The organism is Streptomyces sp. KL109B (assembly GCF_030766935.1).
Taxonomy (GTDB): domain Bacteria; phylum Actinomycetota; class Actinomycetes; order Streptomycetales; family Streptomycetaceae; genus Streptomyces.
On sequence record NZ_JASERL010000017.1, the window covers coordinates 111,790 to 166,871 of the forward strand.

Sequence of the window (55,082 nt, forward strand, 5' to 3'; positions counted from 1 at the left end):
AGATCGCGCACTCCCGGCAGTCCGCGGTGAGCGGGCTGATGTTCACGTATCCCGTGCATCAGGCCGCCGACATCCTCTTCTGCAAGGCGAACCTCGTGCCCGTCGGCCAGGACCAGCTGCCGCACCTGGAGGTCACCCGCACCGTCGCCCGCCGCTTCAACGACCGCTACGGCAACGGCACTTCGGTCTTCCCGCAGCCCGAGGCCCTGCTGTCCACGGCGCCGCTGCTGCTCGGCACCGACGGCACGAAGATGAGCAAGTCCCGCGGCAACGCCATCGCCCTGTCCGCCACCGCGGACGAGACCGCCCGCCTGCTCCGCGGCGCCAAGACCGACGCCGATCGGCACATCACGTACGAGCCCGGGACCCGCCCCGAGGTCTCCTCGCTCGTCCTGCTCGCCGCCCTGTGCGAGGGCGTCGACCCGCACACCGTCGCGGCGGAGATCGGCGACGGCGGCGGCGCCGCCCTCAAGCGGCGCGTCACCGAGGCCGTGAACGAGTACCTCGCCCCGATCCGGGCCCGCCGCGCGCTCTACGCGCAGGACCGCGCCCTGGTCAGGGAGGTGCTGCGGGCCGGGAACGAGCGGGCCGGCGCGATCGCCGACGCGACGCTCGGGGAGGTGAGGGCGGCCATGAACGCCGACTACTGAAGCCACCCCTGACGCACGTCCCGAAAGCCGACGGCACGATTCTGCGGACGGCGTGCATGCCCCGCGCGATCCCGGGCAGCAGCAGTACAGACGCTCAAGCGGCCCACCCCCCCCCGGGCGCTCGAGCTTGAGGCCCTGTCGCCCCCTCTCCCCCCTGGGAGGCGGCAGGGCCGCCTTCTTTCGGGACCCGGCGTACGGGCCGCCCGGGCCCAATTACCCCTGGTAGTGCCGCTGTTGCTGCTGCGGAGCGCCGCCCTGCGGCCCCGCGGCCTGCGCCACCATCCCGTCCACCTGCTCCTTGGGCACCTGGTGCGCGGCGCCGCAGAACGTGCACTGCGCCTGGTACTTGGTGGAGATCGGGAAGAGCGGGATGAAGAACAGCGTGAACTTCGTGACGAACTTGCGCAGCGTGTGCGCCGCGGGATTGCCGCAACTGCCGCAGACGAATGTGAGGATCGCGAGCTGGTACGTGTACCCCCGCGTGCCGAAGATGATCATCAGGTCCCTCCCGTATGTGTGGCCGCCGCCGAGCGTTCGGCGCCCGGCGTCATCGTATGCGGCCGTCCCCTGAGCCCTACAAGCCGTAGCGGCGGGTGGCGTGCTCCTCCTGGGCGAGCCGGCGCAGCGCGGTCAGGAGGGGGTCGTAGAGCACCGTCGAGGCCACCGCCAGCTCGGCCTTCACGGAGTCGTCCTCGTAGGTGTCGAGCTGGTCCATGTCCAACTGGGCCACCTCCTCCATGAGGTGCGCGTACTGCGCGAGGACCTCCGGGCCGCGGGAGAAGCCGAGGCGGGTCAGCGTGACGATCGTGGTGATCAGCGTGCGGTAGGTGGGGGAGAGGGCGCCGACCTCGCGCGCGTGGTGCCAGCCCATGTCGCCGACGAAGCGGTCGAGAGCCTCGGTCACCTCCACCGTCAGCGGGTCGTCCGCCGGGGCCTCCGGAGGGTGCGGCAGCGCCCACAGCGCGGCGCCGAGACGGAAGCTCGTCCCCAGCGACTCGTCGTCGACGTGCGTGAGGACCTCCCGCACGGTGGCGACCGGGATCCGCCCGATCTGGATCATCGCCCTGATCAGCCCGAGCCGCCGCAGATGGCCCTCGCCGTAGTCGGCCTGCGTGGCGCTGATCCGCTCGCCCGGCGCCAGCAGGCCCTCGCGCAGGTAGTACTTGATCGTGCCGACCGGCACCCCGCCGCGCTCGCTCAACTCGGCCAGTCGCATCTCTTGTACCCCTCCTTGGGAAGTGTCACTATCCAATTATGGGTCAGGGGATCGGGGGACCCCTGACCCGCTGTCAATACCCAACGGAACTGGGGGAGTTGTGTTCGCGAAACCGCATCTCGGACGGACCACGGCAGCCGCCGAAGGCGACGTCGTCGTCTTCCTCATCGGCATGCGGATCAATCACTTCTGGGCCGTGCACCGCTGGCTCCCGGTGATGTACGCGATGCCCATGATGCTCAGGGAGCTGGGCCGGAACCGTTCCCTCGGCCTACTCAATCACGTCCTGCTCACCGCGAATCCGCGCACCTACTACGTCGTCCAGTACTGGGAGTCGAAGGAGAAGCTCCTGGAGTACGCGACCGCCACGGATCAGCCGCACCGCTCCTGGTGGGCCCGCGTCAACCGTTACCTGCGCCAGAGCAAGGGGCACGTGGGCCTGTGGCACGAGACCTACGTCGTGCCCGCGGGCTCGTACGAGACGATCTACGGAGACATGCCCGCCTTTGGACTCGGCAGGGCCTACGGGGTGCGGCCGCTCGGGGACGGTGTGCAGGCGCGGGACCGGCTCGCGGCCTGAACGCTCGCGCCCCGCAAGCGAACCGTCACACAGCGTGCGAATGGCGTACGAAAATGGCCGTCCCGTCGGGCCGAATCGGCATTCCGGGCCTCGTGATGAAAGGATTGCGCCCATGGCAATCAAGACCTACTTCGACATCACGATCAACGACGAGCCCGCCGGGCGGATCACGTTCAACCTCTTCGAGGACGTCGTCCCGAAGACCGCGGAGAACTTCCGCGCCCTGTGCACGGGCGAGAAGGGCTTCGGCTACGCCGGCTCGTCCTTCCACCGCGTCATCCCGCAGTTCATGCTGCAGGGCGGCGACTTCACCGCCGGCAACGGCACGGGCGGCAAGTCCATCTACGGCGAGAAGTTCGCCGACGAGAACTTCGAGCTCAAGCACACCAAGCCGGGCCAGCTCTCGATGGCCAACGCCGGCCCGCACACCAACGGCTCGCAGTTCTTCATCACGACCATCGTCACCGACTGGCTGGACGGCAAGCACGTCGTCTTCGGCGAGGTCGAGGACGGCATGGAGCTCGTGAAGAAGATCGAGTCCCTCGGCTCGCGCAGCGGTGCCACCTCCGCCAAGATCACGATCGCCGAGTCCGGCCAGCTCTGATCATTCCTCCGGAGCCGGGATCCCGCCACGGGGTCCCGGCTCCCGGCATGTCCGGGGGCAAGCTCAACTCCTGGGCGTGCGGCGCGGGTTAAGGTCGCGTTCGGTGGATCACCGATCCGCCGCACCGTTTTCTCGACCCGAGGAGGCATCCGTGCGCCTGCGCGCCATACCCACGCTGCTGCTGTCCGCCGCCCTCACGGCCGGCGCCCTCGCCGCCACCGCGGCACCGGCGGCCGCCGCCGCACCCACATCGTTCGAGGACCAGCTGCGGGCCCTGCCCGGAGTGAGTGTCACCGGCGTCGCCGACAAGGAGGGCTTCCCGCTCTACTCCCTGTCGATCACGCAGCCGGTCGACCACACCAGACCCAGCGCGGGCACCTTCGAGCAGCGCTTCACGCTCTGGCACAAGTCGACGGCCAAGCCCGTCGTCGTCTACACCGGCGGCTACGGCCTGTCCTCCTCGACCCGCGAACCCACCACCCTCCTCGACGCCAACCAACTCAGCGTCGAACACCGCTTCTTCGGGCCCTCCGTACCGGCCGGCGGAACCCCCTGGAACAAGATGACCGTCCAGCAGGAGGCCGCCGACGAGCACGGCATCGTCCAGGCGGTGCGCCCGCTGTACGAGAAGGCGTCGAAGTGGCTCGCCACCGGCGGTTCCAAGGGCGGCATGACGGCCACGTACCACTACCGCTTCCACCCGAAGGACTACGACGGCGTCGTCGCCTACGTCGCCCCGAACGACGCCAACAACGACGACGACAGCGGCTACGAGGACTTCTTCAAGCGCGTGGGCACCCAGGAGTGCCGCGACGGGCTCGCCGCCGTGCAGCGCGAGATGCTGGCGCGCCGTGACACCCTGCTGCCCAAGTTCGAGCAGACCGCGAAGGACAACGGCTACACCTTCACCAACACCCTCGGCACCACCGACCGCGCCTACGAGTTCGCCGTCCTCGACCAGGTGTGGAACTTCTGGCAGTCCGGGACGGTCGACGACTGCCCGACCGTGCCCGACGCGAAGACCGTCTCCGACGACGAGCTCTACAAGTGGTCCCTCGACCACGGCCTGTCCATCTACGAGGACTCCACCCTCGGCGCCAACAGCACGGGCCCCTACTACCGGCAGGCCGCCGCCCAACTCGGCTGGGCCGACCTGAAGTTCAAGAACCTCAAGGGCGTGCGCCACTACCCGGACATCTACCAGCCGAACTCGGTGCTGCCCGAGGACATGCGCACCACGTACGACGGCACCGTCATCAAGGGCGTCGACACATGGGTGCGCACGAAGTCGCAGCGGATGCTGTTCGTCTACGGGCAGAACGACCCGTGGAGCGCCGAGCAGTTCACGCCCAGCAAGAACGACTCGTACAAGTACATCGTCCCCAAGTCCAACCACGGCGCCCGCATTTCGGCACTTCCGGCGAACGAGCGGGACGCGGCGACGGCCACCATCAAGCGCTGGGCCGGAGTCCGGTAGCCGCCTTCATCCGGTAGCCACCTTCATCAGGTACCCACCGTCACCCGAAGCGCTCGATGCGGATCCGGTCCACCGGCTGACCGAGGCCGACGAGGAGTTGGGAGGCATGCTCGGCAAAGGAGTTGGAGCCGCACACGTACGCCTCCCACTCCGGCGCCCCGTCCTTGAAGCACGGCGTCAGGTGGTCCGCGTCCAGGCGCCGGCGCTCGCCCTCACGGGTGAGCACCGGCGTCGTCTCGGGCCCGTACTCGTCGGCGTAGATCAGCTCCGCGTGCGTACGCGCGGACACGAACAGGCGCAGCGGCAGGTCGAGTTGGCGTTGCCGGTGGTGGCGGATCATCGACATCAGCGGTACGACGCCGGAGCCCGCGCCGAGCAGCAGCGCGGGCCGGTCGCCCGGCCACGCGAAGAAGCCGCTGAGCGGTCCGCGCACCTCCACCTCGTCGCCGACCCGCGCCCCGGTGTGCAGAAAGCCGGACACCTCGCCGTCCACGACGTGGTCGAGGGTCAGCTCGATGTGTCCCGAGTCGTCGGGCGCGGAGGCGAGCGAGTAGTGCCGCTGGGCGGTGTACCCGTCCTCGGCGGTCAACCGCAGCATCAGGTGCTGGCCGGGCAGGTGCCCCTGCCAGCCGGGCACCGCGAAGCGGAACGTGGACGCGTTCGGTGTCTCCCGGCGGATCTCCGTGATCGTGGCACGCTGCCAGAGGGCGGCGCCCTGACCGGCGGCGATCCGGCCGGGGACGGCGAACCGCGTCGGCGCGACGAAATTCATGGTCTCAGTCACCCGCGTATCGCTGTTCTTCCCACGGGTTGCCCCGCGGGTGGTACCCGTTCTGCTCCCAGAAACCGGGCTCGTCGTGATCGAGGATCCGAAGGCCCGCGACCCACTTCACGCTCTTCCAGAAGTACAGGTGCGGCACCAACAGCCGTGCGGGGCCGCCGTGTTCGGTCGGCAGCGGCTCGTCCTCGTAGCTGAACGCGAGCCACGCCCTGCCGCCCGTCACGTCGGCGAGCGGCAGGTTCGCCGTGTAGCCGGTGTGCGAGTACGCCATGATGTGCGTCGCCCCGGGGGAGGGCCGGACGGCGTCGAGGAACGTGTCGAGCGAGACACCACCGAAGCGCACCCCGAACTTCGACCACGTCGTCACGCAGTGGATGTCACCGCTGTACGAGGACGGGGGCAGCGCCTGCGCCTCGTCCCACGTCCAGGTGCGGGGTTCGGCGACGAGGCCGTCGACGGTGAACGTCCAGTCCTGACGGTCGACTTGAGGTGTCACCTCGGCGGAGAGAACCGGCCAGTCGTCGCCGGCGTCGTACTGGCCCGGCGGCAGGCCCGCGTTGTGGACGCGGGGGCGGCCGACGAAGCCGCGGGTGGCGTGGGCGGCGGTCATGCGTGGGACTCCGGACGGGTGGTGTGTGCGAGGCCTTCGAGGTCGGCGAGGACCGCGGCCTCGTCGAGCGTCGTGAGCGTACGGTCGCGCATCAGGACCCGGCCGTCGACGACGGTGTCCCGTACGTCGGCGGACTGCGCGGCGTAGGCGAGCAGCGCGTACGGGTCGTGGCGCGGGGTGAGGTGTGGACGGCGGGTGTCGAGGACGATCAGGTCGGCGCGCTTGCCGGGCTCCAGGGACCCCAGTTCGTCGCCGAGGCCGAGCGCGCGGGCGCCCTCGATGGTCGCCATGCGCACGGCCTGCTCGGCGCCGACCGCCGTCGGATCGCCGTCCGCCTTGTGTACGAGGGCCGCCTGCCGCACCGCCCCGAGGACGTCGAGGGTGTTCGAGCTGACGGCGCCGTCCGTGCCGAGGCCGACGGTGACACCCGCGCTCAGCAGCCGGGGCACCGGCGCGATGCCGCAGCCCAGCTTCAGGTTCGACACCGGGCAGTGCGCGACCGATGCGCCCGCGCGGGCGATCGCCGCGATCTCGCCGCCGGTCAGGTCGACGGCGTGCGCGAGCACCACGTCGGGGCCCAACAGGCCGAGGGAGTCGAGGAGTTCGACGGGCCGCTTGCCGTGCGCGACCTCGACGCCCGCCACCTCGGCGGCGTTCTCCGCGGCGTGCAGATGGATGAGCGCGCCGAACTCGCGGGCGAGGGCGAAGCACTCGGTGAGCTGCTCGGGGGAGAGGGTGTACGTGGAGTGCGCGAACACGACGGGGCGGGTGCCGGCCGGGACCGCTTCGAGGTGGCGGCGCGCCCACGCCAGGCGCTCCTCGTACGGCCGCCCGTCCGGCGGCTGAGGCACGTCCATGAACAGCGGCCCGGTGTGCAGCCGCCAGCCCGCGTCGCGCGCGGCCCGCTCGGCGGCCTCGTGGAACCAGTACATGTCGAGCGCCGACGTCACACCCGCTCGTACGCTCTCCGCGACGGCGACGCGGACGGCGGACGCCACGGTGCCCGGGTCGAGGAGACGTGTCTCGGCGGGCACGACACGGCCCAGGAACTCCTGGAGCGTCACGTCGTCGGCGGCGCCGCGCAGCAGCGTCATCGCGAGATGGGTGTGCGTGTTGATCAGGCCGGGGAGGACGAGCCCGCCCGAGGCGTCGAGGGTGTCGGCGGCGGTGTGGCGGGCGCGCAGCTCGTCGGACGGGCCGACCGCCACGATCTCCCCGTCGCGCACCGCGACCGCGCCGTCCTCGATGACCCGCGAGGCGTCGTCGACGGTGAGGACGGTGCCGCCGTGCACCAGCAGATCGACGGGCCCGGTCACATCGGCGGACTCGGTCACAGTTGCTCCTTGGTGAGTATGCGCAGCGCGTCGAGCGCCACGACGCTGCCGCGCGCGACGCCTTCGGCGACGACGTCGCGGTGCGGGTCGTAGCCACCCGTGCCGTCCCGGTCGACCAGCTCGTCCGCGTTCACCCCGTCGACGACGAGGACGGCGCCGGCGACGAGCCCGCGCAGCGACGCCATGACGAAGAGCGCGGACACCTCCATCTCGATCGCCGCGAGGCCCGCGCCGTCGTACTGGTTCAGTGGGATCAGCCCTGGTTGGAACGCCGCGCGCGTCCAAACGATTCCCCGGTGGTGCGGCGCCCCGGCATCGCGGGCCGCGCGCGTGAGGGCGAGGACGGCCTCCGGAGCCGACACCGCCGGGTACTCGGCGGGCACCAGCTGCCCGGTCACCCCGTCGTCACGCACCGCCGCTTCGGCCACGACCAGATCGCCGTCCCCGATCCCCGGCCGCATCGCACCCGCCGTACCGAACCTGACGAACGTACGGACACCCGCCTCTGCCAGCTCCTGGAACAGCAGAATCGCCCCGGGACCGCCGATGCCGTGCGAGGCGACGACCACCGGCACCCCGTGCCACGTGCCGCGGAACACCCGGTACTCCCGGTGGTACGACACCTCCTCGGCGTCGTCGAGGAGCGCGGCGACGGCCGCGGCGCGGGCCGGGTCGCCGACGACGACGGCGCGCTGCGGCAGCCCCGTACGCGGCACTCGGGACAGCGGGAGCAGGGAGTGGGGTGCGTCGGGCGCATCGGGTGCGGGGGCACTCACGGGGTGACTCCAGTCGGGCGGCAGCGCGGTAGGGGTGGCGTGCTCGGGGTCGGCGGGATGTGTGTCGGCGCGATCCGAGGATCGTATCCGCAGGTGGGAGCGGGTTTGAAGGCGGGGCTTCGGTCAGGTGCGCGGTCCCACGGGCACGTCCAGGGGCCGGGCGAGACCGGAGATCCCCTCGTCGAGGCGCTGGAGGTGGCGCAGCACGCGGTACGTGACGGTGTTCGCCGCCGGCACGCCCAGGCCGTCCGTCTCCAGCATCGCCGCGATGCTCGCACCGGACTCCACCGTCCCCGTCGTGTCCTCGTCGTTCACCTGCGCCACCAGCACGCCGATGTTGTGCGCGATACGACGGGCCGCGCGGCCGAGCCGAGGATCGGCCGCCACGTGCTTGCTGTACGGGACGAGCTCGGCGGTCGCCGCGAGAGAACGCGCGTGGTACGCGGACGTCTCCAGGAGCGCCACCAGATAGCGCACGGTCTGACGGCGCTCGCGCTGCGGCGCGATGGCATGTGTCAGCGGCTTCGTGGAGGCACGCAGGTCGTCGAGCGCGGTGTCCAGGTCGCGTGCACGGTCGAGCAGATCCGCGGCCGGGCCACCGCTGAGCTGCTCCACCGCGCCCGCCACCACATCGCCGAGCCGCTCCAGGACGGTCGCCAGCAGCTCGTCCGTGCGCGAGTCCGTGCGCACCGGAAGCACCAGCACCGCCGCGATGATGCCGCACGCCGCACCGAGCGCCGTCTCCTCGATGCGCAGCACCAGGACGTCGAGGCTGTAGGTGTTCAGGAGCGTGTAGAGCAGGCCCAGCATCGCCGTCACGAAGAACGACATCAGCGCGTACGACAGCGGGGCGGTGAAGAACGCCGCGAACACGCACAGCAGCACCAGGACGAACGCGACCCATGTGTGATTGCCGACCGCGCCCGCGAGCAGCACACCGGCGAGCACACCGAGCACTGTGCCGAGCACCCGGCGGTAGCCCTTGATGACGATCTCGCCCGTGGACGCCGTGTTGAGGAAGACGACCCAGCAGGTCAGGACGGCCCAGTACCAGCGCTGCGAGGAGAGGAACTCGCCGCCGACGATCGCGAGACCGGAGCCGACCGCGACCTGGAAGGCGGCGCGGGTGGTGGGCCGGTCGAGGCCGGAGCGGTCGTCCTCCTCGTCCTCCTCGCCGTCCTCGGCCTTCCCCTTCTCCAGGCTCGTCAGGGCGACGGTGCCCGTGATGGACATGTCCTCCGCCTCCAACTCCTCGCGCGAACGCGTCGTGGCGGGGGAGTCGTCGGACTCGTCCTGCGGCCCGTCCAGCGCGATCCGCAGACCCATCACCGCGCGGGCCGCCTCACCGATGCCGCGGAACACGTCCTGCACGGCGAGCGTGGCACCCGGCGGGATGCGCTCCTCGTCGCGGTAGCCGAGCAGCCGGTTGCGGATCTGGGCGACGGCGGTGCCCCGGTTGGCTTCGGCGGGGCGGGACACCATGAAGTGCAGGGCGCCCAGATCGCGGCGGAGGGTGGCCGTCGCCTCGTCCTCGCGGCGCAGGAGCTTGCCCATCGCGGGCGCGGGCGCGTGGGGGAGGTGCAGGGTGAGGGTGTCGGCGCGCTCGGAGCTGCGCGCGTTCAGCAGCAGCATGCCGAGGCGCTCGGCGGCGACCTCCGCGTCGGCGATACGACGTTGGATCAGCGAGGCCGTCGCCGCGTCACCCGTGCCGTCCTCCAGGCGCCCCTGGATCATCAGCGCCGTCTCGTGCAGCCGCGCGGTGTGGTGCCGCAGGTCGTCGAGTACGTCGTCCAGTTCCTCCGGCGGGGCGTCCAGCAGCCTCGTCTGCGCGGTCACCAACTGCGCGAGCCGCGCCCGGAACGCGCCGCGCAGCCGGTCGAGCACCCGCTGCGGGGTCTCCGGCACCAGCACGAAGCGGGCCACCGCGCTGCACGCGAAAGCCACCGCCAACGTGCCCGCGAGGAGCGGCAGTTGATCGACGGTCGCGTTCACGAACAGCGACACGAAATAGACCTGGAAGCCCATCAGGCCGAGCGCCGTGCCCCGGTCGCCGAACCGCCGCGAATACACCGCGCCAAAGATCAACGCGATGAAGAACAGGTCACCGGCGACGACCTTGTTGTGCAGCAGCGCGCCGAGCGTCATGGCGGCCACCGCCACCGGGAAACCACAGGACAGCGTGATCGCCTGGCCGCGCAGATTCTTCTCGCGGATCGCGAACGTGCTCACCATCGCGGCCATCGCGCCCGCGACCATGTGCGTCACATCCGTGCCGAGCAGCGCGAGCACGGCGAGCGAGAGACCGATCGCCGTGACGATCCGCAACCCGGCCATCAGGCGCAGCAGCCCCGGATCGGAAGCCATGAAACGGTCCCAGGTGTCCCTGCGGATCGGCCGTCGCGCCACCAGTGTTCACTCCAAGATCGGGTCCGTCGGCGTCGACCCCGAGCATACGAGGAGGTGAGCGGGGTGTTGACGCGAGGACCGACAGGTGGACGGCCGCAGACCGGGGCACCTGGTGATCGCCTGGGGGATTTCCCCCAAGGAGAAGTGGAGGCTGGCCGGATGGTGCGTCGGACGTCACACCGCGAATCTTGAGCCATGGACGAACACGGCACGATCTCGACGAGCAGGCCGGCGCGGCGCAGCGTACTCGCGGCGGGCGCGGCGCTGTTGACCATGGGCGCGTCCCCGGTGGCGGCGGCCTCGGCCTCGTCCTCGAAGCAGGCGGCCCCGCGGCGGGTGCGGCTGCGGTTGCCCGCTCCGACGGGGCCGCATCCGGTGGGGAGGGTGGCGCTGCGCCTCGTGGACCGCTCCCGCCGCGATCCCTGGACGGCGGCTCCCGTACGGGAGTTGATGGTCGACGTGCGCTATCCCGCGCGGACGGTGACCGGGCACGGGCGGGCGCCGCAGATGACGGCACGGGAGGCGGAGCGCTTCGACCGGCTCAACAACTTCGGGGGCCTGCCCGCGGGCCGCGTCGACTGGGCGGCCACGCGTACGTTCGCCCACACCGGCGCGCCGTTGGACCGCCGCGAGGCGTACCCCGTGGTGCTGTACTCCCCGGGTGTCCTGGACCCGCGCTCCCTGGGCACGACGCTCACCGACGATCTGGCCTCGCGCGGCTATGTGGTGATCGCGATCGACCACCCCTACGACGTGTCGGCGGTGGAGTTCCCGGGTGGGCGGGTGGTCGGCTCCCGGCTCCCGCAGGAGTTCGAGAGGGCGCAACAGGCGGGCCCGGCAGCGGTGACCGCGCTCCTGAAGAAGACATCGGCCGTCCGCGTCGCCGACGCCCGCTTCGTCCTTGATGTGGTGCGGAGGGCCTTCGACACGCACCGGCTGCGCAGGGCGCCGATCGGCATGTTCGGCCAGTCCGCCGGTGGCTTCGCGGCGCTGCAGACCCTGCACGACGACGAGCGCCTCGCCGCGGCCGCGAACCTCGACGGGGTGCTCGCCTACGTACAGGACGACCACGACGAGGGCGGCCTGTCGACCGTCGCGGCCGAGGGCGTGCACCGGCCGGCGCTCCTGATGGGCAGCGCGGGCAACGACCGGACGACCGTCCCCTCCTGGCGGGAACTGTGGCGCCACAGCACCGGATGGCGCCTCGACCTCACCCTGCGCGACTCCCGGCACGCCACGTACACGGACGCGACGACCCTGCTCCCACAGATCGCCTCCCGCCTCGACCTGCCGCGCGAACAGCTGACGCAGTGGGTGGGCACAGTGCCCGCCCATCGGGCGGTCGCGGCCCAACGGGCGTATGTGGCCGCCTTCTTCGACCGCTGGCTGCGCGGCGAATCCGGGGCGCTGCTGGACGGGCCGTCGCCCAAGTACCGGGAGGTCGCCTTCATATGAAGGGGCCGCGGTGTGGCGCACCGCGGCCCCTCCGCTCAGCTGTAGTAGGCGATCTTGTCGTCGAGGACCTCCATGGCCCGGCGCAGCGCCGCCACCCGTCGCTCCAGATCCGCGCGACGCTCACGAAGGAAGGTGACCCGGTCCTGCGCGGAGTGCTCGGCGCGCAGCATCGCCACGAAGGCGCGCAGGTCCGCGATGCCGAGGCCGGCGTCGCGGAAGCAGGTGACGAGGCCGATCCAGAAGATGTCGTCCTCGGTGTACTGCCTGCGCCCGCCGACGGTCCGATGGATCGGGCCGATCAGCCCCTCGCGCTCGTAGTAGCGCAGCGTGTCGATGGAGACGCCGGTGCGGTCGGCGGCCGCGGCCGGGGTGTGGCTGGTCATGGAGCTCCTAGGAGGGGCGGTGTCAGCGCGCTTCGGTGATGCGTGCCAGGTGGTCGTCGTCGAGCCGCACGTGGCTCGCGGCGAGCGCCTGCTCGATGTGCTCCACGCGGCTCGCGCCGACCATGGGGTCGATGCCCTGCCGCATCAGCCAAGCGAGGACGACCTGGTTCGGTGCGGCCGAGAGTTCGCGGGCGACCTCCCGCAGGACGGCGAGCACGCGGGTGGTGCCGGGGTGATCGTAGGTCTCCGGCAGCGGTTTGTCCGCCCGTTCGTACGCACCCCAGATCAGCGAGCTGTACGACCACACGGACAGGCCCTCCGAGCGCGCGAGGTCCAAGTCCTCGACGGTGAGCAGGCGGTGGGCGGACTCCGGGAGCGGGGCGAGGGGGCGCGGCTGGAGGAGCGAGTGGCGCAACTGCAGGGCCGTCCACGGCTCCACGCCCTGCTCGCGCGCGAGCGACCGGGCCCGTTCCACGCGCCAGGCGGCGTGGTTCGCCGCCCCGACCCGCAGGGCCATGCCCTTGGTGACGAGCTCGCCGAAGGCGCCGACCGTCTCCTCCAGTGGCACGGTGCGGTCCTCGGCATGGGCCCAGAGCAGGTCCACGTGATCGACACCGAGGCGCTCCAGGCTCTCCTCCGCGCCGGTGCGGACGGCGGGGGCGGACAGGCCCTCGGCGCTGTCCGGCCAGGAGTGCGGCACGAGCGGGTTCTGTCTGACCTTGGTCGCGATCCGTACCCTGTCGCGCACGCCGGGGCGGGCCCGGAGCCACGCGCCGATGGTGCGCTCGCTCGCGCCGCCGGTTCCGCTGGGATCGGCCCAGAAGGAGTAGCAGTTGGCGGTGTCGAGCCAGACGCCGCCGCCCGCGACGAAGGCGTCGAGGATCGCGAAGGCCCGGTCGGCGGTGACGCGGGTGCCGAAGTCCATGGTCCCGAGGACGATTTCGGGGTGAGTGGTGTTCCTGTGCGTGGTGTTCATGCGCCCCATGCTCGGATCTGGAGCGCGCTCCAGGTCAAGGGCCGATGTCGCGGGCGGCCCCCGACCCGGACCTTCGGTTCAGGAACGCAGCCCGAGCGCCGCCGTCGTGGCGTCGGCCATCGCCGACTCGCCCAGCGCGTTGGGGTGCACAGGGACGAAGTTCGTTCCGAACAGGGCCGGTTCGACCCAGCGGGTGCCGATCGGCTGGCAGGCGTCGTGGCCCTCGGAGGACTGGGAGAAGTCCACATACGTCGAGCCGGTCTCGTTCGCGGCACGCTGTACCGCGCTGTTGAGGTGGGCCTGGATGTCGCGCACGTACGGGACGTCGCCGGTCGCGAGCGGCATCTTCGCGAAGCAGCCCTTCTGCGCGGCCGACGGCATGATCCACGGGTAGCCGAGCACGGCGACCCGCGCGTTCGGCGCCTTGTCCTTCACCGCCCGAAGCGCGGTCTTCAGCGCCGGATAGGTCTTGTTGTCGATGTCGTCGCTGAACTTGTCGCCGTTCAGGGACTGGCACGGGTGGCCCTGGCCTCCCGAGGCGATGCCCGCCGCGGCGCAGGACAGGATGGTGCTGATGAAGGTGTTGTTGTCGTTGCCGCCGATGGTGAGGGTCACCAGGTCGGTGTCCGGGCCGAGCGCGTCCAGCTGCGGCGGCACGCCCGGGTACTGGGCCCCGGCGAAGTCCTTCGTCTGCGCGCCGCCGCACGTCACGTCCTTGAGCGTGGCGCCGGTGCGCTCCGCGATGACGTGCGGATAGTTGGCGGTGGAGCGGGCGCACAGGGGGCTCGCCTTCGGGTCGAGCGGGAGCACGCCGGAAGCGGCGCTGTAGCTGTCGCCCAGGGCGACGTACGAGAGGGGTTCGGGGCTCGCGTGCGCCGGGGACGCGAGGGTGACGAGGGCGGCGCCGGTCGTGGCCGCGAGGGCGGTGAGTCTGACGCTGAACGCGCGTTTCGCCATCTGTTGCTCCTTAGAGACCTTCGAAACCGGGCCGGCTCAGGGCCAAGTGCCGTGTGGGGCAAGGGGGTTCAGCGCGCTGGTAGTTGAAGCTACCGACGGGTTTGAATATCAGTCAATAGACGTGCACAAGGTCGTGACCAGGGGAGAGTCGCGAAGAGCCGGATTGTCAGTGGTGCTCGCTAGCCTCATGGGTGGATGGCTGGTCCGTAGGCAGGCGCCCCGGCGAGTACACCGATTGCGGTGGCGGGGGCCGTGTTTGCGGCGACAATCGAACACACCGATTCGAGACAGGCGACGCCGGCGATCCAGCCGGTGGCCGCGCACACCCGATGGAGACAAGATGAGCAAGGTCGCGAGGACGGGGCCCCCGTCGAACACGTCGCACCCCGCCGACAGCCACGACCTGATCCGCGTGCACGGCGCGCGGGAGAACAACCTCAAGGACGTCAGCATCGAGCTCCCGAAGCGGCGCCTCACGGTGTTCACGGGGGTCTCCGGATCGGGCAAGAGCTCGCTCGTGTTCGACACGATCGCCGCCGAGTCCCAGCGGATGATCAACGAGACGTACAGCGCGTTCCTCCAGGGCTTCATGCCGACGCTCGCCCGGCCCGAGGTCGACGTGCTGGACGGGCTGACCACCGCGATCACCGTCGACCAGCAGCGGATGGGCTCCGACCCGCGCTCCACCGTCGGCACCGCCACCGACGCGAGCGCGATGCTGCGGATCCTCTACAGCCGGCTCGCGAAGCCGCACATCGGCGGGCCCGGCGCGTACTCGTTCAACGTGGCGTCCGTCTCGGCGCAGGGCGGATTCACCGTCGACCGGGGCGCCGAGAAGTCCAAGGTCGAGAAGGTGTCCTTCAGCCGCACCGGCGGCATGTGCACGCACTGCGAGGGCCGCGGCACGGTCTCCGACATGGACTTCGCCCAGCTCTTCGACGACTCGAAGTCGCTGAACGAGGACCCGTTCAACATCCCCACCTACACCGGGGACGGCTGGGTGGTGCGGGTGATCAGGGAGTCCGGTTTCTTCGACCCGGACAAGCCGATCCGCAAGTACACCAAGAAGGAGCGGCACGACTTCCTCTACCGGGAGCCCACCAAGGTCAAGATCAACGGGGTGAACCTCACCTACGAGGGCCTGATCCCGAAGATCCAGAAGTCCTTCCTGTCCAAGGACAGGGAGTCGATGCAGCCGCACATCCGGGCCTTCGTGGACCGCGCGGTCACCTTCCAGACCTGCCCCGACTGCGACGGCTCCCGGCTCAGCGAGCTCGCCCGCTCCTCGAAGATCAAGGGCAAGAGCATCGCCGACCTGTGCGCGATGGAGATCCGGGACCTGGCGCAGTGGGTGCGCGGGCTCAAGGAGCCGTCGGTGGCGCCGCTGCTCGGCAAGCTCCAGCACACCCTGGAGTCGTTCGAGGAGATCGGCCTCGGGTATCTCTCCCTCGACCGCGCGGCGGGCACCCTCTCCGGTGGCGAGGCGCAGCGCGTCAAGATGATCCGCCACCTCGGCTCCTCGCTCACCGACGTCACGTACGTCTTCGACGAGCCCACCATCGGCCTGCATCCGCACGACATCCAGCGGATGAACAACCTGCTGCTGCGGCTGCGCGACAAGGGCAACACGGTGCTCGTCGTGGAGCACAAGCCGGAGGCCATCGCGATCGCCGACCACGTCGTCGACCTCGGCCCCGGTGCCGGTACGGGCGGCGGCAGCGTCTGCTTCGAGGGCACCGTCGAGGAGTTGCGCGCCAGCGACACCATCACGGGGCGCCACCTCGACGACCGGGCCGCGGTCAAGGACACCGTCCGCGAGCCGACCGGCAAGCTGGCCATCCGCGGGGCGGACGCGCACAACCTCCAGAACGTCGACGTCGACATCCCGCTCGGGGTGCTCACGGTGATCACCGGTGTCGCGGGCTCCGGAAAGAGCTCCCTCGTGCACGGTTCCATCCCCGCCGACGAGGGCGTGGTGGCGGTCGACCAGACCCCGATCCGCGGCTCACGGCGCAGCAACCCGGCCACGTACACCGGGCTCCTGGAGCCGATCCGCAAGGCGTTCGCGAAGGCCAACGGCGTGAAGCCGGCCCTGTTCAGCGCCAACTCGGAGGGCGCCTGCCCGACCTGCAACGGCGCGGGCGTCGTCTATACGGACCTCGGCATCATGGCCAGCGCGGCCGCCACCTGCGAGGAGTGCGACGGCAAGCGGTTCGAGGCGTCCGTGCTCGACTACCACTTCGGCGGCAAGGACATCAGCGAGGTGCTCGCGATGCCGGTGACCGAGGCGGTGGAGTTCTTCGGCGCGGGGGAGGCGCGCACCCCGGCCGCGCACAAGATCCTGGAGCGGCTCGAGGATGTCGGCCTCGGTTATCTCACCCTCGGCCAGCCACTGACCACGCTCTCCGGCGGCGAGCGACAGCGGCTCAAGCTCGCCGTGCACATGGCGGACAAGGGGGGTGTCTATGTTCTGGACGAGCCGACCACGGGTCTGCACCTGGCGGACGTCGAGCAACTCCTCGGGCTGCTCGACCGGCTCGTGGACTCCGGCAAGTCGGTCATCGTCATCGAGCACCACCAGGCCGTGATGGCGCACGCCGACTGGATCATCGACCTGGGCCCCGGAGCGGGGCACGACGGCGGCAAGGTCGTCTTCGAGGGAACCCCCGCCGACCTCGTCGCCGACCGCTCCACCCTCACCGGCGAGCACCTCGCGCGGTACGTGGGCGCCTGACCGGCGCCGCCGGTCGCCCCGGCTCCGGGGCGGGAGGGCGAACGACCACGTCGCGGCGCGGTCAGCTCTCCTGCGAGGGGCCGGGGATCCGCGGCATCTGAGCGGTCTGGTCGGCCTGCGGAACCTGAGAGGCCCCCGGAACCTGCGGGCCCTGGTCGCCCTGCGGGCCCTGCGGACGCTGAGGTGCCTGGGGGCCCTGACCGGCCTGAGGTGCCTGGCCGGCCTGCGGAACCTGCGGGGTCTGCCCGGTCTGAGGCGCTTGCGGGGCCTGCGGGGCCTGCGGTATCTGCGGCGCCTGAGCGGCCTGCGGGAACTGGCCGGTGCCGGTCTGGGGGACCCGCTCGGCAGCAGCGCCCTGCGGTGCCTCCGCGTGCCCGAAGTCGAGCACACCCTCCGCGGTGCGCTCGGCCTCGTGCGCGGCCTCGCGTGCGTCGGCGAGCACATCACCGTGCTCGTCGACGAGTCGGTCGTAGATGGGCGCCGGGGCAGTAGACGGTGCGGGCACGGGAAGAGCTCCTGGTCGTCGAGGTCTTGATGTCACCCTGTGGGTGAACAAAAGGGGACCCTACGTCGACCAGATGACAGGGATACATCCGGGGTGGGGTTGAGGAGCGAAGGTTTGTAACTACTAGTATGTACGACAACGCTGTCGGGCCCGCCCACCCACGTTCGAGCCCGTCCACCCGCGAAGGAGTCCCGCTCGTGCCACTCGTCCGTATCGACGCCCTCAAGGCCGACGCCGAACGCCTGGACGCGCTGGGGTGCGCGGTCCACGACGCCCTCGTCGAAACGCTCGGCTTCCCGACCGACGACCTGTTCCAGGTGCTCACCAGTCATGACGGCGAGCGCGGCACCATCCGTTACGACGACTACCTCGGGGTGCGGCGCGACGACGACGTGGTGTTCGTCGGCATCACGCTGCGCGCCGGGCGCCCCGACGAGCGGAAGCGGGCGCTGTACCGGCGGATCGCCGAACTCGCGCACGCGTACGCGGGCACCGAACCGCGCAACGTACTCGTCACGCTCACCGAGAACGCGTCGATCGACTGGTCGTTCGGGGACGGTGTCGCGCAGTACGCGCCGGCCGGAGCGGACGGCCGGCGCTGAGCGCCCGCGTGGCGGTGGCGGTGGCTGTGGCCGTGGCCGGGGCTGTGGCCGGGGCTGCGGCCGCGGCTGTCGGTGCCGCTCAGTACTGCTCGGACTGGCCGCCGTCGATCGGCACGACCGTGGCGTTGATGAAGGAGGCCTCGTCGGAGAGGAGGAAGGCCACCAGGTTCGCGACCTCCTCGGGGCGGCCGAAGCGCTTCATCGGGTTGACGCTGACGAACTGTCGGCCGGCCTCCTCCCAGTTCACCGGGTCGAGCTGCTTGAGGGAGCCCTCGACCATCGGCGTCATGATCGCTCCGGGCGCGATGGCCTTCACGGTGATGCCGTACTGGCCGTACTCCACGCCCGAGTTCCGGGTCAGGCCCACGACGCCGTGCTTGGCGGCGGCGTAGCCGGACTGGTTGCCCACGCCGCGGATGCCGCCCACCGATGCCGTGTTCACGACCGTGCCCGCGCCCTGCTCGCGCATGACGGCGAGGACGTGCTTGAGGCCGAGGAAGACGCCTCGCAGGTTGATGTCGACGACGCGCTGGAACTCGTCGCTGCCGAACTCCTCGGTCAGGTTCTGCTTGCCCTCGATGCCCGCGTTGTTGAAGAAGGCGTCGATCCGGCCGTACGCCTGCCGGGTCTCGGTCACATAGCGCGCGACCTCCGCCTCGTCACTGACGTCCGCCGTGATCGTCAGAACCTCCGTGCCCGGCGCCGCCTTCTCCACCTCGGCCGCGCTCGCGGCGAGCCCCTCGGCGTTCACGTCGACCAGCGCGAGCTTCGCGCCCTCGGCCGCGACGCGGACCGCCGCCGCCCGGCCCAGACCCGAGCCGCCACCCGTGATGAGGACGACCTTGCCGTTGAACCTGTCGAACCTGTCGAACCTGTCGAACCGGTCGTTCATTGCGGACCTCCTGATTGAGCTGTGTCGCGGTCCGCCGCCGCCCGACGGGCCTGTCACTATTCTTAGACGATACGTACTGTCTAGAAATTCCCGAATACCGGCCGAAGATCGGAGAGCGACACATGGACGAGTCGACGACTCCCCGCCCCCGGCGCGGCCGCCACCGGGACCCGCAGGCACACGCCGCCGTGCTGAGTGCGGCGCGGGAGCTGGTGGCCGAGCTCGGCTATCACAAGGTCACGATGGAGCGGATCGCCACGCGCGCCGGTGTCGCCAAGATGACCCTCTACCGCTGGTGGCCGAACAAGGCGGCCGTCGTCACCGAGGCCGTCGCCGGACAGCTGACGCCGGGCCCGCAGCCCGACACCGGCTCCGTGCGCGAGGACGCGCGGGCCTACCTCGCCGACCTCCTGCGCACCCTGACGCTGCTCGGCGATCCGAGTGTCGTGGCCGGGGCGCTCGTCGAACGCGGCGAGGCCGGGCGCGCGGAGCTGCGGGACCTGCTGGTCGCGTGGGGCGAACCGGGGATCGCGCTGCTGCGCCGCGGCGTCGATCGGGGCGAGCTGCCCGTCGGGCTGGACGCCGCGGCGGTGGTCGACAGCTGGCTGGGCTACGCGCTGTACCGGGTCGTCTTTCTGCAGAGCGAGCCGAGCGAGGCGGATGTGGCCGGTCTGTTGGCGGCGCTGCCGTACGAGGACGGAGCGCGCTGAGTGCCCAACTAGCCTGCCGTATCGGCTTGTTGGTGTCGTCACGGCTGCGCACGCCGACGTATTGACCGGAGGTATACACCCGGCGTATACCCCGAGGTATGACCGTTCCTCTGGCGCTTCTCGGGCTCCTCGAACGTGAGTCGAGCCACGGCTACGACCTCAAGCGGAACTACGACACCTACTTCGGCCGCGGCAAGCCGCTGCCCTACGGCCAGGTCTACTCGACGCTGCGCCGCCTCGCCCGGGACGGGAAGGTGGCGGTCGGGGAGTCCGAGCCGGGGGAGGGGCCCGACCGCAAGCGGTATGTGATCACCGACAGCGGGGTCACGGAAGTGGAGGCGTGGCTCACCGAGCCCGTCGCCCCCGAACAGCACCTGCAGACCGTGCTGTTCACCAAGGTCGTCCTGGCCCTGCTCCTGGAGCGGGACGCCCAGACGTACCTCGACACCCAGCGCGCCTCCCACATGCGGCGGATGCGCGAGCTGACCGAGCTGCGCCGCACCGGGGGACTCGTCGACAGGATGCTGGCCGACCACGGCCTGTTCCACCTGGAGGCGGACCTGCGCTGGATCGACATGACCGTGGCGCGGCTCGGCGCGTTGGCCGCGGAGGTGAGGTCATGAGTCTGGTCGAAGCGCGCGCCGTGGAACTCTCCTTCGGCAGCACACCCGCCTTACGTGGCGCCGAACTGACCGTCGCGCAGGGCGAGATCGTCGCCGTGACCGGGCCGAGCGGCTCCGGGAAGTCGACGTTGTTGCACTGCCTCGCCGGGATCCTGGTCCCCGACGGCGGCGAGATCCACTACGACGGGCGGCGCGTCGACACCCTCCGGGAGGCCGAGCGCAGCGCGCTGCGCCGCGACCACTTCGGCTTCGTCTTCCAGTTCGGCCAGCTCGTACCGGAGCTGACGGCCGTCGAGAACGTGGCCCTGCCGCTGCTCCTCGCGCGCGGCCGTCGTGCCTCCGCGCTGAGCGAGGCCCGCGGCTGGTTCGAGCGGCTCGGCCTCGCGGGTCTTGAGGGGCGCAGGTCGGGGGAGTTGTCGGGAGGGCAGGCGCAACGGGTCGCGCTGGCACGGGCGTTGGTGGCGCGGCCGCGCGTGCTGTTCGCCGACGAGCCCACCGGGTCCCTCGACTCGCTCACCGGGGAACAGGTGATGGACCTGCTGGTCGGCTCCGTCCGCGAGCAGGGCACCACCGTCGTCCTCGTCACCCACGAACCGCGCGTCGCCGCCTACGCCGACCGGGAGGTCATCGTCCGCGACGGCAGGGTGACACCACTCTCCGTCGAACGGGCCGCCTCGTGATCCGGCTCGCGCTCCGCCTCACCGTCGCGGGCGGCCGGGAGGCCCTGGTGCGGCTGACCGTCATCGCCGCCGCGGTCGCCGTGGGCGTCGCGCTGCTTCTGTCGACGCTCGCCGCCGTCGAGGCCACCCGCGGCCAGAACGACCGCAACGCCTGGCTGAACACGGGCGGCCAGTTCACCCAGAGCAGGCACGCGCGGGCCGCCGACGCCGACCCGCTGTGGTGGCTGCTGCGCGCCGACCACTACGACGGCAGGCTCATCGGCCGCGTCGACGTCGCCGCCACCGGGCCCGAATCGCCCGTGCCGCCGGGCCTGCCCCGCCTCCCAGGCCCCGGCGAGTTCTACGTCTCCCCGGCCCTCGCCGCACTGCTGCGCGCCACGCCCGCCCAGGAGTTGGCCGACCGCTACCCGGGCCACCGGGCGGGCACGATCGGCAGGTCCGCGTTGCCGGGCCCCGACTCCCTGATCGTCGTGGTCGGACGCAGCCCCGGGGACCTCGCGGGGAAGGCGGGCGCCACGCGTGTCACCACCATCGAGACCCGCTCGCCCAGCCGCTGCAACGGCCCGAACTGCGACGTCGCCGCCGGTATCGACGCCGACGGCATGGCGCTCATCCTCTCCGTGGTCGCCGTCGCCCTGATCTTCCCCGTGCTCATCCTCACCGGCACGGCGAGCCGCCTCGCCGCCGCCCGGCGCGAACAGCGCTTCGCCGCGATGCGGCTCGTCGGCGCGACACCCGGGCAGGTGTCACTGATCGCCACGATCGAGTCCGCGGTCGCCGCCGTCGCCGGTACGGCGATGGGCTTCGGCCTCTGGTACGCGCTGCGGCCCCTGGTGGCGCGCGCCGACCTGACCGGCACCCCGTTCTTCACCGAAGACATGTCGCTCGGCGTCGGCGAAGTGCTGCTCGTCGCCTTCGGTGTGCCGGTGGCGGCGGCGGTGGCGGCTCGGGTGGCGCTGCGCCGGGTGCGGGTCTCGCCGCTCGGTGTGACCCGCAGGGCCACGCCCCGGCCGCCGCGCGCCTGGCGGTTGATCCCGCTGGCGCTCGGCCTGGGACAGCTGTGGTGGGTCGTCGGACGGGTGCCCGAGGACACCGGCGGCCAGATCCTCGTCTTCGTCCCCGCCATGCTCGTCGTCCTCATCGGCCTCGTGTTCGCCGGGCCGTGGCTGACCATGGCCGGGGCCCGGCTGCTCGTCCGCTTCACCCGCCGGCCCGCGCTGCTCGTCGCCGGGCGGCGCCTCGCGGACGACCCGAAGGCCGGGTTCCGCGCGGTGAGCGGCCTGGTGCTCGCCCTGTGCGTCACCAGCACGGCCGTCGGGATCATCACGGCGGTGGTCGCGGAGAGCGGAGTGCCCGAGGACAAGGCGGTGTTCGGCAGTTCGGTGGTCGCCGACTACGGCCGCCAGTTCAGGCACAAGCCCGCACCGCCGCCGCCCGCGCCACCCACCGCGACCCGCGCGCGGCTGGACTCCGTGCCCGGTGTCCGAGGCGTGCTGGTGATCCACACGAACCCGCTGCGCATCCCCGACCCCGTGGAACCGCGCCCGCCGAAGGGCCAGCCGCCGATCCTGGCCGGTCTCGTCTCCTGCGCCGAACTGGCCAGGATGCCCGCGCACAACAACTGCCGGGCAGGAGCCGAAGCCGCCGCGATCCCACCCGACTTCTCGCACTTCGGGATGCGGGAGGACCGGGCCTGGCCCGCCGTCTGGCCTGCTGCGGACATCGGCGAACGGCGGCTGCGGACGCTCCCCGTGGAAGGGATCATCGTGACGACCGACGGCTCGACGGCCGCGGTCGAACGTGTCCGTACGATCCTCGCCGCCGCCTACCCCGACGAACTGCCGCCGTACACCGTCGCCGAGGACTCCGCGCAGCGCTGGGCCGACATCGAGGGCTATCAGCAACTGGCCACCGTCGTTGTCGCGATGAGCTTCCCGATCGCCGGATGCGGCCTCGCCGTCTCCGTGGCCGGCGGGCTGGGCGAACGCAAGCGGCCCTTCGCCCTGCTGCGGCTGACCGGAGTGCCGCTGCGCACCCTGCGGCGCGTGGTGCTCCTGGAGAGCGCCGCGCCGCTGCTGATCGTCGCGGCGCTCGCCATCGGGACGGGCTTCCTGACGGCGCAGCTGTTCCTCCAGGCGCAGTACGGCTACTCGATCCGGCTCCCGGGCGCCGGTTACTACGGCATGACACTCGCCGGGATCGTCGTCTCACTCGCCGTCATCGCCTCTACGCTGCCGCTGTTGCGGCGGATCACGGAGCCGGAGACGGCACGCAACGACTGACACCACGGCGCCCCCACCAAAGGCGGGCGCCGGCCTCACGCCCGCGTCGCGTCCACCAACGACTCCCGCATGAAGTCCACCAGCCACCGCTGCGCCGGAGTCCGCGCGTGGGCGTGCCGCGCGTACACCGACACCTGCGCCGCCTCGACGTCGAAGGGCAGTTCCACGAGCCGTACGCGGTGATCCGCCGCGAACATCCGGCCCACCAACCGCGGTGCCATCGCCACGAGTTCACTGTCCTGCACCAGATACGGCAGCCCCGCGAAACGCGTCAACTCCAGGGCCACCCGGTGCAGCAGGCCGTGCGCCTCCAACGCGCGGCGCGGCCCGTCGTGCCCGGCGGGGCCCGAGACCGTGACATGCCGCTCGGCGCCGAGCGCCGCCAGGGACACGGCGGCGCCGCGCAACCGGGGATGGTCGCGCGCCACCACGGCGACGTACCCCTCGGAGAACAGCGGGATCCGCTCGACGCGCTGCGAGCCCAGTGGTGGCGAGGCGATGAACGCGTCGATCTCGCCGCGGCCCAACTGGTCCTCCGCGCCCCCGATGTCGAGTGGCCGCACACTCAGCGTCGCCCCCGGCGCCCGCCTCGGCAGCGCGGCCATCAGACGGGGCAGCAGGGCGACCTCCCCCAGATCGGACAGGCACACCGTGAACGCGGCGCGCGCCGTCGCCGGGTCGAAGGAGTGGGCGCCGCTCAGCGTCGTCTCGATCTCCGTGACGGCGCTGTGGAGCGGCTCGTACAGGGCGCGCGCCGTGGTCGTCGGCGCGAGGCCGGCGCCGGTGCGGCGGAAGAGTTCGTCGCCGAAGCGGCGGCGCAGCTTCTGCAGCCCGTAGCTGACGGTCGGCTGGGTCACGTGCAGGGCCTCGGCGGTCGCCGTGACGCTACGGGTCTCGTAGAGCAGCACGAAGGTCCGTATGAGGTTGAGGTCGAAGTCCCGCACGATCGGCTCCCGTCCAATGCCGTCCAGTCCCGGCCCGTCAGGGCCCGACCCGACCCGGCCCCTCAGGGCCCTGTCCATGGCTCGCATTATCGAACCTGTCTATGACGTGGGTAGGCAACATTGATTGGAGCACGGTCCGCTTTATTTCTAGGCTCAACCACATCACCCCCGGTCAAGGAGGAGTTCGCGCATGCCGACCGCACGCCGGATCGCCCACGCGTTCCTGGAGCGCCAGGGCCTGACCACGATCTTCGGGAACCCGGGCTCCAACGAACTGCCCTTCCTGGCCGGGCTCCCCGACTCCTTCCGCTACGTCCTCGGCCTGCACGAAGGCGTCGTCGTCGGCATGGCCGACGGATACGCCCAGGTCACCGGCCGCCCCGTGTTCGTCAACCTGCACGCCGCAGCCGGTTCCGGCAACGCCATGGGCGCGCTCACCAACGCCGTGTACGCGCGCTCGCCGCTGGTGCTCACGGCGGGCCAGCAGGTGCGCTCCGCCGTCGGCATGGAGGCGATGCTCGCCAACGTGGACGCCCCACAGCTGATGCGCCCCCTCGTCGGCCACTCCGCCGAACCGGCCTGCGCCGCCGACGTCCCGCGCGCCCTCGCCCACGCCGTCTTCGAAGCCGAGCTGCGGCGCGGGCCGAGCTATCTCTCCGTGCCGTACGACGACTGGGACGCCGAGCTCGACCCGCACACCTCCGACATCCTCGAACGCCGGGTGCGGCGCGGCCTCGCCCCCGACGAGGCGCAACTCGACGACCTCGTACGGGAAGTGGGAGCCGCCCACAACCCCGTGCTCGTACTCGGCGGTGACATCGACGCCGCCGGGCTCTTCGACCGGGCCGTGGCCTGCGCCGAACACCTCGACGTGCCGGTGTGGGTGGCGCCCTCGCCGCACCGCCTCCCGTTCCCCAACCGGCACCCGCTGCTGCGCGGCGTGCTGCCCGCCGGAATCGGTTCGGTGTCGTCGGCGCTGGCCGGTCACGACCTCGTCCTCGCCGTCGGCGCGCCCGTCTTCCGCTACCACCAGCACGTGCCGGGCCCGTACCTCCCCGAAGGCGCCCGGCTCGTCCAGGTCACCGACGACCCGGGCGCGGCGGCCCGCGCCCCGATGGGGGAGGCGCTCGTCGCCGACCCCGGCCCGGTGCTCACCGCACTCCTGACGCGTCTGCCTCAACGTACAAGCAGGACAAGGGAGTTCACCGCTCCGCCCGAGCCCGCCACCGCCCCCGGTGACACTCTGCACCCCGAAGAGGTCTTCGCCGCGCTCCGCGACACCCAGCCGCCCGACACCCGCTATGTCGTCGAGTCGACGTCCACCAACTCCGCATGGTGGCGCCAGATGGACCTGCGGCGCCCCGGCTCCTACTTCTTCCCGGCCTCCGGCGGCCTCGGCTTCGGGCTGCCCGCCGCCGTCGGCGCGGCCATGGGAGACCCGGACCGGCCGGTCGTCGCGGTCGTCGGCGACGGCTCCGCCAACTACGGCATCACCGCGCTGTGGTCCGCCGCCCACTACCGGATCCCGGTCACCTTCCTGATCCTGCGCAACGGCACGTACGGCGCGCTGCGCTGGTTCGGGACGCTCCTCGACACACCTGACGTGCCGGGCACCGAGATTCCCGGCATCGACTTCACCGCGCTCGCCGCGGGCTACGGGGTGCCCGCCACCACCGTCACCGAACTCGCCGATCTGCGCGAGCAGTTGAAGAATCCCGCGACCGACGGGCCCCGCCTCGTCCAGGTCGACACCCACCGCACCACACCGGAGTGAACATGGCTCTCCTCGAGAACCCGATATGGCACGACCGCATCCACCTCGACGGCTGGACCGAGGGCTCCGGAGGTACCTCCCGCGTCGTCGAACCCGCCACCGGGAACCGGCTCGCGAACATCGGCAGCGCCACCCCTGACGATGTCTCCCGCGCCGCCGCCCGCGCCGCCGAGGCGCAGAAGGAGTGGGCCCGCACCTCGCCCGCCGAGCGCGCCGCCGTGCTGCGCAGGGCCGGTGACCTGTTCGCCGAGCACGCCGAGGAGATCAAGGACTGGATCGTCCGCGAGGCCGGATCGACCCGCCCGAAGGCCACCGTCGAGACCGACTTCGCCGCCGCCGAGTGCTACGAGGACGCGGCGCTGCCCGCGCACCCGCTCGGCGACGTGCTCAGCAGCGGCGAGCCCCGCTGGTCGTTCGCGCGCCGCGTCCCCGCGGGCGTCGTCTCCGTCATCGCGCCGTTCAACTTCCCGCTGATCCTCGGCATCCGCTCCGTGGCACCCGCCCTCGCGCTCGGCAACGCTGTGCTGTTGAAGCCGGACCCGCGGACCGCCGTGTGCGGTGGTGTCACCATCGTCCGGATCTTCGAGGAGGCGGGGCTGCCCGAGGGACTCCTTCACCTGCTGCCCGGCGACGCGAGCGTCGGCGCCGCCGTCGTCGAGGCCCCCGAGGTGTCCGTCGTCTCCTTCACCGGCTCAACTGCCGCTGGACGCAAGGTCGGTGAGTCCGCCGCCCGCAACCTCAAGAAGGTCCACCTCGAACTCGGCGGCAACAACGCCCTCGTCGTCCTCCCCGGCGCCGACCTCCCCGCCGCCGCCTCGGCCGGCGCCTTCGGTTCGTACCTCCACCAGGGCCAGATCTGCATGGCGACCGGACGCCACCTCGTCCACGAGTCGCAGGCAGAGGAATACGTGGCGCTGCTCGCCGAGAAGGCCGCGGCGCTGCCCGTCGGGGACCCCGCGCTCGGTGACGTGGCGCTCGGCCCGATCATCGACGGCCGCCAACTCGCCCACATCGACCAGGTGGTGACCGACAGCGTCGCCGCGGGCGCGAAGATCGCCGCCGGTGGCAAGGCCGACGCCCCGTACTACCCGGCGACCGTCCTCACCGGCCTCGACGACGACACCCCCGCTTGGCGCGAGGAGATCTTCGGACCCGTCGCCCCCGTGCGTACGTACCGCGACCTCGAAGAGGCCGCCCGCATCGTCAACGACTCGCCGTACGGACTGTCCGTCGGCATCCTCGGCGACGTCGGCGCCGCCATGACCCTCGCCGACCAGCTGCACTCCGGGAAGGTGCACATCAACGAACAGACCGTCATGGACGAGCCCGGCGCGCCCTTCGGCGGCGTCGGCGACTCCGGAAACGGATCCCGGTTCGGCGGCGCGCAGGCCAATATCGAGGCGTTCACCGAGACGCAGTGGGTGACCGTGCGCCCGCGGATCGCGCCGTACCCCTTCTGATCCCCGAGCCCCTGTTGATGACCCCCGTCCCCTAGGAGCAGCGCGTCCCCGTCCCCATCCGCTCGTTCGGCAAGGAGTACGGCAATGACGACGTCTCCCACGCGGTCGGTCAGCACAGCGGTGCTGTGCTGGCTGACCGTCCTGCTGGAGGGATACGACCTGGTGGCGCTCGGTGCCACCATCCCCACCCTGCTCAAGACGCACCACCTCGGTTTCACCGCCGCCGATGCCACCGCCGTCGCCACCGTGTCCCTGATCGGGGTCGCGGTCGGCGCGGCGGGGCTCGGCCCGCTCACCGACCGGTTCGGGCGGCGCGGCATGCTCATCGGATCCGTGCTGCTGTTCTCCGTGTTCACGCTGGTGACACCGCTCGCCCCGAACGTCGCCGTGTTCGGAGTGCTGCGCTTCCTCGCCGGGCTCGGCCTCGGCGCGTGCATGCCGGTCGCCCTGACCGTCATGTCGGAGAACCTCCCCGAACGCCGCCGCGCCAGCGCCAGCACCTTCACCATGACCGGCTACCACGTCGGCGCCGTCCTCACCTCCGTGCTCGCCCTCGCCGTCGCCGACGACTGGCACTGGCTGTTCTACGGCGGGGGAGTCGCGGGCCTCCTCGTCGTGCCGCTGATGTGGTGGAAGCTCCCGGAGTCCGCCGCGTACCTCGCCGCCAAGCGACAGCCCGAGGCCGAGCGCATCGGCATGCGCGATCTGCTCGGACCGCGCATCCGCCGCACCACCCTCGCCGTGTGGGGCGGCTCCTTCATGGGCCTGCTGCTCGTCTACGGGCTCAACACCTGGCTGCCCCAACTCATGCGCAGCGCCGGCTATCCCATCTCCCGCTCCATCGCGCTGCTGCTCGTCCTGAACATCGGCGCCGTCATCGGGCTCGTCGTCGCGGGCGTCGTCGCCGACAAGTACGGCATCCGGCGCGTGGCCCGGATCTGGTTCGCGGCGGGCGCCGTACTGCTCGCCGTGCTGAGCCTGCGCATCGACAGCAGCCTGCTGTTGAACGCGCTCGTCCTGCTCACCGGCGTCTTCGTGTTCTCCGCGCAGGTCCTCATCTACGGATACGTGGCCCACGTCTTCCCGGCCCGCACCCGCGGCACCGCACTCGGCCTCGCATCCGCGGTCGGCCGACTCGGCTCCATCACCGGCCCCTTCGTCACCGGAGCCCTGGTCACGGCGGGCATCGCGCACCCGTGGGGCTTCTGGTTCTTCGCGGGCGTCGCGGCGCTCGGGTTCGCCGCGATGCTGCTGCTGACCGCGCCGACGCTGGAGCGGGACCGGGCGGCGGACGTGGCGTTCACCGGCTGAGCTTCCGCGGAAAGGGCGGGGGCGGACGCGGGCCGGCCGTTGAGTTAGGGTTACCTAACCAGCGGGGAGGTTCCCGTGTCCTCCGCCTGTCCTGCCCAGAAGGAGCCCGCATGACGGCGACGTCCGCCGCCGAGCAGCCGACCGCCCCCACCCCCGCCACGACCCTCGCCCGGCCGAGGGACCCGCGCCGCTGGCTGATCCTCGGCGTCATCTGCCTCGCCCAACTCGTCGTCATCCTCGACAACACGATCCTCAACGTCGCCGTCCCCACCCTCACCGACGACCTCGGCGCGGGCACGGCCGACGTCCAGTGGATCATCAACGCGTACGTGCTCGTGCAGGCGGGACTGCTGCTCGCGGCCGGGGCCGCCGCCGACCGCTACGGCCGCAAGAAGCTGCTCCTGACTGGTCTCGTGCTGTTCGGCGGCGGCTCGCTCGCCGCCGGACTCGCCCACAGCACCGGCCAGTTGATCGCCGCGCGCGCCGGCATGGGCGTCGGCGGCGCCCTCCTGCTCACCACCACCCTCGCCGTCGCCGTGCAGGTCTTCGACGACGACGAACGGGTCCGCGCCATCGGTGTGTGGGCCGCCGTCAACGCCCTCGGCTTCGCGGCGGGCCCGCTGGTCGGCGGCGTCCTGCTCGCCCACTTCTGGTGGGGCTCCCTCTTCCTCGTCAACCTGCCCGTCGTCCTCCTCGGCCTGTGCGCGGTCAGCGTCCTCGTGCCGGAGAGCCGCGCCGAACAGAGCCACCGCCCCGATGTGCTGGGCGCGTTGCTGTCGATCGTCGCGATGACCGCGCTCGTCTACGCCGTCGTGTCCGGGCCCGACCACGGCTGGTCGTCCCCGTACGTGCTCGCGGGCGCGGGGCTCGGGGTGTGCGCGCTGGTCGGGTTCGTGCTGTGGGAGCGGCGCGTCGCCGACCCCATGCTCGACATGAGCTTCTTCCGCAACCGCACCTTCACCGGGGCCGTCATCGGCGCCGTACTCATCACCTTCGGCAGCGGGGGAGCGCTGTTCCTGCTCACGCAGCAGCTCCAATTCGTCCTCGGATACGGGCCGTTGGAGGCGGGCCTGCGCACGGCGCCGTTCGCGCTGACCGTGGTGCTGCTCAACTTCACCGGCCTGTCCGCCCGGTTGAGCAAGCGCCTCGGCATCCCGGGCGCCGTCGCCGTCGGCATGACCCTGCTCGCCTGCGGCCTCGCCGCCGTGGCGCTCGCCGGACATGTCGTGGACGGATACGGGGGGCTGCTCGCCGGGCTCGTCCTCATGGGCCTCGGCTGCGCGTTCGCCAACCCGGCGATGGCCGTCGCCGTGATGGGCTCCATCCCGCGCGACAAGGCGGGCGCGGGCGCCGGGATCCAGGGCACCGTCACCGAGTTCGGCAGCGGCCTCGGCGTCGCCGTCCTCGGCGCCGTGCTCAGCGCCCGCTTCTCGGCGCTCGTGCCGGTGACCGCGGCCTCCCTGCCCGCCGCCCTCGCCGCCACCGACTCGGCGGCCGAACGCCACACGGTGACGCGGGCGTTCGGCTCCGCCGTCGAGACCGGTCAACTGGTGGGCGCGGCGGCCGTGTTGACCGGTGGACTGGTGGCGGCGGTGCTGCTCCGGCGGGCGGAGCAGGCGACGACACACCAGGAGCAGGCGTCGGCGGCCGTCACAGATCCAGCGTGAGCCGCGCGCCCTTGGCCCGCGACACGCACACCATCATCGTCTCGTCGCTGTCCCGCTCCGCCGCCGTGAGCACACTGTCCCGGTGGTCCACCTCGCCCGCGAGCACATCCGTCTCGCAGGTGCCGCACGTTCCCTCGGTGCACGAGTACAGGACCTCGACCCCGGCCTCCTGCAACGTGGCGAGGACCGTCCGGTCGGCCGGCACCTTCAACACCCGCCCACAGCTGGCGAGTTCGACCTCGAAGGCCGTGTCGCCACTGGTGTCGGCCGCCGCCGGGGTGAACCGCTCCGTGCGCAGTACCTCGGCCGGAACCAGCTCCTCCAACGCCTTGAGCAGGGGCTCGGGCCCGCACGCGTAGACGAGTTCACCGGGGCGCAGGTCCGCCAGGGTGGACGGCAGATCGAGCAGCCCCTCGACGAGCGCGATCCGCCCGCCGGGGTGCCGGGCGGTCAACTCGTCGGCGAACGCCATCGTTTCGCGCGACCGGCCCCCGTAGGAGAGTGACCATGCGGCGCCTTGCTGGGTCGCCTCGGCGAGCATCGGCACGATGGGCGTGACACCGATGCCGCCCGCCACGAACCGGTAGGCGGGCGCCGGTTCGAGCCGGAAGTGGTTGCGCGGCCCACGGGCCCGTATCGCAGCGCCTTCCTTAAGCCCGTCGTGCACCCGCGCCGAACCGCCCCGCCCGTCGGGCTCGCGCAGCACGGCGATCCGCCACGAGCGGTCGTCGCCGCCGCACAGCGAGTACTGCCGCTCCAGGCTCTCGTCCAGGAGTACGTCGATGTGGGCCCCCGCCTCCCACGCGGGCAGCGGCGCCCCGTCCGGGCGGCGAAGCAGCAGGGACACGACGCCGGTGGCCTCCTGGCGGCGTTCGGCGACGGCGAGGTCCAGCGTGTCGAGCAGCGGGTCGCTCACGTTCAACGTTCCTTGTCCTCACGGGTGTTCGGGTGGTCGGGGTGGGCGAGCATCCACTCCCACATGGCCACCGGGTCCTGGCTCGTGTGCCGGGCCCCGCAGTAGCAGCGGCCGTCGAGGAGGTCGGTGCCGGGGAGCCATTCGATGCGGTAGACGGCGGGCCGCGTCATCCGGCGGCCAGCTTCCCGAGGATGCGGCGCGCGGCGAGGCCACCCGTGTCGATGTTGATGCTGAGCTCCTGGTAGCCCGCGGGTTCGGTGTCCAGGGTGCGCTGCAGCAGATTGAGCGCGTCGACGTCCTGCATCACGACCTTGTGGTTGAAGTCCCGCAGGAACGCGGTCACTTCGTCGTCCTCGGTCGCGAAGTTCCGCGACACCGCCCAGAAGTCGTACACCTTGCCCGGCGCGGACGGTGTGATCGCGTACGTGATCTCCGTACGGAACGCCGGGGTCTCCTGCCCGGACGGGCTGATCGTGCTGTGCAGCAGATACAGGCACGGCGCGTGGTACTCGATGTCCTGGCGCCGGTCGATGCGGCCCTCGATGCCGGTGGAACGGGCGTAGAACGGCGGGCACTCGGCGTCCTTCATGTGCCGCGACACCCGCACGATGCCCGACTCCTCGTCGACCTCCGTGGCGATGGGTGTCTCGGCGACCTCCGGTGTGCCGATGTAGCCGCCGTGCAGATACGTCTCGTGCGACAGGTCCATCAGGTTGTCGACGAGCAGCATGAAGTCGGCGTCGATCGGCTCCATGCCCTCCACGGTCACGAAGCCGTCCTCGACGAGGTGCGGGGCGCGCGGAATCGTCGCCGTGTCGGCCGACTCCGGGTCGCCGACCCACACCCACACCATCCCGTCGACCTCCGCCACCGGGTACGAGCTCACCCGCGCCGTGCGCGGCACCCGCTTCTGCCCCGGCACGAACACACACGTCCCCGTCGTGTCGTACGTGAACCCGTGGTACCCGCACACCAGCCGGCCCCCGTCCAGGCCGCCCGCCGACAGTGGGTAGCGGCGGTGCACACACCGGTCCGCGAGCGCCACCGGGGCGCCGTCCTCGGTGCGGTAGAAGGCGATCGGCTCACCGAGGATCGTGCGGCCGAGCAGCTCCCGGCCGACCTCCTTCGACCACGCGGCGACGTACCACTGGTCGCGGGCGAAGGCCGAGTACGACGGGCTTCCGTTTCCGGTCATGACGGGCGTCCCTCCAGTCACCACGCACGGCACCGTCGCCGCGCGTCACCGACCACCCTGGTGACCCGAACCACAGGCCCACAACGCCACTTTCGTCAGACGGAAGCGGGTCGCTCAGGCGGGAGCGGGCTGCTCAGGCGGAAGTCGGCCGTTCAGACGGAAGTCGGCCGTTCAGACGGAAGCGGGCCGCTCGGCCGAGACCGGTTGCCAGCCGAGCGCCCGCGAGATCCCGCGCCCCGCCACCTGCACCGCCGGAATCAACGCAGGCGTCCGCGCCCCCTCCACCGGTACGACGACGGAGACCGCCGCCACGACATCCCCGCGCGGACCGCGCACCGGCGCCGCCACCGACAGCGCGTCGTCCGTGATCTGACGGTCACTCACCGCGACACCGCCGCGCCGCACTTCGGCCAGCATTCGCCGCAGCCGCACCGGGTCCGTCACCGTGTACGGCGTGAAGGCGGCCAACCCGCCCTCGGGGTAACGCTCCTGAAGCCCCGGCCCGCCGTGCGCGAGCAGCACCAACCCCACGCCCGTCGCGTGCAACGGCCACCGCGCGCCGACCCGCGAGTGCACCCCCACCGCCGAACGCCCCGAAAGCCGCTCGATGTAGACGACCTCCGAGCCGTCCCGCACAGCGAGATGCACGTTCTCGTGCGTGGCCTCGTACAGGTCCTCCAGGAACGGCAGCGCCGCCTGCCGAAGGCCGAGGCCGCGCGGGGCGAGCGCCGCGATCTCCCACAGCCGCAGACCCACGTGATAGTTCCCCGCCTCGTCCCGCTCCAGGGCGCCCCAGCGGGAGAGCGCGCCGACGAGCCGGTGTGCCGTGGGCAGCGGAAGGTCGGCGCGCTGGGCGAGTTCGGTCAGGGTGAGCGAGGGGTGGTCCTGGTCGAAGGCGCCGAGCGCGTCGAGCAGCCGGTCGCTCGCCGAACGGGTCACCGTGCTCGCCCTACCCGGTCGGGCAGCGGTCACGGAGGAAGTCCAGCAGCACGGTGTTGAACAGCTCCGGCTGCTCGACCCCCGGCAGATGCCCGGCCCCGTCGATCACGCGGAGCACCGAGTCCGGCATCAGCTTCACGATCTCCTCCGAGTCCGAGACCGGCGTGTAGACGTCGTCCGCGCCCACCACGACGAGCGCCGGCACCTTGGCCCCGGCCAGGCTGTCCCGGTAGTCGGGGCGCTCGGCCCGCCCGCGCAGCGCCGCCGCGGCCCCGCGCGGATCGGTGACCTGCATCATGCCGAGCACCCGCGCGGCGACGTCGGGCAGCGCCGCCACGTTGTACCGCGCGAGCATCTTGTCGATCACCTCGTCCGCGTACCCGCCCATGCCCTCGGCGAGCAGCCGCACCGCGAGCCGGTTCCGCAGCCGCTTGCCCTCGGCGGTCTCGGCCGGCGCCGAGGTGTCGGACAGCACGAGGGCGCGGGTGCGGTCCGGGTACCGCAGATGGAACTCCATGGCTATCTGCCCGCCCATGGACACACCACCGACCACGGCGGACCCGATGCCCAGCGTGTCGAGGAGCGCGGCCACGTCGTCGGCGAACCGCGACAGCGGCACCTGCCCCGGCGTTACGCCACTCTCGCCGTACCCGCGCAGATCGGGCGTGAGCACCCGGTACCCGGCCGCCGCGACCGCGTCGGCCTGCGGATCCCACAGCGTCCGGTTGAACGGATGGCCGTGGATCAGCACGACCACGCCGCCGTCCGCGGGGCCGCGGTCGTCGTACCGCAAAACGGTGCCGTCCTGCGTGAATGGGGGCATGGCGCGCTCCTGGTTGGGTTGGCCCTGCGCGGAGTGAGTGCCGGAACCGTACGGCGCCGACGTGGGCATGATCAAGAGTGTTGCCCGGTCAGAGCGGAGCGGCCGAAGACGGTACCGGAGGGCGGAAGACGTTTGGTAAGGCCCATTACTAAACTGGGAGTGCCACGCCCGGATCACCGCACACCACCGAATCAGGAACCACCGTGAACGCCCAGCACCACCAGCCGTCCGCGGCCACCCCGCCCGACATCCGCCTGATCGTCACCGACATGGACGGCACGCTCCTGGACGGCGACGGGAACATACCCGACTCCCTGTGGCCGCTCCTCGCCGAGCTGAACGACCGCGGCATCGCCTTCTGCCCCGCCAGCGGCCGCCAGTACGCCACGCTCGCCGCACAGTTCGAGGCCGTCGACGACGGAGGCATGGTCTACGTAGCGGAGAACGGCGCGTACGTCCTGCGCGGCGGCGCCGAGGTCAGCTCCGACCCGCTGGAGCGCGGCGTCGTCGAGTGGATCGTGAAGTCCGTGCGCGGGCTCGTCGAGGAGGGCGGCGCCGACACGGGCGTCGTCGTCTGCGGGAAGCGGTCCGCGTACGTGGAGCGCTCCGACGAGGCGTTCATGGAGCAGGTCCGCAAGTACTACGCCGCCCACGAGATCGTCGCCGACGCCACCGCCGTCGAGGACGACTTCGTGAAGGTCGCGCTCTTCGACTTCGGCTCCGCGCAGGACACCACCGCCCCGATCCTCGAACCCCTCGCGGACACACACCAGGTCGTCGTCTCCAGCCAGCACTGGATCGACGTCATGAACCCCGCCGCCAACAAGGGCGCCGCCGTCCGCAGGCTCCAGGCCGCCCTCGGTGTCACGCCCGCGCAGACCATGGTGTTCGGCGACTACCGCAACGACCTGGAGATGCTGGACACCGCCGACTGGTCCTACGCCATGGCCAACGCCCACCCCGACGTCCTCGCCCGCGCCCGCCTGCGCGCCCCGGCCAACACGGAGCACGGAGTCGTACGCACGGTCCGTGACGTGCTGCGGCTCGACGACGCTCAGAGCTGAGCGCGGCCGGGCTCATATTCGGGGCAGCTCGACCCACATCTCGGGCGGGCCGACGATCGCGCGGGCGTCGGTGAGCCGCAGGCCCGCGTAGGCGCAGGCGTACGCCACCGGCTGGTGGTGGTAGAGGTACGCCGCCAGCACCTCCTCCGGTGTGTCGTCGTCGTAGGGCCCGCCGCCAGGGTGCAGGTCCGAGCCCTCGACGACGCCGTCGCGGACGACGCTGCCCTGGTCGCCGCTCTTGGGGTTGCCGTAGAAGCCGTAGGAGACGGTGCCCGCGGACAGCAGGGCCTGCACCTCCAGTCGCTGCGGCTCGTACCCCCAGGGCTGAGCGACGACGCAGCCGCCGGGCACGGTAGTGAGGCCGACGATCGCGTCGTCGTAGGAGTCGTGGGAGAAGTCGCAGGAGAGGCCGTGCGCCTCCGGATCACCCTCCGCCTCATCGAGCCGGTCTCCCGCCACGGGGGAGGCCGACAGGCGGCGCCGTGCTTCCTCGGCGTCGATGCCCGCCACACACGCCAGGCCCATGCCTTCGGCGTCGAGGTCGCCCAACGCGGCGATCAGGCGCCGGGCTTCGCGCACGGCCGACTCCTCCGACGCGCTCAGCCCCGGTTCGCCCTCGGGCCGGGGAAACAGCTCGGGCGTGGGCCCTGCCAGCGCGAGCCGCCCCGCCGACCAGCCGCCGCACTGCGCCCGCCACGGATCGGCGCCGGCGGCGACGAGGGCACGCGCGACCTCCGGACGGTTCGCCACGACCGCGTGCCACAGCGCCGTCGTGCCACTCTCCGGCGCGTCCACATCCGTCACGCGCCGGGCCAGCTCGGACACGACCTCCGGGGTGCCGAACTGCACCGCCCGATGCAGCGGCCGACCCCCGTGCGGGCCCCACGCATCCGGGTCGGCACCCGCCTCCAAGTGCCCCACGATGGTGTCGAGATCCTGCCAGTCCCGCCAGGTGACCCTCGCCCAACTCCCGCTGCCCGCCATGCGCTTCCCCCTCCGTTCACCAGGCCCGACAGGTTCACCGGACCCACGCCCCACACTCAAGCACACGCCACTGACAACGCCCCTCCGCCGCAGGTTACTCAACCGTAACCTTCCCGGTGCTACCCCCGGTAACTCCCATGTGGATAGCGTCCGCAACGGCGCGTGGTGGCGGTGTGACGACCGCACGCGACGCGCCGTCGGCCTGCCCGAGAGTCCCGGCCGACTGCCGCCAGGCGGGGTCAGGCCCCGCCCGTAGACCGGAGGTTCGCCATGCCCGCCGCCCCCACCCGACTGCTGGCCGCCGCCGTCACCGTCGCCGCGTGTGTCGGCGCACAGGCCGTGCCCGCCGCGGCCGCGACCGGCTCGGACCAGGAGGTGTCCCGCGGTGTCACCATCCCCACGTTCTACAACCCGCCGGCCGAACTCCCGGACGCGGACGGCGCGTTGATCCGCGACGAACCGCTCCCGCTCGCCCTCACCCTGCCCGGCCTGAACGGCCCGCTGCCCGGCAAGGCGACCCGCATCATGTACAAGACCACCGACTCGAACGGGAATCCCGCCGCGTCCACGGGCGCGTACATCGAACCGAGCGCCAAGTGGCGCGGCAACGGCCCTCGCCCGCTCGTCGCCCTCGCGCCCGGCACGCAGGGGCAGGGCGACCAGTGCGCCGCGTCCATGGGCCTGGAACACCCGATCCGCGTCAACGGCCAGACGCTGGTGGCCGGTTACGAGGACCTGGCGATCTACCGGCTCCTCGCCAAGGGGGTCGCGGTCGTCGTCACCGACTACATCGGCCTGGGCACCACCGACCGCCTGCACACCTACGTGAACCGCGTCGACGAGGCGCACGCGGTGCTCGACGCCGTCCGCGCCGCCCGCGCCCTCAAGGACGCCTCCATCACCACCGACTCACGGGTCGGCCTCTTCGGCTACAGCCAGGGCGGCGGCGCCACCGCGGCCGCCGCCGAACTCCAGCCGACGTACGCCCCCGATGTCACCCTCTCCGGTACGTACGCGGGGGCGCCGCCCGCCGACCTGACCGCGACCACCAAGGCCATCGACGGCACCGACCTCGTCGGCGCGCTCGGCTGGTCCCTCAACGGCTTCCTGCAGTCCGACCCGGACCTCCGGCCGATCGCCGACAAGTACCTGAGCGACAAGGGCCGGGCGGCCCTCAAGGACCTCTCCACGGCGTGCGTCGGCGACGCCATCCTCGGCTACTCGTCCAAGAAGAGCTCGACCTGGACGAAGGACGGCAAGAGCCTCGAAGAGATCATCAAGGCGGAGCCGCGCCTCCAGGAGTTCCTCGCCCAGCAGCGTATCGGCACCATCGAGCCGCAGAGCCCGGTCCGCGTCGCCACCGGCGTCAACGACAACCTCGTCCCGCACGGCCAGGCCCGCCAGTTGGCCGTCGACTGGTGCGGCCGCGGCGCCCAGGTCACGTACAAGCCGGTCGCCATCCCGGACGTCGGCCGCGCCCTCATCAACCACTTCGGCCCGCTCCTCACCGACCAGGGGCAGGCCATCTCCTGGCTCACCGACCGCCTCTCCGGAGACCCGGCCACCTCGACATGCGCCGAACTCCCCTCGCAGAGCTGACGCCCGACCGCTCGACACACCAAGGCCCCGACTCCCGTGCGCCGCACGGGAGTCGGGGCCTTGGCCGAAGCGGCTGTCAGGCCGGAGCGGTTGTCACGCCGACGTGAGCTTCACCGGCTCCGTCTCCGCCGAACTGTGCCGTTCCGCCCAGTTCTCCAGGGCCGTGCGGCACGCATGGTCCAGGTGCTGGAGGCCGGAGAGGTTCAGCTCCACGGGACGGTTCTGCGGAAGGGCCTCAAGGCTGTCGAGGATTTTCGGAAGCCGCAGGAACGTCGCGTTGCCGGTCAGGTGTGCCTGCACCGGGCCCGCGCCCTTGTCTATGACCTCCAGCTTGACGTGCGAGGAGTCCCAGGCGGTCTTCACGACCGACAGGGCCAGACCGATGAGCACGCCCTCGAACATGCTGATCGCCACGATCGACACCGCGGTGACGACCAGGATCAGCGCCTCACCCCGGTGCTCGCGCCAGAGCTTGGCCAGGGGCCGCACGGGCACCAGCTTCGCCCCGGCGTGCACCAGGACACCCGCGAGCGCCGGGATCGGGATGTACGCGAGGAGCGTCGGCAGCAGCGCGGCGAACAGCAGCAGCCATACGCCGTGCATGACACGGGACGCCTTGGTCTTCGCGCCCGCCTGGACGTTGGCCGAGCTGCGCACGATCACCGCGGTCATCGGCAGCGCGCCGAGCACACCGCACACCGCGTTGCCCGCGCCCTGCGCGAGGAGTTCCTTGTTGTACTCGGTGCGCGGACCGTCGTGCATCCGGTCCACGGCCGCCGCGCTGAACAGTGACTCGGCGGAGGCGATCAGAGTGAACGCCACGACCGTGCCGAGCATGCCGACGGTGGCGAGCTGCCCGAAGGAGTCGAGGGGCGGCGGCTGGATCGAACCGATCAGACCGTTGACCTCGACCATGGCGACGGGCGCGTTGAACACGAACGCCGCCAGCATCGCGAGGCCCACCGCGGCGAGCGGACCCGGCACGACGCGCGCCTTCTTGGGCATGTACTTCCACAGCACCAGGACCGCGACGGTCCCGGCGCCCAGGGCGAGCGAGGCGAGGGCCGAGGCGCTGCCGAGCGCGTCGAGGAACGCCTCCGGAAGCCCCGCTATCTTGCCGATCCCGGACTCCGGGGCCTTGGCGTCGAGCACCGAGTACATCTGGCCCGCGATCAGGACCAGGCCGATGCCGGCGAGCATGCCTTCGACGACCGAGACCGAGATGGCCCGGAAGTAGCGGCCCACCTTGAGCGCGCCCATGGCGATCTGGAGCAGACCCGTCGCGAGCACGATGGCACCGAGCGCCGGCAGGCCGAACTCCTGCACCGCCTCGAACACGAGGACGGTCAACCCGGCGGCGGGGCCCGACACTTGGAGGCTGCTGCCCCGCATCAGGCCCGTGACGATGCCACCGACGATGCCGGTGATCAGACCGATCTCGGCCGGCACTCCGGAGGCGACGGCCACGCCGACGCACAGCGGCAGCGCGACCAGGAACACGACCAGCGAGGCCGTGAAGTCCGCCTTCAGATGCGGGAACTTGGGGGATGGACGGGTGGGTGGATTCGGGGTGTGGGGGGTGGTGTCTGTCATGGCGGCACTCACAGAGTCTCGAACGCGTCGGAGTCGGCGCGGTGTTCGCGGACGCCGCCGGTGTGCACCTCGTAGTACCAGCCGCGCAGCGTGAGTCGGCCGTCGGCGAGCCGGCGCTCCACACACGGGTAGGAGCGCAGCCGGAGCAGCTGGGCGAGGACGTGTTGTTGGACGGCCGCGGCGACCGTGGCGTCGGACGGGTCGCAGGCACCCGGCTCGTCCGCGGCGTGCGCGAGCCAGTCGCGCACGGCGGGCACGGCCGCGAGGTCGTCGCCGCGCACCAGCGCGCCGATGGCCCCGCAGTGCGAGTGACCGCACACGACGATGTCCGTGACGCCGAGGACCTCCACGGCGTACTCGATGGTGGCGGTCTCCCCGCAGGGGGTGCCGCCTGCGTACGGGGGCACGATGTTGCCCGCGGTGCGGAGCTCGAACAGCTCACCGGGGCGGGCGCCCGTGATCAGGGCCGGCACGACGCGAGAGTCGGAGCAGGTGATGAAGAGGACCTGCGGGGACTGGCCGTCGGCGTGACTGGCGAACTCCTCAGGGCGCTGGCCGAAGGTGCGGGCGTTGTCGATGAGGGGCTGCATGTGTGGTGATTCCTCCTGGCGCGCCTGCATGGCGCGTCGGACGGGCAGGACAGGTGAGGGGTACGGCTGTCGGGAATCTCAGCAGCGGAAGACCTGGAGGGACGCCGCTGTCAGCTCGTCGATGGATCTGTCCGGTCTGACGTACGAGGAGTACGGCGCGGTGGCCGCGTCCGCGGCGACGGCGGGCACGGGTGACTCGGCGCAGGGGCACGGGACTTGGGCCGTGCACGAGGACGCCCGCTGGCGGTCCCGGGTGCGTGCCACCTCGGCCTGCCCCTGGGGTGCCGGACCGTCGTGGCAGGCCTTCGCGTCGCTCTGACTCGCGACCGCGCTGTGTGCGGAAGCGAACGACTGTGCGGGCGCGAGCAGCGGGAGCGCGAGCAGCAGGGCGATGACATAGGCCATCGCCGTGCTCTTCCTCCCACTTCGGGACATGCTTCCCCCTCGCGCTTCGTCTGCCAAGAAAGCGCCAACGTACGGTCAACTGAAGGTCAAGAGATAGGTTAACTCTGCAAAGGTGACTTGGGGGTTAACTCGGTGTTGCGGGTCAAAGGATGCGTGGAATCCGAGGGTGTTTTGGCGCGAATGACACCCCTAGACTCGTGATCATGGAAGACATCACCGCACGCCAAGTCACCGAAGAACCCGCCCTGTTCGACACCATGGCAACGATGCGCGCCATGCGCCGACTGAGCCCGGAACCCGTCCCCGAGGAACTCCTCGACCAGCTCATACAGGCAGCGGTGTGGGGGCCCAGTGGCGGCAACATGCAGCGCTACGAGTACGTCGTGGTCACCGATCCACAGGTCATGGCGGAACTGGCACCCTTGTGGAGGCGGTGTGTGGGCGCCTACTTGGCGACCACGGGGAAGCACGCCCCCGAAGGCATGGACGAGGCCGCGTACGGGCGCATGGTCGCCGCCATCGAGTACCAGCGCGACCACTTCGCCGAGACACCCGCGCTCGTCATCCCCTGCTACCAGTTCCCGCCGCCGCGCCTCGACGACGAGGGGCTGAGCGCCTCCGCCGCCGCGCTCGGCCCCGACGCGACCGCCGCCATGGCCGCCACGCAGGAGCGGTTCGCCGCGCTCGCGGAGGGCTCCTGCGTCTACCCGGGCGTACAGAACCTGCTGCTCGCCGCGCGCGGCCTCGGCCTCGCCGCCAACATCACCATCTGGCACCTGATGCTGGAGGACGAGTGGAAGGCCGCGCTCGGCATCCCCGACGACATGCGGACCTTCGCCGCCATCCCGATCGGCAGGCCGCTCGGCCGGTTCGGTCCCGTGCGCCGCAGGCCGGTCGCGGACGTGGTGCACCGGGACCGCTGGTAGCCCGACCCGTCACCGGTCACCCGTCACCGGTCACCCGGCGTCGGCGGTCCGGTCGAGCCGCAGCTCGCGGCCCTTCCAGCGCTCGCGCAGCCACCGGTCGTGGCAGGCGACGACGATCGCGCCGGGCCCGGCGCCCATGGCGTCCTCCAACTCGTCGCAGAGCGTGGGGGAGAGGTGGTTCGTCGGCTCGTCGAGCAGCAGCAGCTCCGGCGGTCTTGCCACGAGAAGGGCGAGCGCGAGCCGCCGGCGCTGCCCGACGGAGAGGTGGCCGACGGGCCGGTCGAGGTCGGCCGCGCGCAGCAGCCCGAGCCCGGCCAGCGGCACCGCCTCGGCCCGCTCGAACCCGAGCTCCCGCACGTACGTGTCACGTGCGGTGCGCTCGGGCCGCGCGAACACGGAGTCCTGCGCCAGCAACCCCACCGAAAGGCCGGTACGCCGCAGGGTCTCGCCCCGCGCCGCCAGGTGTCCGGCCAGGACCGCCAACAGGGTTGACTTTCCTGTGCCGTTGGCGCCCGTGACGAGGAGCCGGTCGTCGGGTGTCACGTCGAGCCGGTCCAGTGTCAGCCGCCCGGGGACATGGACCGCGCGCAGTGACACCAGCGGCTCGTCGCCGTCGATGTCGACGCCGGTCTCGACGCCGGTCTCGGCGCCGGTGGGTGCGCCGCCCGGCACCTGGGCGAGCCGCTCGGGCCGGAAGCGCAAGGGCGGCGGTGGCGCGGCGACCCGCGTCCGCTCCAGCTCCTCCAGGCGCCGGGTGGCGTTGCGGACCCGGCGCGAGATCTGGCTCTGCACCCGGTTGGCGCGGACGCCGTAACCCATCTTCTCGTTGTCGCGCGGTCCCCGGTCCGGGGCGACACGGTGCGCCGAGACACCCGCCGCGTGCCGCAACGCCACCAACTCCTCCTGCTCCTCGGCGAACCGCCGCTCCCACCGCTCCCGCTCGGCCCGCTTCTCGGCCCGGTACGCGGTGTAGTTGCCGCCGAACCGCACGGGTCCTTCCACCGCCGGATCGAGGTCCACGAGGTCCGTGCACACGGCGTCGAGGAACGCCCGGTCGTGGCTGGCGAGCACGACCACGCCGGGCAGCGCCCGCACCTGTTCCTCCACGAACAGCGCGGCGTCGTCGTCGAGATGGTTCGTCGGCTCGTCCAGGAGCAGCGCGGCAGGGCGGCGTACGAGCAGCGCGGCCAGCGCGAGCCGACCGCGCTGGCCGCCGGAGAGCGAACCGAGGGTGCGGGTGTGCGCGAGCGCGCCGAGACCGACACCGGTGAGGGTGATCGAGGCGCGCCGGTCCGCGTCCCACGCCTCGCGCTCCTGCGCGCTCTGCAGCAACGTGCCGTAGGCGTCGAGGAGTTCGGCGTACGCATCGGATTCCTCCGGCGTACGGGAGAGCGCCTCGCCGAGCCGGTCGAGCTCGGCGAGTTCGGCGCGGGTCTCGCGCAGCGCGTCGTCGAGCACGTCCGCGATCGTCGCCGTCGCGTCGTACGGCGCCTCCTGCTGAAGGAAGCCGAGGTCGGGCGGGCGTACGACACTGCCTGAGTCGGGGGTGTCCACGCCCGCGAGCAGGCGCAGCAGGGTCGACTTGCCGACCCCGTTCTCGCCGATGAGGCCGATGCGGCGGCCGGGGGACGCGGTGAGCGACACACCGTCGAGGACGCGGCGGGTGCCGAGGGTGCGGGTCAGTTCGTGGGCGATGAGGGCGGGCTGGGACATGTGAGGTGTGTTCCGTTCGACGTGAGCGGTCGTGGGGCCCGCCGGGCGTACGCCTCGGGGCGGGCCGGGTCGTCACGCCGGCGGATCACATCTCAGGAGCCCCCACGTCCGTCAACACGCCGCCGGAGAACCGGAGTTGACGCTCCACACCGATCCGGGCCAGGAACCGCTCGTCGTGGCTCACCACCATGAACGCGCCCTGGTACGAGCCGAGCGCGCTCTCCAACTGGCCGACGCCCACCAGGTCCAGGTTGTTCGTCGGCTCGTCGAGCAGCAGCAACTGCGGGGCCGGCTCGGCGCACAGCACACACGCCAGGGTGGCCCGCAGCAGCTCCCCGCCCGACAGCACCCCCACCGGCAGGTGGGCGCGCGGGCCGCGGAACAGGAACCGCGCGAGGAGATTCATCCGCTCCGCCTCCGGGCGCCCCGGCGCGAACGCGGCGAAGTTCTCGGCGACCGTACGCTCCGGATCGAGCAGGTCGAGGCGCTGCGACAGGTACGCGACCCGGCCGTCGGCCACCTTCACGCTGCCGTCGTCCGGCCGCAGATCACCGCTCACCAGCCGCAACAGGGTCGTCTTCCCCGCGCCGTTGGGCCCGGTCAGCGCGATGCGCTCCGGCCCGCGCACCGTGAGGTCGACACCCTCCCCGGCGAACAGATCCCGCTCACCCCTGCGTACCTGCGCGTGCTCGGCCTGTACGAGGGTGCGTCCCGCGGGCACCTTCGTGTCGGGCAGGTCGAGGACGAGCCGCGGATCGTCACGCACGGCGCGCTCGGCCTCGTCCAGGCGCGCCTTCGCGTCGCCGACCCGCGCGGCATGTGTCTGGCCCGCCCGGCCCGCGGACTCCTGGGCGCCCCGCTTCATGTTCCCTGCGAAGATCTTCGGCAGTCCGGCGCTCTTCAGGTTGCGGGCCGCGTTGCTGGCGCGGCGCTCCGCGCGCTCGCGGGCCTGCTGCATCTCCCGCTTCTCGCGCTTCACTTCCTGTTCGGCGTTGCGGACGTTCTTCTCGGCGACCTCCTGCTCCGCCCGCACCGCCTCCTCGTACGCGGTGAAGTTCCCTCCGTACCAGCGCAGTTCACCGTGGTGCAGCTCGGCGATCCGCTCCATGCGGTCGAGCAGCGCCCGGTCGTGGCTGACCAGCAGCAGGCAGCCGGTCCAGCGTTCCAGGACGTCGTAGAGGTGGCGGCGGGCGTCGAGGTCGAGGTTGTTGGTGGGCTCGTCGAGCAGCAGGACATCGGGGCGGCGCAGCAGCTGGGCGGCGAGGCCGAGGGAGACGATCTGGCCGCCGCTGAGGGTGTCGAGGCGCCGGTCGAGGTCCAGTTCACCGAGGCCGAGGGAGTCGAGCTGGGCGCGGGTGCGCTCCTCGATGTCCCAGTCGTCGCCGATGACGGTGAAGTGCTCCTCGCTGACATCCCCGGACTCGACGGCGTCCAGGGCGCGGACGATCCCGGCGACGCCGAGCACCTCGGCCACGGTGAGCGACCCGGCGAGCGGCAGGTTCTGCGGCAGATGACCGAGCACACCCCGCACGGTCACCGAGCCGCCGGCGGGCGTCAGCTCACCGGCGATCAGCTTGAGCAGCGTGCTCTTGCCCGCGCCGTTCGGGGCCACGAGCCCGGTGCGCCCGGACGGCACGGAGAAGGACAGGCCGTCGAACACCGGAGTGTCGTCGGGCCAGGAGAAGGACAGGTTCGAGCAGACGACGAAGGCGTCGGACGCGGTAGACACGGAAGGAGACCTCGCGTGGGAGACGGACAGGCCGATACGGCTGCCCGGAACAGGAAAAGGGGACGACTGGGAGGCCAACCCGGCGGCGCCTGTGCGCACCGGCCGCTGGCCAGACGGAGCCGGGTATCACCCGGAGATGTCGTCGTCCACCGCCATGTTCGTTCTCCTGGATCTACGAAAGGTCCAAGAACACTAACAGCTTCGGCCGCGCGGTCACCAGCTCAACGGGTAGCGGACCGGGTGCCCGCCGATCCGGCCCGGCAGCAGCCCGACGGCGACGAGGAGCGACGCGGCGAGCGCGAGCAGCGGCAGGAACGGCAGCGGGTGCGGGGCCTGGAGCACGACGATCGCGGCCGTCGCGGCGGCGGGGGAGTGGGAGAGGTGGGTGAGCATCATCGCCCCGAGCGAGAGCCCGGCGGCGACGGCAGCTCCCCAGCCGTTGCTCCCGGTCACCGCGAGCGTCCCGAACCCGATGGCGGCGGAGAGCAGCTGGCCCCCGACGAGATTGCGCGGCTGCGAGATCGGCAGGCCCGGCGCACCGTGCACCAGGGCGGCGCTGGCGGCGAGCGGGGGTATGAGGAGCGGCTGCCGCAGCAGCACCCCGACGCCGACGAGCACCAGCAGGGCGCCTATCGCGAAGGTGGTGGCCCGCAGCACATGCAGGGGGTGCGGACGGGCGGCGGGGGACGGGGGCGTGGACATGCGGACTCCGGGCAGGGGGTAGCGGGGTCCGGAGATCATAAACAGAAGGCCGGAGCCTTGGCACTTTGCTTGTCTCTCAGGCAAAAGCGCAGCTGGGGGCTGGTGGCCAGGGCCGCTGAGGGGCGGTGGCTACTGTCGCCGGTTCTCCTCCGCGATACGTGTCGCCCGCGAGCGCACATCCGCGTCGGACAGGCCCGCGTCGCACACGATCGTCATCTCGCTGCCGTCGTCCAGCGACACCCGTCGCATCTCGACGCCCAACTTCCGTGACCGCTGCGGCTCTTCGTCGGACATGCGAGCTCCTCACGGTCGACGTGGCGCGGTGCCACGTCGACTCAACAGTTGACGAACTCCCACGGTAGGCACACCCGGTGGCGTACGGGCCGCACCGGCGGGGCGCAGTCACACGATCGGGCCCGCCGCCTCACCGTACGGCCTGGTGCGCCGCCTCTGTCTCGGTGTCGGCGTCGCCGGTGCGCAGGGCGCCGCCCGCCGTCTCCAGGTGGGCGCGCACGAACCACTGGAACTTCTCCAGGTCGCGCAGCTGCTGGATCAGCAGGTCCTGGGTGGCCAGGTCGATCCTGCCGGTCTGCTCGACCGCCTTGCGGACGTCCTCGACGAGGCCCGTGTAGACGATGTCGAGGGCGCCGAGGTGGGCGATCGCGTCGGCGCGGCCGACGCTGTAGTCCTCCCAGGTGCGCGCGGCGACGAGGACGCCGGGTGTGCCGTGGCTCACGCCGCCGAGCGCGGCCGCGCGCTCCGCGACCTCGTCCGCCATCTCCCGGACCTTCTCGACCTGCGGGTCGATCATTTCGTGCACGGCGATGAAGTGCGGTCCGACGACGTTCCAGTGGATGTGCTTGAGCGTGAGGTGCAGGTCGTTGAGGGCGTGCAGGCGCAGCTGCAGGATGTCGATGAGCTCGCCGGCCTCGGCCACGGAGAGACCGGGGACGGTGTACTTCGGGTTGCTCCGCAGGGTCATGGTGCGCTTCTCCTCTCGGTCTTCGGATGCCGGTCGTCGAATGTCGGTCTTCGAACCGGATGGGCCGCACTGGCCGCACTGTCGGACTACCCCGTATGTCCGATCCATGCATGGTCGGCTGCCGCACCCGGGGTTCCCGGAAAGGTAAGGGTAGGCTAACCTTCTGGTCGTGAGATCTGGTGAACGCGCAGGTAGCGCCCCACGTCAGCGCGGTCACGAGCTGTCGGCCGAGCACATGACCGTGTCCTACGACGGTGTCGACGTCGTGCACGACGCGGCCCTCGTCCTCGAACCCGGCCGTGTGACCGCCCTCGTCGGACCCAACGGCAGCGGAAAGTCGACGCTGTTGCGAGCCATCGCCCGGCTGCAGAGCGCCAGGACCGGCACGCTGACCCTGGACGGGGGGACCTCCGACGCCGTCGACGGCCTCGACCTCACCGCCCGTCAGTTCGCGCGCCGCGTCGCCCTGTTGACGCAGAGCAGGCCCACGCCAGGCGGGCTCACGGTGCGCGACGTCGTCGAGTTCGGCCGCTACCCCTACCGGGGGCGCTGGGGACGGGCCGACGCCGAAGGGCCCGAAGTCGTCGACCGGGTCCTGGAGTTGACCGGGGTCGACTCGCTCGCGGGCCGAGGAGTCGACCAGCTCTCCGGCGGACAACTGCAGCGCGTGTGGCTCGCGAGCTGCCTCGCCCAGCAGACCGGCGTCCTCCTCCTCGACGAGCCGACCACCTACCTCGACCTGCGCTACCAGGTCGAACTACTCGACCTCATGCGGGACTTGGCGGACGACGAGGGAATCGCCGTCGGCGTCGTCCTGCACGACCTCGACCAGGCCGCCGCCGTCGCCGACCGGATCGCGCTGCTCAGCGCGGGCCGCGTCATCGCCGACGGCGCCCCCGAGGACGTACTGCGCTCCGAGCGCCTCACCGAGACGTACGGCATCCGCGTCGACGTCGACACCGACCCCTTCACCGGACGGCTGCGCACCCGCGCGACGGGCCGTCACCACAGCAGAAGCGAAAGGCTCCAGAGCACATCATGAGACGCCCCCTCATCCTCACGGCTACGGCCGCCGCCGCGGCCCTCGCCCTCTCCGCCTGCGGTACCTCGGAGCCCGCCAAGACCGGAGCCGACGCCAAGTCCGAGAAGATCACCCTCACCGGCGCGAACGGCTCCAAGGTCACCCTCGACCACCCGGCCGCCAAGGTCGTCGGCACCGAGTGGAACGTCGTCGAGTCCCTCGTCACGCTCGGCGTCGACCCGGCCGGCGTCGCCGACGTCAAGGGCTACAAGGCGTGGGACACCGCCGCGCCGCTCACCAACTCGCCCAAGGACGTGGGCACTCGGGGAGAGCCCAGCATGGACTCCATCGCGGGCCTCGCCCCGGACCTGATCGTCGCCACCAGCGACCTGTCCGCCTCCGCGGTCAAGCAGATGAAGAAGATCGCGCCGGTCCTCCAGGTCAAGGCCGCCGACTCCGGCGACCAGGTCGGCCAGATGTTTGACACCCTCGACGTCCTCGCCAAGGCCACCGGCAAGGAGGACGAGGCGAAGGCCGCCAAGAAGGCGTACGAGGCGAAGCTCGCCGAGGGCAAGGAGGCCCTCAAGGACGCCGGCGCCGACGGTACCCAGGTCGCCACCGCCGATGGCTACGCCGCCTCCAATCAGGTCTCCGTACGCGCCTTCACCGACGGCTCCCTGCTCGGCGCCGTCAACGAGGACCTCGGCCTGAAGAACGCCTGGAAGGTCAAGGGCGACAAGGACTACGGCCTCGCCACCACCGACGTCGAGGGCCTCACCAAGCTCGGCAAGGACGTCCAGTTCACGTACATCGGCAACAAGAAGGCCGGTGGCTCCGACGTGTTCACCAAGGACCTCGCCGACAACAAGGTGTGGACCTCGCTGCCGTTCGTGAAGGCCGGCGACGTGCACCGACTGCCCGACGGGACCTGGCTGTTCGGCGGCCCGAAGTCCATGGAGCAGTACATCGACGGCGTCGTCGCCGCCCTGACGAAGAAGTAGGCACGTGGCCGTCACCGCACCTCCCCGCGCCTTGGCGCCGCTGTCCGTCGGCGCCGTCGGGGCGACGGCCGGGCTCGCTCTGCTCGTCGCCGTGCTCGCCGTCGTCGACATCACCTACGGCACGGCCGACGTCGGCGCCCACCAGGTGTGGCAGGCCCTCACCGGGCAGGCCGAGGCGGGCGACGCCTCCGTGGTCGTCGCCTCCCGGCTGCCCCGCATGGTGGCCGGGCTGCTCGTCGGCGTGGCGCTCGGCGCGGCCGGCGCCGTGCTCCAGGCGGTCAGCCGCAACGTCCTCGCCTCGCCCGACACCCTCGCCGTCAACGCCGGTTCGTACCTCGCGCTCGGCGTCCTCACGGCCAGTGGCGGCGCCGTGTCCGTCTTCGCGTCCTCCGCCGTCGCGTTCGTCGGCGGACTCGCTGCGGCGGCCGTCGTGCTCACCCTCGCGGGGCGCGGCGCCACCACCGTCCGGCTCGTCCTCGCGGGCAGCGCCCTCGCCCTCGGCCTCAAGGCCGTCACCGAGGCGCTGCTCCTGCTCTACCCCGAGGAGACCGAGGGGCTCTACCAGTGGGGCGAGGGCAGCATCGCCCAGAACGGCTTCGCGGGCGTGACCCGCATGGCGCCCGTCGTCGTGGCCGCCCTCGTCGGCCTCGTCCTGCTCGCCCGCCGCGTCGACGGGCTCGCCCTCGGGGACGACGCGGCGCGCGGCCTCGGCATCCCGGTGCGCGGCACCCGGATCACCGCGGTCGTGCTCGCGGCGCTGCTCTCGGCCGCCGCCGTCACGGTGGCCGGGCCGATCGGCTTCGTCGGACTGTGCGCCCCGGCGCTGGTCAGGCCGCTGGCCAAGCGGGTGCGTGCGCTCGTACGGCACCGGCTGCGGATCCCCGTCGCGGGGCTCGTCGGCGCCGCGCTCGTGCTCGGCTCCGACGTGCTGCTGCGCGCCGTGACCTCCGCCGAGGTGGCGGTGACCGTGCCGACCGGCGTGGTCACCAGCGTCGTCGGCGCCGTGTTCCTCGTCGTGATGGCGCTGCGGCTGCGCGACGGGGACGCCGCGGCCGCGCCGGACCGGATGCGGATCCCGAGCCGCACGGTCTTCGCTGCCACCGTGGCCGCGCTCGCGGCGGTGCTGATCGGCGTGGTCGTCGCGGGCGTCCTCCTCGGCGACAGCACCCTGCTCCTCGGCGACGTCGTCAACTGGGCGGGCGGGCAGGCCGGTCAGGCCATCACGTTCGTCCTCGACACCCGGGTGCCGCGCGTCGTCGCGGCGCTCTGCGCGGGCGCGGCGCTCGCGTTGTCCGGCACCCTCGTGCAGTCCGTGACCCGCAACCCGCTCGCGGAACCCGGCGTCCTCGGCGTCTCCGGAGGCGCCGCGCTCGGCGCCGTACTGCTGGTCACCACCGTGCCGGGCGCAGGATCGTGGACCATCGCGGGAGCGGCGTTCGCCGGCGCGGGCGTCACCGCGGCGATCGTGTTCGGGCTCTCCGCCAAGGGCGGGTTCCAGCAGAGCCGGCTCGTCCTGGTCGGCATCGGCACGGCCTCCGGCACGGCGGCCCTGATCAGCCTGCTGATCGTGCTCACCGACCGGTTCAGCGCGACCAAGGCGCTGGTCTGGCTGTCGGGCTCCACGTACGGGCGCAGCTTCACCGACGTACTGCCGGTGGCGGCCGTGCTCGTCGTCGCCGCCGTCATCGCCGTCGCCCGGCGGAAGGAGCTCGACCTCGTCTCCCTCGACGGGGACACACCCCGGCTGCTCGGCCTGAACCTGGCGCGCGGCCGCCTCGGCTTCCTGGTCCTGAGCGTGCTGCTCAGCGCCACGGCCGTCGCCGCCGCGGGCACGATCGGCTTCGTCGGCCTCGTCGCTCCGCACGCGGCCCGCGCTCTGGTCGGGCGCAAGCACGTGCGCGTCGTGCCCGTCGCGATGCTGCTCGGGGCGGCCCTCGTCTGCGTCGCCGACCTGCTGGGCCGCACCGTGATCGCCCCCGCCCAGTTGGGCGCGGGCCTGATGACGGCCGTCGTCGGCACGCCGTACTTCGTGTATCTGCTGGTACGCGGACGCCGGTGACGGGGGCCGGAGGCGCCGCGCTCAGTTCGACACCGAGCGCAGCGCCTCCAGCGCCCGGTCCGCGTGCGCGCTCATCCTGAACTCGCTGCGCACCACTTCGAGCACGCGCCGGTCGGTACCGATCACGAACGTGGCGCGCTTCGTCGGCAGCGGGCCGAACCCGCGCGCCACCCCGAACCGGCCGCGCACCTCACCCTCCGGGTCCGACAGCAGCGGGAACCCGAGCGTGTGCCGCTCCGTGAACTCCCGCTGCCGCTCGACGCCGTCCGAGCTGATGCCCACCGGGCGCGCTCCGACCGCCGCGAACTCGGCCGCGAGATCGCGGAAGTGGCAGGCCTCGGCGGTGCAGCCCGGGGTGAGCGCGGCCGGGTAGAAGAAGAGCACGACCGGCCCTTCGGAGAGCAGCGAGGACAGCGTCGTCGGCGTCCCCGTGTCGTCGGGCAGCGTGAAGTCGTCGACGACGGAACCGACTTGGATCCGGGCGGCAGCGGGCATGGGACCTCCCCAGGTCGGGCGACGCGGCTGCGCGCCGCCCACGAGTACGGATGTGTGCGCGCTTCACGTATACCGGACGGTAAGTCCTGCCGGACAGAAAGTGCCCCAGGGATGTTGAGCGGGCTGCGGCTGGGTAGGGGCGCCTCCATGGACGTGTCGCATGACCAGAACGTGGAGACGGCAGTGGCCGCTGCCGCCTTCCTCTCCGGGCAACAGGTCACCGAGAAGCAGTGCGGTGGCTGCGGAACGGTGGTGGCCGGAATCAACGGCCGCTACGCATGTGGCGCTTGTGGCTGGATCAACCACTGGTCGGACGGGGACACCCACCTGCCCGGGGCGGAGGACGACGTCTGACCGCGTCGCGGGGAGCGGGCCCGCTCGAACGTTTCTGTTGAATCCGCGCCCCGTGTCGAACTGGTTGTGAAGGCTGCCGGGCCATTCGTGCATATGCCAGATGAGGTATGCGCGTTGGCCTAAGGTTTTCCATGTCGCCCATACGGGGCGATAAGGAGTGAGGGAGCGCTCCCGCACACGGTGCGACAGCAGGGATGGGGTGGGTCGGGGTGAGCCCTGACAGAAGTCATGCTTTCGGGTGCCTGGAGGCGCTGGCCACGGGAGTTCTCGCCTATCCGGGCGGCGAGCGGCTCGTGTGCGACGTCCGGCTGAGGTACACGGCCGACGACCCCTTGGTCGTCCACGTCGTCCTGCCCGACTCCGAGGCGACGAGCGGGAGTTGGGCGCTGTCCCGCGATCTGCTCTCCGCGGGCCTCAGCGGCGCGGCGGGCATCGGCGATGTCGCGGTGCGGCCCGTGTCACGGGAGAACGAGCCGCTCACCGTCGAGATAGAGGTCCGCGGTTCGCGGGCGGGCGGGGCCGTCCGCCTCGCGGTGGGGCACCGGGCGCTGCTCACGTACCTGGAGCGCAGTCATGCCCTCGTACCGTTCGGCTCGGAGGCCGACCAGGGCGCCATGGACCGGGAGTTGGAGCTGCTGCTCGGTGACGCGGGCCGCTCGGGGGAAGGCGGTCTGAATGCGTGACAACCCGCGTATTGCGCCCTTCGTGTGATCCTGGGCCCCGGCCGCAACCGGCGCACGCCCCCGGTGTCTCTCTGCCTTCGACACAACGGCGTACGCCACGAAGGAGGCCGGCATGCAGACCATCACGACCGCGCTGGACGAAGGGCAGACACACGCCGCGGACTGGGCGGGCGACTGGCTGCTCGCCCCGCCGGACCCGGCGCACCGCGTGCCCTGTCACGTGGACCCGCGGGACATGCGCCGCCTGGAGCTGCACGCGGTGCTGACCGCGGCGGGCATCGCGCCCTCGCCCGGTGACACCGAGGCGATCGAGCGGCTCAGCGCGCTCCCGGACGCCGTGCACGCTACGCTGCGCCGCTGGCTGGGGTGTTGCGCCCAGTGCGGCTGCGCCGGCTGATCCCGATGGTGGGTACGGGGGTCACAGGCGGCGCGACACGTCCTGCGCCGCCTGTCGCACCGCCGGGGCGAACCCGGCGAGCTGTTCCTCGGTGACGAGGAACGTGAGCGAGGAGACCGAGACCGCGCCGACCGGTGTGCCGTCCGCGTCCAGGACCGGCGCCGCGATCGAGCAGATCGACGCGTCCGCCTCCTCGTAGTCGGTGGCGTACCCGGCGTCCCGGATCGCCGCCAACTCCTTGACGAGCGCCGCCTGTTCGGTGTGGGTGCGGGGCGTGCGGGCGGGCAGTCCCGTGCGGTCGAGGACGGCGGCGGCCTCGTCCGGCGGCAGATGTGCGAGCAGGGCCTTGCCCGCGGCGGTGGCGTGCAGCGGCAGCGGGGCGCCGACATCGGTCGCGATGCGGTAGGCGTGCCCCGGGTCGACCTTGTGCGTGTACGTCGCGTGGTCCCCGCTCAGCACCGCCAAGTGCACGGCCTGGCCGAGCCGTTGCTGAAGCGCGCGGAGCACGGCGTCGATGCCGACCGCGTCGTCGGCCAGTACCTGCGCCGCCATCGCGCGCAGTTGATTGCCGCAGCCGTACCGGCCCTCGCCGTCGGCGGCCGCGTACCCCTCCTCCACGAGCGTGGCGAGCACCCGATGTGTGCTGGCCTTGGAGACGCCGGAGCGCTCCGCGATGTCGCCGAGCCGGTGCGGTCCGTCCGCGCGCGCCACGGCGTGCAGCACCCGTAGCGCCTTGACGACGGAATTCGCGGGCTTGCTCGGTTCCATTGACCCTCCGAGGAGACGCGGGCTATGTTTCCACTCGATCCGCAGAGTGGAACGCCATTCTACTCCACGGAACGAACCTGAGGCTCCACGAGCCCGCCGCCGTACGCACCACTCTCATGCTCGGGAAAGGTCGCCGTCCATGGCCGTGCACGAAGCTCCCTCCACCGGCCCGCAACGATTCGATCTCGTCGTGACGGGCGGCCTGTTGGCGGATCCCCTGCGCCCCGAGCCCTTCGAAGGCGACCTCGCCGTACGGGACGGCAGGATCGCGGCGACCGGGGCGCCCGGCACACTCGACGCCGCGGCGGCCGAGGAGCGCGTCGACGCCACCGGGCTGCTCGTGGCGCCCGGCCTCATCGACCTCCACACCCACGTCTACGCACCCCGCACCGACCTCGGCGTACCCGCCGACACGGTCGGGATCCGACAGGGCGTCACCACCGTTGTGGACGCGGGCAGTTGTGGCAGCGACCACTGGGACGACTTCGCGGAAAACGTTGTCAGCGCCGCCGGGACCCGCGTCCTGAGCTGGCTGAACATCTCCCGGCACGGCCTCGTCCACGGCCGTACGGAACTGGCCGGCGGGCCCGACGACATCGACGAGGCCGCCACCGAGAAACTGCTGCGCGAGCACCCCGACCGGATCCGCGGCATCAAGGTGCGGATGAGCTCGTCGGTCCTCGGCGGCAGTGGCCTCGCGCCGTTGAAGGCCGCGAAGCGGGTCGCCGCGCGGGTGGGCCGGCCCGTCATGGTGCACGTGGGCAACGAACCGCCCCGCCTCGGCGACGTACTCGACCTGCTCGGCGAGGGCGACGTCGTCACCCACGCCTTCCACGGCAAGCCCGGCGGCCTGTTCGGCAGCGAGGACGCCGCGCGCCGGGCCGTGGCGCGCGGCGTCCGGCTCGACGTCGGCCACGGCAGCGCCAGCCTCAGCCTCGACACCGCCGAACGCGCCCTCGCCGCGGGCTTCACCCCGTACACGATCAGCACCGATGTGCACGTCCGCAATGTCGAAGGGCCCGTGCACTCGCTCGTCACCACGCTCACCAAGATGCTCGCGCTCGGCCTCACGCCGCACCAGGTGATCCGCCGGGCGACCCTGCACCCCGCCCAAGTCCTCGGCATGGAGAACGAGTTGGGGACCCTGCGGGTCGGCGGCGCCGCCGATCTGACGCTGCTGCGGGTCGTCGAGGGTCCCGTCACGCTGACCGACGCCGAGGGCGAGACACGTACCGCGGACACCCGCCTGGAGGCGGTCGCGACCGTGCGCGCGGGGCACCTCCACGCCCGCGAGACACCCACCGTCTGACACGCACCTCCGCACCACCGAACCACCCGAACCATCGAGAGGCCGTGAATGAGCACGCCCCTGATCGAACGGCTCGCGACGGCCGTCCAGGACAGCAGCCAGCCCGTCACCGACGAGGACCGGGCGGACCTGGCGGAATTCCTGCCGCTCGCCCGGGCCCACGCGCGGGTCGCCGGTATCGACTTCGACGAGACACGGTCCCTCGCCCTCGCCGTGCACGCGCTCGCCTTCGTACGCCGGGTGCGCACCATCGAGCACCTGGACCCGCTCGACCCCGAACTCGCCGGTGAACTGCCCTCCGACCGCCTGGCGGCCGCCCGCACTCTCATCGACACCTACTGCGTCCCGCGCGAATTCCTCGCCGGGGACACCGAAGTCCTGCTGCTCGCCCTGCACTTCGAGGCAGCGGCACAACTCCAGGAACAGCTACAGGATCAGTCCACCCC

General features: G+C 71.8%; 55 protein-coding genes (2 of these 55 only partly in view). 26 read left to right on the plus strand and 29 right to left on the minus strand.

From position 1 onward, the window contains the following. Nucleotides 1–650 carry the 3' portion of a tryptophan--tRNA ligase gene (gene trpS, locus RBJ65_RS39000; protein ID WP_306322034.1) on the plus strand. It extends 445 nt beyond the left edge of the window, so the window shows 650 of its 1,095 coding nt (coding positions 446–1,095); its start codon lies off the left edge, out of view; it ends in the stop codon at nt 648–650. A gap of 213 nt (nt 651–863) precedes the next feature. Here the strand turns inward: trpS and RBJ65_RS39005 are convergent, their stop codons facing one another. Both RBJ65_RS39005 and RBJ65_RS39010 read right to left on the minus strand, forming a co-directional pair. Beyond that, nucleotides 864–1,148 (minus strand): zinc-ribbon domain-containing protein, encoded by a 285-nt coding sequence (locus tag RBJ65_RS39005; RefSeq protein ID WP_306322033.1) that lies wholly within the window; start codon nt 1,146–1,148, stop codon nt 864–866. Between the two features lie 76 nt (nt 1,149–1,224). Next, the gene (locus tag RBJ65_RS39010) at nt 1,225–1,866 is read right to left on the minus strand and encodes a MerR family transcriptional regulator (protein WP_306322032.1); all 642 of its coding nucleotides are present in this window, start codon (nt 1,864–1,866) and stop codon (nt 1,225–1,227) included. Between the two features lie 100 nt (nt 1,867–1,966). Here RBJ65_RS39010 and RBJ65_RS39015 point away from each other — a divergent pair, with 100 nt between their 5' ends. From RBJ65_RS39015 to RBJ65_RS39025, 3 genes are all read left to right on the plus strand, one after another. Beyond that, complete coding sequence (locus RBJ65_RS39015; RefSeq protein WP_306322031.1) at nt 1,967–2,446, plus strand: DUF4188 domain-containing protein; 480 nt, start codon at nt 1,967–1,969, stop codon at nt 2,444–2,446. A 112-nt stretch (nt 2,447–2,558) separates the two neighbouring features. Beyond that, nucleotides 2,559–3,050, plus strand: coding sequence for a peptidylprolyl isomerase (locus RBJ65_RS39020; RefSeq protein WP_306322030.1), 492 nt, complete (start codon nt 2,559–2,561; stop codon nt 3,048–3,050). A gap of 151 nt (nt 3,051–3,201) precedes the next feature. Further along, a complete protein-coding gene (locus RBJ65_RS39025; RefSeq protein ID WP_306322029.1) occupies nt 3,202–4,527 on the plus strand; it encodes a S28 family serine protease in 1,326 nt (441 codons plus the stop codon). A gap of 40 nt (nt 4,528–4,567) precedes the next feature. Here the strand turns inward: RBJ65_RS39025 and RBJ65_RS39030 are convergent, their stop codons facing one another. The 5 genes from RBJ65_RS39030 to RBJ65_RS39050 all read right to left on the minus strand — a co-directional run bounded on the left by RBJ65_RS39030 (nt 4,568) and on the right by RBJ65_RS39050 (nt 10,392). Further along, the gene (locus RBJ65_RS39030; protein WP_306322028.1) at nt 4,568–5,311 is read right to left on the minus strand and encodes a ferredoxin reductase; all 744 of its coding nucleotides are present in this window, start codon (nt 5,309–5,311) and stop codon (nt 4,568–4,570) included. Beyond that, complete coding sequence (locus RBJ65_RS39035) at nt 5,304–5,918, minus strand: sulfite oxidase-like oxidoreductase (protein ID WP_306322027.1); 615 nt, start codon at nt 5,916–5,918, stop codon at nt 5,304–5,306. The genes RBJ65_RS39030 and RBJ65_RS39035 overlap by 8 nt, the downstream gene beginning before the upstream one ends. Beyond that, nucleotides 5,915–7,252, minus strand: a complete 1,338-nt coding sequence (locus RBJ65_RS39040; RefSeq protein WP_306322026.1) for an amidohydrolase — start codon at nt 7,250–7,252, stop codon at nt 5,915–5,917. Before RBJ65_RS39040 ends, RBJ65_RS39035 begins: the two co-directional genes overlap by 4 nt. Beyond that, complete coding sequence (locus tag RBJ65_RS39045) at nt 7,249–8,028, minus strand: nucleoside phosphorylase (protein WP_306322025.1); 780 nt, start codon at nt 8,026–8,028, stop codon at nt 7,249–7,251. Before RBJ65_RS39045 ends, RBJ65_RS39040 begins: the two co-directional genes overlap by 4 nt. Before the next feature lie 123 nt (nt 8,029–8,151). After that, nucleotides 8,152–10,392 (minus strand): FUSC family protein, encoded by a 2,241-nt coding sequence (locus RBJ65_RS39050; protein WP_306322024.1) that lies wholly within the window; start codon nt 10,390–10,392, stop codon nt 8,152–8,154. A 237-nt stretch (nt 10,393–10,629) separates the two neighbouring features. Between RBJ65_RS39050 and RBJ65_RS39055 the strand changes: the two genes are divergently transcribed. Then, entirely contained in the window at nt 10,630–11,889 is a 1,260-nt protein-coding gene (locus RBJ65_RS39055; RefSeq protein ID WP_306322023.1) for a hydrolase, read from the plus strand. A 35-nt stretch (nt 11,890–11,924) separates the two neighbouring features. Here the strand turns inward: RBJ65_RS39055 and RBJ65_RS39060 are convergent, their stop codons facing one another. The 3 genes from RBJ65_RS39060 to RBJ65_RS39070 form a co-directional block, all read right to left on the minus strand. After that, nucleotides 11,925–12,272: a MerR family transcriptional regulator gene (locus tag RBJ65_RS39060; RefSeq protein ID WP_306322022.1), complete on the minus strand. Its 348-nt coding sequence runs from the start codon at nt 12,270–12,272 to the stop codon at nt 11,925–11,927. 22 nt (nt 12,273–12,294) lie between these two features. Then, nucleotides 12,295–13,257 (minus strand): aldo/keto reductase, encoded by a 963-nt coding sequence (locus tag RBJ65_RS39065; RefSeq protein WP_306322021.1) that lies wholly within the window; start codon nt 13,255–13,257, stop codon nt 12,295–12,297. A 69-nt stretch (nt 13,258–13,326) separates the two neighbouring features. Continuing rightward, nucleotides 13,327–14,205: an SGNH/GDSL hydrolase family protein gene (locus tag RBJ65_RS39070; protein WP_306322020.1), complete on the minus strand. Its 879-nt coding sequence runs from the start codon at nt 14,203–14,205 to the stop codon at nt 13,327–13,329. A gap of 340 nt (nt 14,206–14,545) precedes the next feature. Between RBJ65_RS39070 and RBJ65_RS39075 the strand changes: the two genes are divergently transcribed. Next, nucleotides 14,546–16,939, plus strand: a complete 2,394-nt coding sequence (locus RBJ65_RS39075; RefSeq protein WP_306322019.1) for an excinuclease ABC subunit UvrA — start codon at nt 14,546–14,548, stop codon at nt 16,937–16,939. 61 nt (nt 16,940–17,000) lie between these two features. Here the strand turns inward: RBJ65_RS39075 and RBJ65_RS39080 are convergent, their stop codons facing one another. Next, on the minus strand, nt 17,001–17,444 hold the full coding sequence (locus RBJ65_RS39080) for a hypothetical protein (RefSeq protein WP_306322018.1): 444 nt from the start codon (nt 17,442–17,444) through the stop codon (nt 17,001–17,003). Nucleotides 17,445–17,641: 197 nt separating this feature from the next. Here RBJ65_RS39080 and RBJ65_RS39085 point away from each other — a divergent pair, with 197 nt between their 5' ends. Then, nucleotides 17,642–18,046 carry a tautomerase family protein gene (locus tag RBJ65_RS39085; RefSeq protein WP_306322017.1) on the plus strand — a complete coding sequence of 135 codons (405 nt, stop codon included), beginning with the start codon at nt 17,642–17,644 and terminating at the stop codon, nt 18,044–18,046. Between the two features lie 79 nt (nt 18,047–18,125). Here the strand turns inward: RBJ65_RS39085 and RBJ65_RS39090 are convergent, their stop codons facing one another. Beyond that, complete coding sequence (locus RBJ65_RS39090) at nt 18,126–18,938, minus strand: SDR family oxidoreductase (RefSeq protein ID WP_306322016.1); 813 nt, start codon at nt 18,936–18,938, stop codon at nt 18,126–18,128. Between the two features lie 122 nt (nt 18,939–19,060). Between RBJ65_RS39090 and RBJ65_RS39095 the strand changes: the two genes are divergently transcribed. The 4 genes from RBJ65_RS39095 (at nt 19,061) to RBJ65_RS39110 (ending at nt 23,233) form a co-directional block, all read left to right on the plus strand. Beyond that, nucleotides 19,061–19,648, plus strand: coding sequence for a TetR/AcrR family transcriptional regulator (locus RBJ65_RS39095; RefSeq protein ID WP_306322015.1), 588 nt, complete (start codon nt 19,061–19,063; stop codon nt 19,646–19,648). Nucleotides 19,649–19,746: 98 nt separating this feature from the next. Continuing rightward, nucleotides 19,747–20,271 (plus strand): PadR family transcriptional regulator, encoded by a 525-nt coding sequence (locus RBJ65_RS39100; protein ID WP_306322014.1) that lies wholly within the window; start codon nt 19,747–19,749, stop codon nt 20,269–20,271. Next, nucleotides 20,268–20,951 carry an ABC transporter ATP-binding protein gene (locus tag RBJ65_RS39105; protein ID WP_306322013.1) on the plus strand — a complete coding sequence of 228 codons (684 nt, stop codon included), beginning with the start codon at nt 20,268–20,270 and terminating at the stop codon, nt 20,949–20,951. The genes RBJ65_RS39100 and RBJ65_RS39105 overlap by 4 nt, the downstream gene beginning before the upstream one ends. After that, nucleotides 20,948–23,233 carry an FtsX-like permease family protein gene (locus tag RBJ65_RS39110; protein ID WP_306322012.1) on the plus strand — a complete coding sequence of 762 codons (2,286 nt, stop codon included), beginning with the start codon at nt 20,948–20,950 and terminating at the stop codon, nt 23,231–23,233. Before RBJ65_RS39105 ends, RBJ65_RS39110 begins: the two co-directional genes overlap by 4 nt. 35 nt (nt 23,234–23,268) lie before the next feature. On the opposite strand, the gene RBJ65_RS39115 is transcribed toward RBJ65_RS39110, so the two are convergent. Next, nucleotides 23,269–24,255 (minus strand): LysR family transcriptional regulator, encoded by a 987-nt coding sequence (locus RBJ65_RS39115; protein WP_306322011.1) that lies wholly within the window; start codon nt 24,253–24,255, stop codon nt 23,269–23,271. Between the two features lie 112 nt (nt 24,256–24,367). Between RBJ65_RS39115 and mdlC the strand changes: the two genes are divergently transcribed. From mdlC to RBJ65_RS39135, 4 genes are all read left to right on the plus strand, one after another. Beyond that, a complete protein-coding gene (mdlC, locus tag RBJ65_RS39120) occupies nt 24,368–25,951 on the plus strand; it encodes a benzoylformate decarboxylase (protein ID WP_306322010.1) in 1,584 nt (527 codons plus the stop codon). A 2-nt stretch (nt 25,952–25,953) separates the two neighbouring features. Beyond that, the gene (locus RBJ65_RS39125; protein ID WP_306322009.1) at nt 25,954–27,411 is read left to right on the plus strand and encodes an aldehyde dehydrogenase family protein; all 1,458 of its coding nucleotides are present in this window, start codon (nt 25,954–25,956) and stop codon (nt 27,409–27,411) included. A gap of 84 nt (nt 27,412–27,495) precedes the next feature. Beyond that, nucleotides 27,496–28,722, plus strand: coding sequence for an aromatic acid/H+ symport family MFS transporter (locus RBJ65_RS39130; protein WP_306322008.1), 1,227 nt, complete (start codon nt 27,496–27,498; stop codon nt 28,720–28,722). Nucleotides 28,723–28,832: 110 nt separating this feature from the next. Beyond that, nucleotides 28,833–30,389, plus strand: coding sequence for an MFS transporter (locus RBJ65_RS39135; protein WP_306322007.1), 1,557 nt, complete (start codon nt 28,833–28,835; stop codon nt 30,387–30,389). Here the strand turns inward: RBJ65_RS39135 and RBJ65_RS39140 are convergent. The 5 genes from RBJ65_RS39140 to RBJ65_RS39160 all read right to left on the minus strand — a co-directional run bounded on the left by RBJ65_RS39140 (nt 30,373) and on the right by RBJ65_RS39160 (nt 34,262). Continuing rightward, on the minus strand, nt 30,373–31,305 hold the full coding sequence (locus tag RBJ65_RS39140) for a PDR/VanB family oxidoreductase (protein ID WP_306322006.1): 933 nt from the start codon (nt 31,303–31,305) through the stop codon (nt 30,373–30,375). The two genes, RBJ65_RS39135 and RBJ65_RS39140, sit on opposite strands and share 17 nt — an antisense overlap. A 2-nt stretch (nt 31,306–31,307) precedes the next feature. Then, a complete protein-coding gene (locus RBJ65_RS39145; protein ID WP_306322005.1) occupies nt 31,308–31,475 on the minus strand; it encodes a hypothetical protein in 168 nt (55 codons plus the stop codon). Continuing rightward, entirely contained in the window at nt 31,472–32,500 is a 1,029-nt protein-coding gene (locus tag RBJ65_RS39150; protein WP_306322004.1) for an aromatic ring-hydroxylating dioxygenase subunit alpha, read from the minus strand. The genes RBJ65_RS39145 and RBJ65_RS39150 overlap by 4 nt, the downstream gene beginning before the upstream one ends. A 171-nt stretch (nt 32,501–32,671) precedes the next feature. Continuing rightward, nucleotides 32,672–33,439, minus strand: coding sequence for an IclR family transcriptional regulator (locus RBJ65_RS39155; RefSeq protein WP_306322003.1), 768 nt, complete (start codon nt 33,437–33,439; stop codon nt 32,672–32,674). 10 nt (nt 33,440–33,449) lie between these two features. Continuing rightward, nucleotides 33,450–34,262: an alpha/beta fold hydrolase gene (locus tag RBJ65_RS39160; RefSeq protein ID WP_306322002.1), complete on the minus strand. Its 813-nt coding sequence runs from the start codon at nt 34,260–34,262 to the stop codon at nt 33,450–33,452. A gap of 203 nt (nt 34,263–34,465) precedes the next feature. Here RBJ65_RS39160 and RBJ65_RS39165 point away from each other — a divergent pair, with 203 nt between their 5' ends. Then, the gene (locus tag RBJ65_RS39165) at nt 34,466–35,326 is read left to right on the plus strand and encodes a Cof-type HAD-IIB family hydrolase (protein WP_306322001.1); all 861 of its coding nucleotides are present in this window, start codon (nt 34,466–34,468) and stop codon (nt 35,324–35,326) included. 12 nt (nt 35,327–35,338) lie between these two features. Here RBJ65_RS39165 and RBJ65_RS39170 read toward each other — a convergent pair whose 3' ends face one another. Further along, nucleotides 35,339–36,310, minus strand: a complete 972-nt coding sequence (locus tag RBJ65_RS39170; protein ID WP_306322000.1) for an ankyrin repeat domain-containing protein — start codon at nt 36,308–36,310, stop codon at nt 35,339–35,341. Between the two features lie 270 nt (nt 36,311–36,580). Here RBJ65_RS39170 and RBJ65_RS39175 point away from each other — a divergent pair, with 270 nt between their 5' ends. Further along, nucleotides 36,581–37,909, plus strand: coding sequence for a lipase family protein (locus RBJ65_RS39175; RefSeq protein WP_306321999.1), 1,329 nt, complete (start codon nt 36,581–36,583; stop codon nt 37,907–37,909). Between the two features lie 93 nt (nt 37,910–38,002). On the opposite strand, the gene RBJ65_RS39180 is transcribed toward RBJ65_RS39175, so the two are convergent. From RBJ65_RS39180 to RBJ65_RS39190, 3 genes are all read right to left on the minus strand, one after another. Next, on the minus strand, nt 38,003–39,502 hold the full coding sequence (locus tag RBJ65_RS39180) for a SulP family inorganic anion transporter (protein ID WP_306321998.1): 1,500 nt from the start codon (nt 39,500–39,502) through the stop codon (nt 38,003–38,005). Between the two features lie 8 nt (nt 39,503–39,510). Further along, complete coding sequence (locus RBJ65_RS39185; protein WP_306321997.1) at nt 39,511–40,092, minus strand: carbonic anhydrase; 582 nt, start codon at nt 40,090–40,092, stop codon at nt 39,511–39,513. 78 nt (nt 40,093–40,170) lie between these two features. Next, on the minus strand, nt 40,171–40,527 hold the full coding sequence (locus tag RBJ65_RS39190; RefSeq protein ID WP_306321996.1) for a hypothetical protein: 357 nt from the start codon (nt 40,525–40,527) through the stop codon (nt 40,171–40,173). Nucleotides 40,528–40,700: 173 nt separating this feature from the next. On the opposite strand from RBJ65_RS39190, the gene RBJ65_RS39195 reads away from it, so the two are divergent. After that, the gene (locus RBJ65_RS39195; RefSeq protein WP_306321995.1) at nt 40,701–41,423 is read left to right on the plus strand and encodes a nitroreductase family protein; all 723 of its coding nucleotides are present in this window, start codon (nt 40,701–40,703) and stop codon (nt 41,421–41,423) included. A 30-nt stretch (nt 41,424–41,453) separates the two neighbouring features. On the opposite strand, the gene RBJ65_RS39200 is transcribed toward RBJ65_RS39195, so the two are convergent. The 5 genes from RBJ65_RS39200 to RBJ65_RS39220 all read right to left on the minus strand — a co-directional run bounded on the left by RBJ65_RS39200 (nt 41,454) and on the right by RBJ65_RS39220 (nt 46,549). Next, nucleotides 41,454–43,136 carry an ABC-F family ATP-binding cassette domain-containing protein gene (locus RBJ65_RS39200; RefSeq protein WP_306321994.1) on the minus strand — a complete coding sequence of 561 codons (1,683 nt, stop codon included), beginning with the start codon at nt 43,134–43,136 and terminating at the stop codon, nt 41,454–41,456. Nucleotides 43,137–43,221: 85 nt separating this feature from the next. Further along, the gene (gene abc-f, locus RBJ65_RS39205; protein ID WP_306321993.1) at nt 43,222–44,865 is read right to left on the minus strand and encodes a ribosomal protection-like ABC-F family protein; all 1,644 of its coding nucleotides are present in this window, start codon (nt 44,863–44,865) and stop codon (nt 43,222–43,224) included. A 213-nt stretch (nt 44,866–45,078) separates the two neighbouring features. Beyond that, nucleotides 45,079–45,567, minus strand: a complete 489-nt coding sequence (locus tag RBJ65_RS39210) for an HPP family protein (RefSeq protein ID WP_306321992.1) — start codon at nt 45,565–45,567, stop codon at nt 45,079–45,081. Nucleotides 45,568–45,696: 129 nt separating this feature from the next. After that, nucleotides 45,697–45,861 (minus strand): hypothetical protein, encoded by a 165-nt coding sequence (locus RBJ65_RS39215; protein ID WP_306321991.1) that lies wholly within the window; start codon nt 45,859–45,861, stop codon nt 45,697–45,699. Between the two features lie 130 nt (nt 45,862–45,991). Next, entirely contained in the window at nt 45,992–46,549 is a 558-nt protein-coding gene (locus RBJ65_RS39220; RefSeq protein WP_306321990.1) for a Dps family protein, read from the minus strand. A gap of 235 nt (nt 46,550–46,784) precedes the next feature. Between RBJ65_RS39220 and RBJ65_RS39225 the strand changes: the two genes are divergently transcribed. Genes RBJ65_RS39225 through RBJ65_RS39235 form a run of 3 tightly spaced genes read left to right on the plus strand, consistent with a single transcriptional unit; the run spans nt 46,785 to nt 50,630 of the window. Beyond that, nucleotides 46,785–47,591 (plus strand): ABC transporter ATP-binding protein, encoded by an 807-nt coding sequence (locus tag RBJ65_RS39225; protein WP_372341393.1) that lies wholly within the window; start codon nt 46,785–46,787, stop codon nt 47,589–47,591. Beyond that, a complete protein-coding gene (locus RBJ65_RS39230) occupies nt 47,588–48,571 on the plus strand; it encodes an iron-siderophore ABC transporter substrate-binding protein (protein ID WP_306321988.1) in 984 nt (327 codons plus the stop codon). The genes RBJ65_RS39225 and RBJ65_RS39230 overlap by 4 nt, the downstream gene beginning before the upstream one ends. Nucleotides 48,572–48,575: 4 nt before the next feature. Beyond that, a complete protein-coding gene (locus tag RBJ65_RS39235) occupies nt 48,576–50,630 on the plus strand; it encodes an iron ABC transporter permease (RefSeq protein WP_306321987.1) in 2,055 nt (684 codons plus the stop codon). A gap of 21 nt (nt 50,631–50,651) precedes the next feature. Here RBJ65_RS39235 and RBJ65_RS39240 read toward each other — a convergent pair whose 3' ends face one another. Further along, entirely contained in the window at nt 50,652–51,125 is a 474-nt protein-coding gene (locus RBJ65_RS39240; RefSeq protein ID WP_306321986.1) for a peroxiredoxin, read from the minus strand. 147 nt (nt 51,126–51,272) lie between these two features. On the opposite strand from RBJ65_RS39240, the gene RBJ65_RS39245 reads away from it, so the two are divergent. The 3 genes from RBJ65_RS39245 (at nt 51,273) to RBJ65_RS39255 (ending at nt 52,559) form a co-directional block, all read left to right on the plus strand. Beyond that, a complete protein-coding gene (locus RBJ65_RS39245; RefSeq protein WP_306321985.1) occupies nt 51,273–51,479 on the plus strand; it encodes a hypothetical protein in 207 nt (68 codons plus the stop codon). A 209-nt stretch (nt 51,480–51,688) separates the two neighbouring features. Further along, nucleotides 51,689–52,162, plus strand: coding sequence for an SsgA family sporulation/cell division regulator (locus tag RBJ65_RS39250; RefSeq protein WP_306321984.1), 474 nt, complete (start codon nt 51,689–51,691; stop codon nt 52,160–52,162). Between the two features lie 112 nt (nt 52,163–52,274). Then, entirely contained in the window at nt 52,275–52,559 is a 285-nt protein-coding gene (locus tag RBJ65_RS39255) for a hypothetical protein (protein ID WP_306321983.1), read from the plus strand. Nucleotides 52,560–52,580: 21 nt separating this feature from the next. Here RBJ65_RS39255 and RBJ65_RS39260 read toward each other — a convergent pair whose 3' ends face one another. Continuing rightward, entirely contained in the window at nt 52,581–53,327 is a 747-nt protein-coding gene (locus tag RBJ65_RS39260; RefSeq protein ID WP_306321982.1) for an IclR family transcriptional regulator, read from the minus strand. 139 nt (nt 53,328–53,466) lie between these two features. Between RBJ65_RS39260 and RBJ65_RS39265 the strand changes: the two genes are divergently transcribed. Beyond that, nucleotides 53,467–54,636 (plus strand): amidohydrolase/deacetylase family metallohydrolase, encoded by a 1,170-nt coding sequence (locus RBJ65_RS39265; protein ID WP_306321981.1) that lies wholly within the window; start codon nt 53,467–53,469, stop codon nt 54,634–54,636. A gap of 48 nt (nt 54,637–54,684) precedes the next feature. Further along, on the plus strand, nt 54,685–55,082 hold the 5' portion of the coding sequence (locus tag RBJ65_RS39270) for a hypothetical protein (protein ID WP_306321980.1). The gene runs 10 nt beyond the window's last position; 398 of the gene's 408 nt are visible here — the first part of the coding sequence; it begins with the start codon at nt 54,685–54,687; its stop codon lies beyond the right edge, outside the window.

What these genes read in the sequence shown, in the direction of transcription:
- RBJ65_RS39005 (WP_306322033.1), bottom strand. Translation starts at nt 1,148, where the DNA reads ATGATCATCTTCGGCACGCGGGGGTACACGTACCAGCTCGCGATCCTC.
- RBJ65_RS39010 (WP_306322032.1), bottom strand. Translation starts at nt 1,866, where the DNA reads ATGCGACTGGCCGAGTTGAGCGAGCGCGGCGGGGTGCCGGTCGGCACG.
- RBJ65_RS39020 (WP_306322030.1), top strand. Translation starts at nt 2,559, where the DNA reads ATGGCAATCAAGACCTACTTCGACATCACGATCAACGACGAGCCCGCC.
- RBJ65_RS39035 (WP_306322027.1), bottom strand. Translation starts at nt 5,918, where the DNA reads ATGACCGCCGCCCACGCCACCCGCGGCTTCGTCGGCCGCCCCCGCGTC.
- RBJ65_RS39050 (WP_306322024.1), bottom strand. Translation starts at nt 10,392, where the DNA reads ATGGCTTCCGATCCGGGGCTGCTGCGCCTGATGGCCGGGTTGCGGATC.
- RBJ65_RS39055 (WP_306322023.1), top strand. Translation starts at nt 10,630, where the DNA reads ATGGACGAACACGGCACGATCTCGACGAGCAGGCCGGCGCGGCGCAGC.
- RBJ65_RS39060 (WP_306322022.1), bottom strand. Translation starts at nt 12,272, where the DNA reads ATGACCAGCCACACCCCGGCCGCGGCCGCCGACCGCACCGGCGTCTCC.
- RBJ65_RS39065 (WP_306322021.1), bottom strand. Translation starts at nt 13,257, where the DNA reads ATGGGGCGCATGAACACCACGCACAGGAACACCACTCACCCCGAAATC.
- RBJ65_RS39070 (WP_306322020.1), bottom strand. Translation starts at nt 14,205, where the DNA reads ATGGCGAAACGCGCGTTCAGCGTCAGACTCACCGCCCTCGCGGCCACG.
- RBJ65_RS39075 (WP_306322019.1), top strand. Translation starts at nt 14,546, where the DNA reads ATGAGCAAGGTCGCGAGGACGGGGCCCCCGTCGAACACGTCGCACCCC.
- RBJ65_RS39090 (WP_306322016.1), bottom strand. Translation starts at nt 18,938, where the DNA reads ATGAACGACCGGTTCGACAGGTTCGACAGGTTCGACAGGTTCAACGGC.
- RBJ65_RS39095 (WP_306322015.1), top strand. Translation starts at nt 19,061, where the DNA reads ATGGACGAGTCGACGACTCCCCGCCCCCGGCGCGGCCGCCACCGGGAC.
- RBJ65_RS39100 (WP_306322014.1), top strand. Translation starts at nt 19,747, where the DNA reads ATGACCGTTCCTCTGGCGCTTCTCGGGCTCCTCGAACGTGAGTCGAGC.
- RBJ65_RS39105 (WP_306322013.1), top strand. Translation starts at nt 20,268, where the DNA reads ATGAGTCTGGTCGAAGCGCGCGCCGTGGAACTCTCCTTCGGCAGCACA.
- RBJ65_RS39115 (WP_306322011.1), bottom strand. Translation starts at nt 24,255, where the DNA reads ATGGACAGGGCCCTGAGGGGCCGGGTCGGGTCGGGCCCTGACGGGCCG.
- mdlC (WP_306322010.1), top strand. Translation starts at nt 24,368, where the DNA reads ATGCCGACCGCACGCCGGATCGCCCACGCGTTCCTGGAGCGCCAGGGC.
- RBJ65_RS39125 (WP_306322009.1), top strand. Translation starts at nt 25,954, where the DNA reads ATGGCTCTCCTCGAGAACCCGATATGGCACGACCGCATCCACCTCGAC.
- RBJ65_RS39130 (WP_306322008.1), top strand. Translation starts at nt 27,496, where the DNA reads ATGACGACGTCTCCCACGCGGTCGGTCAGCACAGCGGTGCTGTGCTGG.
- RBJ65_RS39135 (WP_306322007.1), top strand. Translation starts at nt 28,833, where the DNA reads ATGACGGCGACGTCCGCCGCCGAGCAGCCGACCGCCCCCACCCCCGCC.
- RBJ65_RS39145 (WP_306322005.1), bottom strand. Translation starts at nt 31,475, where the DNA reads ATGACGCGGCCCGCCGTCTACCGCATCGAATGGCTCCCCGGCACCGAC.
- RBJ65_RS39150 (WP_306322004.1), bottom strand. Translation starts at nt 32,500, where the DNA reads ATGACCGGAAACGGAAGCCCGTCGTACTCGGCCTTCGCCCGCGACCAG.
- RBJ65_RS39160 (WP_306322002.1), bottom strand. Translation starts at nt 34,262, where the DNA reads ATGCCCCCATTCACGCAGGACGGCACCGTTTTGCGGTACGACGACCGC.
- RBJ65_RS39170 (WP_306322000.1), bottom strand. Translation starts at nt 36,310, where the DNA reads ATGGCGGGCAGCGGGAGTTGGGCGAGGGTCACCTGGCGGGACTGGCAG.
- RBJ65_RS39175 (WP_306321999.1), top strand. Translation starts at nt 36,581, where the DNA reads ATGCCCGCCGCCCCCACCCGACTGCTGGCCGCCGCCGTCACCGTCGCC.
- RBJ65_RS39180 (WP_306321998.1), bottom strand. Translation starts at nt 39,502, where the DNA reads ATGACAGACACCACCCCCCACACCCCGAATCCACCCACCCGTCCATCC.
- RBJ65_RS39185 (WP_306321997.1), bottom strand. Translation starts at nt 40,092, where the DNA reads ATGCAGCCCCTCATCGACAACGCCCGCACCTTCGGCCAGCGCCCTGAG.
- RBJ65_RS39190 (WP_306321996.1), bottom strand. Translation starts at nt 40,527, where the DNA reads ATGTCCCGAAGTGGGAGGAAGAGCACGGCGATGGCCTATGTCATCGCC.
- RBJ65_RS39195 (WP_306321995.1), top strand. Translation starts at nt 40,701, where the DNA reads ATGGAAGACATCACCGCACGCCAAGTCACCGAAGAACCCGCCCTGTTC.
- RBJ65_RS39200 (WP_306321994.1), bottom strand. Translation starts at nt 43,136, where the DNA reads ATGTCCCAGCCCGCCCTCATCGCCCACGAACTGACCCGCACCCTCGGC.
- RBJ65_RS39210 (WP_306321992.1), bottom strand. Translation starts at nt 45,567, where the DNA reads ATGTCCACGCCCCCGTCCCCCGCCGCCCGTCCGCACCCCCTGCATGTG.
- RBJ65_RS39215 (WP_306321991.1), bottom strand. Translation starts at nt 45,861, where the DNA reads ATGTCCGACGAAGAGCCGCAGCGGTCACGGAAGTTGGGCGTCGAGATG.
- RBJ65_RS39220 (WP_306321990.1), bottom strand. Translation starts at nt 46,549, where the DNA reads ATGACCCTGCGGAGCAACCCGAAGTACACCGTCCCCGGTCTCTCCGTG.
- RBJ65_RS39225 (WP_372341393.1), top strand. Translation starts at nt 46,785, where the DNA reads ATGACCGTGTCCTACGACGGTGTCGACGTCGTGCACGACGCGGCCCTC.
- RBJ65_RS39230 (WP_306321988.1), top strand. Translation starts at nt 47,588, where the DNA reads ATGAGACGCCCCCTCATCCTCACGGCTACGGCCGCCGCCGCGGCCCTC.
- RBJ65_RS39240 (WP_306321986.1), bottom strand. Translation starts at nt 51,125, where the DNA reads ATGCCCGCTGCCGCCCGGATCCAAGTCGGTTCCGTCGTCGACGACTTC.
- RBJ65_RS39245 (WP_306321985.1), top strand. Translation starts at nt 51,273, where the DNA reads ATGGACGTGTCGCATGACCAGAACGTGGAGACGGCAGTGGCCGCTGCC.
- RBJ65_RS39255 (WP_306321983.1), top strand. Translation starts at nt 52,275, where the DNA reads ATGCAGACCATCACGACCGCGCTGGACGAAGGGCAGACACACGCCGCG.
- RBJ65_RS39260 (WP_306321982.1), bottom strand. Translation starts at nt 53,327, where the DNA reads ATGGAACCGAGCAAGCCCGCGAATTCCGTCGTCAAGGCGCTACGGGTG.
- RBJ65_RS39265 (WP_306321981.1), top strand. Translation starts at nt 53,467, where the DNA reads ATGGCCGTGCACGAAGCTCCCTCCACCGGCCCGCAACGATTCGATCTC.